Source organism: Microbacterium azadirachtae (assembly GCF_000956545.1).
GTDB lineage: Bacteria > Actinomycetota > Actinomycetes > Actinomycetales > Microbacteriaceae > Microbacterium > Microbacterium azadirachtae.
In genome coordinates, this window is sequence record NZ_JYIT01000085.1 from 224,948 (window position 1) to 280,825 (window position 55,878).

The 55,878-nt window shown below is 70.0% G+C and carries 58 protein-coding genes and 1 tRNA gene (1 of these 59 running past the window's edge); 24 read left to right on the forward strand and 35 right to left on the reverse strand.

The genetic code is table 11. The annotated features are described in order from the left end of the window. Positions 1 to 104 precede the first annotated feature (104 nt). The 4 genes from RL72_RS19285 to RL72_RS17220 are packed head-to-tail and all read left to right on the forward strand — an operon-like array spanning position 105 to position 2,173. Positions 105 to 722, forward strand: coding sequence for a DUF4190 domain-containing protein (locus tag RL72_RS19285; protein ID WP_052674477.1), 618 nt, complete (start codon positions 105 to 107; stop codon positions 720 to 722). Positions 723 to 774: 52 nt separating this feature from the next. After that, complete coding sequence (locus RL72_RS17210; protein WP_248700512.1) at positions 775 to 1,131, forward strand: DUF3099 domain-containing protein; 357 nt, start codon at positions 775 to 777, stop codon at positions 1,129 to 1,131. Then, positions 1,128 to 1,346, forward strand: coding sequence for a hypothetical protein (locus RL72_RS17215; RefSeq protein WP_045252079.1), 219 nt, complete (start codon positions 1,128 to 1,130; stop codon positions 1,344 to 1,346). The genes RL72_RS17210 and RL72_RS17215 overlap by 4 nt, the downstream gene beginning before the upstream one ends. Further along, positions 1,343 to 2,173, forward strand: a complete 831-nt coding sequence (locus tag RL72_RS17220; protein ID WP_045252080.1) for an SURF1 family cytochrome oxidase biogenesis protein — start codon at positions 1,343 to 1,345, stop codon at positions 2,171 to 2,173. Before RL72_RS17215 ends, RL72_RS17220 begins: the two co-directional genes overlap by 4 nt. A gap of 45 nt (positions 2,174 to 2,218) precedes the next feature. Here the strand turns inward: RL72_RS17220 and RL72_RS17225 are convergent, their stop codons facing one another. The 5 genes from RL72_RS17225 to RL72_RS17245 form a co-directional block, all read right to left on the reverse strand. Beyond that, a complete protein-coding gene (locus tag RL72_RS17225) occupies positions 2,219 to 2,839 on the reverse strand; it encodes an HAD family hydrolase (RefSeq protein ID WP_045252081.1) in 621 nt (206 codons plus the stop codon). A gap of 50 nt (positions 2,840 to 2,889) precedes the next feature. Further along, positions 2,890 to 4,488, reverse strand: coding sequence for an ABC-F family ATP-binding cassette domain-containing protein (locus RL72_RS17230; protein WP_045252082.1), 1,599 nt, complete (start codon positions 4,486 to 4,488; stop codon positions 2,890 to 2,892). Between the two features lie 106 nt (positions 4,489 to 4,594). Then, complete coding sequence (locus RL72_RS17235; protein ID WP_045252083.1) at positions 4,595 to 5,200, reverse strand: CbiQ family ECF transporter T component; 606 nt, start codon at positions 5,198 to 5,200, stop codon at positions 4,595 to 4,597. Positions 5,201 to 5,210: 10 nt separating this feature from the next. After that, positions 5,211 to 5,891 (reverse strand): energy-coupling factor ABC transporter ATP-binding protein, encoded by a 681-nt coding sequence (locus tag RL72_RS17240; RefSeq protein ID WP_175491163.1) that lies wholly within the window; start codon positions 5,889 to 5,891, stop codon positions 5,211 to 5,213. After that, entirely contained in the window at positions 5,881 to 6,450 is a 570-nt protein-coding gene (locus RL72_RS17245; protein ID WP_045252084.1) for a biotin transporter BioY, read from the reverse strand. The genes RL72_RS17240 and RL72_RS17245 overlap by 11 nt, the downstream gene beginning before the upstream one ends. A 95-nt stretch (positions 6,451 to 6,545) precedes the next feature. Here RL72_RS17245 and RL72_RS17250 point away from each other — a divergent pair, with 95 nt between their 5' ends. Continuing rightward, positions 6,546 to 7,118 carry a TetR family transcriptional regulator gene (locus tag RL72_RS17250; RefSeq protein ID WP_045252085.1) on the forward strand — a complete coding sequence of 191 codons (573 nt, stop codon included), beginning with the start codon at positions 6,546 to 6,548 and terminating at the stop codon, positions 7,116 to 7,118. Here the strand turns inward: RL72_RS17250 and RL72_RS17255 are convergent. The 7 genes from RL72_RS17255 to sufB form a co-directional block, all read right to left on the reverse strand. Next, the gene (locus RL72_RS17255; RefSeq protein WP_045252086.1) at positions 7,081 to 8,517 is read right to left on the reverse strand and encodes an MFS transporter; all 1,437 of its coding nucleotides are present in this window, start codon (positions 8,515 to 8,517) and stop codon (positions 7,081 to 7,083) included. The two genes, RL72_RS17250 and RL72_RS17255, sit on opposite strands and share 38 nt — an antisense overlap. Further along, a complete protein-coding gene (locus RL72_RS17260) occupies positions 8,514 to 9,683 on the reverse strand; it encodes a MalY/PatB family protein (RefSeq protein WP_045252087.1) in 1,170 nt (389 codons plus the stop codon). The genes RL72_RS17255 and RL72_RS17260 overlap by 4 nt, the downstream gene beginning before the upstream one ends. 76 nt (positions 9,684 to 9,759) lie before the next feature. Next, on the reverse strand, positions 9,760 to 10,089 hold the full coding sequence (locus RL72_RS17265; RefSeq protein ID WP_045252088.1) for a metal-sulfur cluster assembly factor: 330 nt from the start codon (positions 10,087 to 10,089) through the stop codon (positions 9,760 to 9,762). Positions 10,090 to 10,099: 10 nt separating this feature from the next. Beyond that, positions 10,100 to 10,870: a Fe-S cluster assembly ATPase SufC gene (gene sufC, locus RL72_RS17270; protein WP_045252089.1), complete on the reverse strand. Its 771-nt coding sequence runs from the start codon at positions 10,868 to 10,870 to the stop codon at positions 10,100 to 10,102. 76 nt (positions 10,871 to 10,946) lie between these two features. After that, positions 10,947 to 11,282 carry a non-heme iron oxygenase ferredoxin subunit gene (locus tag RL72_RS17275; protein WP_045252090.1) on the reverse strand — a complete coding sequence of 112 codons (336 nt, stop codon included), beginning with the start codon at positions 11,280 to 11,282 and terminating at the stop codon, positions 10,947 to 10,949. Continuing rightward, positions 11,279 to 12,478, reverse strand: a complete 1,200-nt coding sequence (gene sufD, locus RL72_RS17280) for a Fe-S cluster assembly protein SufD (RefSeq protein ID WP_045252091.1) — start codon at positions 12,476 to 12,478, stop codon at positions 11,279 to 11,281. Before sufD ends, RL72_RS17275 begins: the two co-directional genes overlap by 4 nt. 1 nt (position 12,479) lies before the next feature. Further along, on the reverse strand, positions 12,480 to 13,898 hold the full coding sequence (gene sufB, locus RL72_RS17285) for a Fe-S cluster assembly protein SufB (protein WP_045252092.1): 1,419 nt from the start codon (positions 13,896 to 13,898) through the stop codon (positions 12,480 to 12,482). 331 nt (positions 13,899 to 14,229) lie between these two features. On the opposite strand from sufB, the gene RL72_RS17290 reads away from it, so the two are divergent. After that, complete coding sequence (locus tag RL72_RS17290) at positions 14,230 to 15,117, forward strand: COX15/CtaA family protein (RefSeq protein WP_052674490.1); 888 nt, start codon at positions 14,230 to 14,232, stop codon at positions 15,115 to 15,117. A gap of 19 nt (positions 15,118 to 15,136) precedes the next feature. Here RL72_RS17290 and RL72_RS17295 read toward each other — a convergent pair whose 3' ends face one another. Beyond that, entirely contained in the window at positions 15,137 to 16,102 is a 966-nt protein-coding gene (locus tag RL72_RS17295) for a hypothetical protein (RefSeq protein WP_045252093.1), read from the reverse strand. Positions 16,103 to 16,351: 249 nt separating this feature from the next. Here RL72_RS17295 and RL72_RS17300 point away from each other — a divergent pair, with 249 nt between their 5' ends. After that, a complete protein-coding gene (locus RL72_RS17300) occupies positions 16,352 to 16,801 on the forward strand; it encodes a hypothetical protein (protein WP_045252094.1) in 450 nt (149 codons plus the stop codon). On the opposite strand, the gene RL72_RS17305 is transcribed toward RL72_RS17300, so the two are convergent. Beyond that, entirely contained in the window at positions 16,747 to 17,679 is a 933-nt protein-coding gene (locus RL72_RS17305; RefSeq protein WP_045252095.1) for a heme o synthase, read from the reverse strand. The two genes, RL72_RS17300 and RL72_RS17305, sit on opposite strands and share 55 nt — an antisense overlap. A gap of 262 nt (positions 17,680 to 17,941) precedes the next feature. On the opposite strand from RL72_RS17305, the gene tkt reads away from it, so the two are divergent. The 6 genes from tkt to pgl are packed head-to-tail and all read left to right on the forward strand — an operon-like array spanning position 17,942 to position 26,091. Further along, positions 17,942 to 20,044, forward strand: coding sequence for a transketolase (gene tkt, locus RL72_RS17310; protein WP_045252096.1), 2,103 nt, complete (start codon positions 17,942 to 17,944; stop codon positions 20,042 to 20,044). Positions 20,045 to 20,067: 23 nt separating this feature from the next. Next, positions 20,068 to 21,180, forward strand: a complete 1,113-nt coding sequence (gene tal / locus RL72_RS17315) for a transaldolase (protein WP_045252097.1) — start codon at positions 20,068 to 20,070, stop codon at positions 21,178 to 21,180. Continuing rightward, positions 21,177 to 22,796, forward strand: a complete 1,620-nt coding sequence (locus RL72_RS17320; protein WP_045252098.1) for a hypothetical protein — start codon at positions 21,177 to 21,179, stop codon at positions 22,794 to 22,796. The genes tal and RL72_RS17320 overlap by 4 nt, the downstream gene beginning before the upstream one ends. 34 nt (positions 22,797 to 22,830) lie before the next feature. After that, positions 22,831 to 24,378, forward strand: coding sequence for a glucose-6-phosphate dehydrogenase (zwf, locus tag RL72_RS17325; RefSeq protein ID WP_045252099.1), 1,548 nt, complete (start codon positions 22,831 to 22,833; stop codon positions 24,376 to 24,378). Next, positions 24,375 to 25,310 carry a glucose-6-phosphate dehydrogenase assembly protein OpcA gene (locus tag RL72_RS17330; protein ID WP_045252100.1) on the forward strand — a complete coding sequence of 312 codons (936 nt, stop codon included), beginning with the start codon at positions 24,375 to 24,377 and terminating at the stop codon, positions 25,308 to 25,310. The genes zwf and RL72_RS17330 overlap by 4 nt, the downstream gene beginning before the upstream one ends. A gap of 1 nt (position 25,311) precedes the next feature. Continuing rightward, positions 25,312 to 26,091, forward strand: a complete 780-nt coding sequence (gene pgl / locus RL72_RS17335; RefSeq protein WP_045252101.1) for a 6-phosphogluconolactonase — start codon at positions 25,312 to 25,314, stop codon at positions 26,089 to 26,091. Between the two features lie 51 nt (positions 26,092 to 26,142). Here the strand turns inward: pgl and RL72_RS17340 are convergent, their stop codons facing one another. Continuing rightward, positions 26,143 to 27,315 carry a DMT family transporter gene (locus RL72_RS17340; RefSeq protein ID WP_420847431.1) on the reverse strand — a complete coding sequence of 391 codons (1,173 nt, stop codon included), beginning with the start codon at positions 27,313 to 27,315 and terminating at the stop codon, positions 26,143 to 26,145. 43 nt (positions 27,316 to 27,358) lie between these two features. Between RL72_RS17340 and def the strand changes: the two genes are divergently transcribed. The 6 genes from def to RL72_RS17370 all read left to right on the forward strand — a co-directional run bounded on the left by def (position 27,359) and on the right by RL72_RS17370 (position 32,959). Beyond that, on the forward strand, positions 27,359 to 27,925 hold the full coding sequence (gene def, locus RL72_RS17345) for a peptide deformylase (RefSeq protein WP_082072480.1): 567 nt from the start codon (positions 27,359 to 27,361) through the stop codon (positions 27,923 to 27,925). A 103-nt stretch (positions 27,926 to 28,028) separates the two neighbouring features. Continuing rightward, positions 28,029 to 28,101, forward strand: a tRNA-Asn gene (locus RL72_RS17350). 368 nt (positions 28,102 to 28,469) lie between these two features. After that, positions 28,470 to 28,664, forward strand: a complete 195-nt coding sequence (locus RL72_RS17355) for a hypothetical protein (protein WP_156156832.1) — start codon at positions 28,470 to 28,472, stop codon at positions 28,662 to 28,664. Beyond that, positions 28,661 to 30,007 carry a glycosyltransferase family 2 protein gene (locus RL72_RS17360; protein WP_052674480.1) on the forward strand — a complete coding sequence of 449 codons (1,347 nt, stop codon included), beginning with the start codon at positions 28,661 to 28,663 and terminating at the stop codon, positions 30,005 to 30,007. The genes RL72_RS17355 and RL72_RS17360 overlap by 4 nt, the downstream gene beginning before the upstream one ends. Beyond that, positions 30,004 to 31,179 (forward strand): non-hydrolyzing UDP-N-acetylglucosamine 2-epimerase, encoded by a 1,176-nt coding sequence (gene wecB, locus RL72_RS17365; protein WP_045252104.1) that lies wholly within the window; start codon positions 30,004 to 30,006, stop codon positions 31,177 to 31,179. The genes RL72_RS17360 and wecB overlap by 4 nt, the downstream gene beginning before the upstream one ends. Positions 31,180 to 31,243: 64 nt before the next feature. Continuing rightward, a complete protein-coding gene (locus tag RL72_RS17370; protein ID WP_052674481.1) occupies positions 31,244 to 32,959 on the forward strand; it encodes a DUF2334 domain-containing protein in 1,716 nt (571 codons plus the stop codon). A 231-nt stretch (positions 32,960 to 33,190) separates the two neighbouring features. On the opposite strand, the gene RL72_RS17375 is transcribed toward RL72_RS17370, so the two are convergent. Continuing rightward, positions 33,191 to 33,928, reverse strand: coding sequence for a hypothetical protein (locus tag RL72_RS17375; RefSeq protein ID WP_045252105.1), 738 nt, complete (start codon positions 33,926 to 33,928; stop codon positions 33,191 to 33,193). A gap of 701 nt (positions 33,929 to 34,629) precedes the next feature. On the opposite strand from RL72_RS17375, the gene RL72_RS17380 reads away from it, so the two are divergent. Then, positions 34,630 to 35,238, forward strand: a complete 609-nt coding sequence (locus RL72_RS17380; RefSeq protein WP_169748252.1) for a helix-turn-helix domain-containing protein — start codon at positions 34,630 to 34,632, stop codon at positions 35,236 to 35,238. Positions 35,239 to 35,295: 57 nt separating this feature from the next. Here RL72_RS17380 and RL72_RS17385 read toward each other — a convergent pair whose 3' ends face one another. From RL72_RS17385 to dusB, 5 genes are all read right to left on the reverse strand, one after another. Continuing rightward, positions 35,296 to 35,673 carry a VOC family protein gene (locus RL72_RS17385; RefSeq protein ID WP_045252107.1) on the reverse strand — a complete coding sequence of 126 codons (378 nt, stop codon included), beginning with the start codon at positions 35,671 to 35,673 and terminating at the stop codon, positions 35,296 to 35,298. A gap of 72 nt (positions 35,674 to 35,745) precedes the next feature. Further along, positions 35,746 to 36,516 carry an ATP-binding cassette domain-containing protein gene (locus tag RL72_RS17390; protein WP_045252108.1) on the reverse strand — a complete coding sequence of 257 codons (771 nt, stop codon included), beginning with the start codon at positions 36,514 to 36,516 and terminating at the stop codon, positions 35,746 to 35,748. A 54-nt stretch (positions 36,517 to 36,570) separates the two neighbouring features. Then, positions 36,571 to 38,451 (reverse strand): DNA primase, encoded by a 1,881-nt coding sequence (gene dnaG, locus RL72_RS17395; protein ID WP_045252109.1) that lies wholly within the window; start codon positions 38,449 to 38,451, stop codon positions 36,571 to 36,573. Beyond that, positions 38,451 to 39,866, reverse strand: a complete 1,416-nt coding sequence (locus RL72_RS17400) for a deoxyguanosinetriphosphate triphosphohydrolase (protein WP_045252110.1) — start codon at positions 39,864 to 39,866, stop codon at positions 38,451 to 38,453. The genes dnaG and RL72_RS17400 overlap by 1 nt, the downstream gene beginning before the upstream one ends. Continuing rightward, positions 39,856 to 41,010, reverse strand: a complete 1,155-nt coding sequence (dusB, locus tag RL72_RS17405; protein ID WP_045252111.1) for a tRNA dihydrouridine synthase DusB — start codon at positions 41,008 to 41,010, stop codon at positions 39,856 to 39,858. Before dusB ends, RL72_RS17400 begins: the two co-directional genes overlap by 11 nt. Positions 41,011 to 41,070: 60 nt before the next feature. On the opposite strand from dusB, the gene RL72_RS17410 reads away from it, so the two are divergent. Continuing rightward, positions 41,071 to 41,562 (forward strand): glutathione peroxidase, encoded by a 492-nt coding sequence (locus tag RL72_RS17410; protein WP_045252112.1) that lies wholly within the window; start codon positions 41,071 to 41,073, stop codon positions 41,560 to 41,562. 34 nt (positions 41,563 to 41,596) lie between these two features. Here the strand turns inward: RL72_RS17410 and RL72_RS17415 are convergent, their stop codons facing one another. Beyond that, a complete protein-coding gene (locus RL72_RS17415) occupies positions 41,597 to 42,280 on the reverse strand; it encodes a DsbA family oxidoreductase (protein WP_045252113.1) in 684 nt (227 codons plus the stop codon). Positions 42,281 to 42,334: 54 nt separating this feature from the next. Here RL72_RS17415 and RL72_RS17420 point away from each other — a divergent pair, with 54 nt between their 5' ends. Continuing rightward, entirely contained in the window at positions 42,335 to 42,904 is a 570-nt protein-coding gene (locus RL72_RS17420) for a P-loop NTPase family protein (protein ID WP_045252114.1), read from the forward strand. A gap of 17 nt (positions 42,905 to 42,921) precedes the next feature. Here the strand turns inward: RL72_RS17420 and RL72_RS17425 are convergent, their stop codons facing one another. Both RL72_RS17425 and RL72_RS17430 read right to left on the reverse strand, forming a co-directional pair. Then, positions 42,922 to 43,866, reverse strand: coding sequence for a tetratricopeptide repeat protein (locus RL72_RS17425; RefSeq protein WP_045252115.1), 945 nt, complete (start codon positions 43,864 to 43,866; stop codon positions 42,922 to 42,924). Further along, positions 43,863 to 45,734, reverse strand: a complete 1,872-nt coding sequence (locus RL72_RS17430; protein WP_082072482.1) for a DUF8094 domain-containing protein — start codon at positions 45,732 to 45,734, stop codon at positions 43,863 to 43,865. The genes RL72_RS17425 and RL72_RS17430 overlap by 4 nt, the downstream gene beginning before the upstream one ends. Positions 45,735 to 45,920: 186 nt before the next feature. Between RL72_RS17430 and RL72_RS17435 the strand changes: the two genes are divergently transcribed. Continuing rightward, positions 45,921 to 46,979, forward strand: a complete 1,059-nt coding sequence (locus RL72_RS17435; protein WP_045252117.1) for an AI-2E family transporter — start codon at positions 45,921 to 45,923, stop codon at positions 46,977 to 46,979. 31 nt (positions 46,980 to 47,010) lie between these two features. Here RL72_RS17435 and RL72_RS17440 read toward each other — a convergent pair whose 3' ends face one another. From RL72_RS17440 to rpsB, 9 genes are all read right to left on the reverse strand, one after another. Then, the gene (locus tag RL72_RS17440) at positions 47,011 to 47,724 is read right to left on the reverse strand and encodes an alpha/beta hydrolase (protein ID WP_082072483.1); all 714 of its coding nucleotides are present in this window, start codon (positions 47,722 to 47,724) and stop codon (positions 47,011 to 47,013) included. A gap of 1 nt (position 47,725) precedes the next feature. Beyond that, positions 47,726 to 48,010, reverse strand: a complete 285-nt coding sequence (locus RL72_RS17445) for a hypothetical protein (protein WP_045252119.1) — start codon at positions 48,008 to 48,010, stop codon at positions 47,726 to 47,728. Between the two features lie 13 nt (positions 48,011 to 48,023). Further along, complete coding sequence (locus tag RL72_RS17450; RefSeq protein WP_045252120.1) at positions 48,024 to 48,674, reverse strand: aggregation-promoting factor C-terminal-like domain-containing protein; 651 nt, start codon at positions 48,672 to 48,674, stop codon at positions 48,024 to 48,026. Positions 48,675 to 48,768: 94 nt separating this feature from the next. Next, positions 48,769 to 49,350: a DivIVA domain-containing protein gene (locus RL72_RS17455; RefSeq protein ID WP_045252121.1), complete on the reverse strand. Its 582-nt coding sequence runs from the start codon at positions 49,348 to 49,350 to the stop codon at positions 48,769 to 48,771. Continuing rightward, the gene (locus tag RL72_RS17460) at positions 49,347 to 50,390 is read right to left on the reverse strand and encodes a phosphatidate cytidylyltransferase (protein WP_045252122.1); all 1,044 of its coding nucleotides are present in this window, start codon (positions 50,388 to 50,390) and stop codon (positions 49,347 to 49,349) included. Before RL72_RS17460 ends, RL72_RS17455 begins: the two co-directional genes overlap by 4 nt. Before the next feature lie 8 nt (positions 50,391 to 50,398). Further along, the gene (frr, locus tag RL72_RS17465) at positions 50,399 to 50,953 is read right to left on the reverse strand and encodes a ribosome recycling factor (protein WP_045252123.1); all 555 of its coding nucleotides are present in this window, start codon (positions 50,951 to 50,953) and stop codon (positions 50,399 to 50,401) included. Positions 50,954 to 51,051: 98 nt separating this feature from the next. After that, positions 51,052 to 51,768: a UMP kinase gene (gene pyrH, locus RL72_RS17470; protein WP_045252124.1), complete on the reverse strand. Its 717-nt coding sequence runs from the start codon at positions 51,766 to 51,768 to the stop codon at positions 51,052 to 51,054. A gap of 108 nt (positions 51,769 to 51,876) precedes the next feature. Continuing rightward, complete coding sequence (gene tsf, locus RL72_RS17475; RefSeq protein WP_045252125.1) at positions 51,877 to 52,704, reverse strand: translation elongation factor Ts; 828 nt, start codon at positions 52,702 to 52,704, stop codon at positions 51,877 to 51,879. A gap of 79 nt (positions 52,705 to 52,783) precedes the next feature. Beyond that, a complete protein-coding gene (gene rpsB / locus RL72_RS17480; RefSeq protein ID WP_045252126.1) occupies positions 52,784 to 53,665 on the reverse strand; it encodes a 30S ribosomal protein S2 in 882 nt (293 codons plus the stop codon). A gap of 284 nt (positions 53,666 to 53,949) precedes the next feature. Between rpsB and RL72_RS17485 the strand changes: the two genes are divergently transcribed. Beyond that, entirely contained in the window at positions 53,950 to 54,552 is a 603-nt protein-coding gene (locus tag RL72_RS17485) for a murein hydrolase activator EnvC family protein (protein ID WP_045252127.1), read from the forward strand. A gap of 12 nt (positions 54,553 to 54,564) precedes the next feature. Here RL72_RS17485 and RL72_RS17490 read toward each other — a convergent pair whose 3' ends face one another. Together RL72_RS17490 and dprA are read right to left on the reverse strand one after the other, a co-directional pair. Further along, the gene (locus RL72_RS17490) at positions 54,565 to 55,467 is read right to left on the reverse strand and encodes a tyrosine recombinase XerC (protein WP_045252128.1); all 903 of its coding nucleotides are present in this window, start codon (positions 55,465 to 55,467) and stop codon (positions 54,565 to 54,567) included. 130 nt (positions 55,468 to 55,597) lie between these two features. Beyond that, positions 55,598 to 55,878: the end of a DNA-processing protein DprA gene (gene dprA / locus RL72_RS17495; protein WP_248700513.1), read on the reverse strand. The gene runs 889 nt beyond the window's last position; only the last 281 of its 1,170 coding nucleotides appear in the window; its start codon lies beyond the right edge, outside the window; its stop codon occupies positions 55,598 to 55,600.

Consider the following 55,878-nt stretch of genomic DNA (forward strand, 5'->3'; position numbering starts at 1 on the left):
GAATCGAGGTGTACGGCACGCAAGCCTAGCGAGCGGACCTTCGCCCAGGAATTGACATGGCCCTGACAGCACGGAAATCTTTGTGATGAACCAGGAGGAAGCGCATGAGCAACGACAACGGCGGGATTCCGCCCCAGGGGCAGCAGCCCCCCGCATACCCGGGCGCCCCGGTGCCGCCGCAGCAGCCGGCCTACCCCACCGGCGCGCCGACGCCGCCGTCGCCCGTCCCGCCGGCACCGGCCTACCCCGGTGCAGCGCCTCAGCAGCCCGCGCCGCAGCAGACCCCGCCGACCTATCCGGCCGCGGCACCGCAGCAGCCCGCTTACCCGGCCGGTCCTTCAGCCGCACCGGGCTATCCCGGGGCCGCGCCCTCGACGCCCGGCTACCCGGCGCCGGGCTACGCGCAGCCGTACTCCCCGCCCTATCCGGTCCCGGCGAAGTCGAACGGCCTCGCAGTCACCGCGCTGATCTGCGGAATCGCGGGCGTGGCGCTGTTCTGGCTCGCGTACATCGTGCTCCCGTTCCTGGCCGCGGTGACGGCGATCATCACGGGCCACCTCGCCCTCGGCAGGATCAAGCGGGATCCGGGACTGGGCGGGAAGGGGATCGCGATCACCGGCCTCGTTCTCGGCTACGTCGGAGCGGTCATCAACCTGATCATCGGCATCGGATTCCTGCTGCTCATCGGGTACGGCATCTCCCAGGGCAACAGCGGCTACTGAGTCGCCCTCCGCGACGACCCCGGGGGTCGCGGCGGCGTAGGCTGGAGTCATCGTGAGAAGGACTCCAGACGCCGCCGTGACCTCCCTGCCGCGCGCTCCGCGCGACGAGGCGCGTGAACGCGTGCGCCATTACGCGATCACCATGGGGATCCGCACCGTCTGCTTCATCCTTGTCTTCACGGTGCAGCCGATGGGCTGGTGGACGTGGGTGTTCGCGATCGCCGCGGCCGTCCTGCCTTACGTCGCCGTCGTGTTCGCCAATGCGGGCGACGACTCGGTCCCCACCGACGTGGAATCGCCGCTCATCGAGCTCGAGGCGCCCACGGCACAACAGGACGAGAGTCCGCGCGGCCCGCAGGTGATCACGGTCGCCGAGACGCCCGCACGCTTCGCCGAGCCGCGCTCATGAACGCGCCGACTCCGGAGCTGAAATGCTCCCGGGCGGGATGCCGCGCCGCCGCCACGCACCGCATCGTCTGGCGCAACCCGCGCATCCACGGGCCGGAGCGCGAGAAGGTCTGGCTCGCGTGCGGCGAGCATCTGCGGTTCCTCTACGACTATCTGCGCGCGCGTGACTTCCCCGCACGGATCGACGCGGCGGTCGGAGAGGGCGAACTCGAATGATGAGGCAGCGCCTGCTCCGCTGGAGCGCCTATCTCGCCGTCGCGATCGTGTTCGCGGTCGTCTGCGCCTATCTCTCGAACTGGCAGTTCTCCCGCAACGACGGACGACAGACGCAGCTCGAGCTCGTGCAGCGCAACTACGACGCGAAGCCGGTCGCTCTGGACGATCTGCTGCCGGCCGGCGCGACGCTGCCGCAGTCGGCGCAGTGGCACCCCGTCACCCTGCACGGCAGGTACGAGCCCGACGACAGCCTGCTCGTGCGCAATCGCCCGCACGGCGGCACCAGCGCCTTCGAGGTGCTCGTGCCCTTCCGCACCGACGGCGGCCGAGTGTTCATCGTGAACCGCGGCTGGGTCGTGGCGGGCGAGGGATCCGACGTGCCGACCTCCATTCCCGCGCCGCCCGCGGGCGAGACCACGGTCGTCGCGCGTCTGCGGCCCAACGAGCCGCTGCCGCCATCGGGTCGCGGAGCTCCGTCCGGGCAGGTGCCCAGCATCAACCTGCCTCTGGTCGCCGACAAGATCGACGGCGGATCCGCGGTCGACACCGGAGCGTACGGCGAGCTGGTGAGCGAGTCGCCCGCCCCTTCCTCCCGACCGCACGCGTTCGACGCGCCGTCGGACGATCCGGGACCGTTCCTCTCCTACGCGATCCAGTGGATCCTGTTCGCGATCATGGGCTTCATCTTCATCGGCTACGTGATCCGCACCGAGGTCGTGAAGCACCGCGACGAAGCCGCGGGCCGGGCCCCGCGGCAGCCGCGGCGCCGCCGCGATCGCGACATGGACGATGAGGACGCTCTCCTCGACGCCGTCGAGTCGCGCTGAGCCCCGCGGCGTTCAGAGCCCCGCGATGCTCAGAGCCCGGCGTGCTCAGAGCCACGCGACGAGTTCGTCGAGTGCCTGGATCGTGGGCACCCCAGCAGGTGCGGCCTGATGCCCGCGGTCGAAATGCAGGAACCGGGTTCCGAGCGCCGCGGCGATCTCGCGATCGTGATTCGTGTCCCCGACCATGAGAACCTCCTCGGCCGCGAAGCCGGATTCCCGCAGCCAGTCCGCGATCACCTCCCGTTTCGAGGCCTGGTACGGGTCGGCGATCGACAGGATCCGGGCGAAGTGCCGGGCGACGCCATGAGGATGCAGCTGCCTCTCGAGCGGGCCGGGCAGGGTCGCAGAGGCGAGCACCTGAAGAACGCCACGATCCGACATCCGAGTCAGGGTGCGCTCGACGTCCGGCTGCAGACCCGCCTCGTCGATGCTCTCATCGAGCCACTCCAGATACTGCGTCGCCGCGGCCCGGAAGACGTCGTCCCCCAGCCCGGTCGACGCGTAGAAGTCCCGGATCGGAAAGCGGAAGAGAGCGCGGTACGCGGCGAGATCCTCGAGGGGAGCAAGTCCGTACTGCGCGAGCACCCGGTTCATCACCCGTCGGCACACATCGGCGTCGTCGAGCAGCGTGCCGTTCCAGTCCCAGCAGATCGCGCGCAGTTCCACAACGCGAATGCTACGGCCGGGCACGGACGCCGGAAGGACGGGGCCGAGGATCAGGCGAGTTCGATGAGCTCCTGATACTCCTTGCTCCAGATGTCCTCGACGCCGTCCGGAAGGATGAGCACGCGCTCCGGGTTGAGCGACGCCACCGCGCCGGGATCGTGCGAGACGAGCACGACCGCGCCCTCGTAGTGCGCGAGCGCGCCGAGGATCTCCTCGCGCGACGCCGGGTCGAGGTTGTTCGTGGGCTCGTCGAGCAGCAGCATGTTCGCGGCCGAGACGACGAGCGTCGCGAGCGACAGACGGGTCTTCTCCCCGCCGGACAGCACGCCAGCGGGCTTGTGCACGTCCTCGCCCGTGAACAGGAACGATCCGAGCACCTTGCGCGCCTCGGTCTCGTTGAGATCCGGGGCGGAGGACATCATGTTCTCCAGCACCGATCGCGACACGTCGAGGTTCTCGTGCTCCTGGGCGTAGTACCCCACTTTGAGACCGTGGCCCGGCTCGAGCTGGCCGGTGTCGGGCTGATCGACGCCGGCGAGGATCCGCAGCAGCGTGGTCTTGCCCGCTCCGTTGAGCCCCAGCACGACCACCTTGGAGCCGCGGTCGATGGCCAGATCGACGTCGGTGAAGATCTCGAGGGAGCCGTAGGACTTGGACAGCCCCGACGCCATGAGCGGGGTCTTGCCGCAGGGCGCGGGCTTCGGGAACCGCAGCTTGGCGACGCGGTCGACCTGCCGCACCTCCTCCAGCCCCGAGAGCAGCTTCTCCGCCCGAGCGACCATCTGGTGCGCGGCAGCGGCCTTGCTGGCCTTGGCGCCGAAGCGCGCGGCCTGCTGCTGCAGGGAGGTGGCCTTCTTCTCGGCGTTCGCGCGCTCCTTCTTGCGGCGCTCCTCGTCCGCCACCCGCTGGCGCAGGTAGTTCTTCCAGTTCATGTTGTAGATGTCGATGATCTGGCGGTTGGCGTCCAGGTAGAACACGCGGTTCACGGTCTCGCCGACGAGCTCCACGTCGTGGCTGATGACGATCAGCCCGCCCTTGTACCCCTTGAGGAACTCGCGCAGCCACACGACGCTGTCCGCGTCGAGGTGGTTGGTCGGCTCGTCGAGGATCATCGTCTCCGCGTCCGAGAACAGGATCCGGGCGAGCTCGATGCGGCGGCGCTGACCGCCGGACAGCGTCTTCAGCGGCTGGTCGAGGATCCGGTCCGGCAGCGAGAGGTTGTGCGCGATCGAGGCCGCCTCCGCCTCGGCCGCGTAGCCGCCCAGGGCTTCGAACCGCTCGGTGAGGTTGCCGAACTGGCGCATGGCCTTCTCCGCGACCGCCGGGTCGTCGGATCCCATGGCCTCAGAGGCCTCGCGGATCCGGAGGGTGAGGGATCCGAGTCCGCGGGCGTCCAGGATGCGGGTGCGTGCGAGCATCTCGGGGTCGCCGGAGCGGGGATCCTGCGGGAGGTAGCCCAGCTCGCCGCTGCGCTCGACCTTGCCGTCGGACGGGATGAGGTCGCCCGCGAGCACCTTCGTCAACGTGGTCTTGCCGGCGCCGTTGCGCCCGACCAGACCGATCTTGTCGCCGTCGGCGACGCGGAACGACACGTTCTCCATGAGGAGACGCGCGCCCACGCGGATCTCGAGGTCGTGCACGGCGAGCACAGCGGACGTCCGTTCTTCAGAAGGGGGTGAGCGGCCGGATGGCCAGCCTCCCAGTGTAGCTGGCGCAGCCGTGAGGGCTCTGACCGGCGCACGCCCTGCCCGGAGGTCAGGACGCGAGGCCCCGTGCGGCCAGCGCCTCCCCCACCTCGTCCGCATGGCGCATGGTGCGCACGAGGATCGGCAGCGCGGTGCGCAGCCCCAGCCGCACACCGCGAGCATCCTGAGCCTCGCGCACGGACCGGACGAACCCCCCGACCACCGGAACCATCGTCAGGGCGAGCGAGAGCACGAGCGCGACGGCCTGGGCGTCCACGCCGAGACGCCGGAGCGGGCGGAGGATCCGGGTGATCAGCGTCATCAGGGCGCTCATCGACGTGGTGCGCGTGAACAGCTCAGCCAGCAGCAGGAGCGCCACCAGACGCCCGCAGCTCACGATCGCCGCCGGGATTCCGGAGAAGACGATCAGCGCCACCCCCAGGATGAGGATCAGCCAGCGCAGACGCCACCAGGCCGAGCCCAGCGCGCGCACGCCGAGACCCGCCGCCGGGTAGAGCGCACTGACCGCGACGACCGCGAGGAGCACGGGCACGATCATGCCCGGCGCCACCGGGAGCAGCGACAGTCCGAGCGCGACCACCGCGAGCAGCGCGAGCTTGAGCCCGGCCGGGGCGCCGTGCAGGAACCCCGTTCCGGGGCGATAGAGCGAGATCATGGGGAGTCCCTCACGCGCACAGTTGCAGGTAGTCCGCGATCACGTCGTCCGGCGCACCCTGCGCGTGCACGCGGCCGCGTTCGACCAGCACGGCCTCGTCGCAGCGCCGCGCGAGGTCGAGGTCATGCGTGACCAGGATGAGGGGGACGTCGAGCTCCTCGAGCAGGGCGTCGCCGATCCGACGGCCGTTGCGCAGGTCGAGACGCGTGGTCGGCTCGTCGGCGATCACGAGCGCCGGACGCGCGATGAGCACCGAGGTCAGCGCGAGGAGCTGCTTCTGCCCGCCGGACAGTTCGGATACGGGCGCGTCGCGGAGCGCATCGAGTCCGCACAGCGCGAGCGCCGCCTCGACGCGCTCGTCGCGCTCCCGCGGCGTCAGCCCGCGGAGCGAGAGGGCGAGGTCCTCGGCGGGCGTGGGCATCAGGATCTGCGCCTCCGGGTCGGCGAAGACGAAGCCGACGTGACGCCGCACCGCCCGCGGGTCCCGGGACGGATCCATGCCCGCCACCCGCACGGTCCCGGTGGTCGCGACGTACAGGCCGTTCAGCAGCCGGGCAAGACTCGACTTCCCGGAGCCGTTCGCTCCGATCACCGCGGTCCGGCGAGCGGTCAGGCGCAGCGAGACGTCGTCGAGGATCGTGCGCTCCTCGACGCGCAGCGTGACCGAGCGCAGTTCGACGTCAGGCGACACGAAGAGACGTCCGTGCGAACGCGCGCGGATACGCGCGCTGCAGCGCCACGCCGAGCACGGTCGCGACGACGGCCTTGATCAGATCGCCCGGCAGGAACACGAGGCTCGACAGCGCGGTCGCTCCGAGCGGCACCCCCGTCACGAGGGCCTGTACCGGGATCCCGAACAGGTAGACCGTGCCGATGCCGCCGAGGAGCACGGCGGATCCGGCGCGCCACCAGCTCAGGCGCCGGGAGCCGGCGATCAGCCCGATCACGATCACGCCGAAGATCCAGCCGATCAGATAGCCGGCACTGGGCCCGAAGAACACGCCCAGTCCCCCGCGCCCTCCGGCGAGCACGGGAAGACCGACCGCGGCGAGAGCCAGCACCGTGAGAATCGAGAGAGGCGCGATGCGCGGCCCCAGGACCAGGCCTGCGAGCATCACTCCGAGGGTCTGCCCGGTGATGGGGACGCCCCCGGGCAGCGGGACGATCACCAGTCCGAGTGCGATGATCAGCGCGGCGAAAACGGCGATGCGGGCGGCGTCGGCGCCCCAGGAACGGGTGGTCGTCGTCATGGAAGTCTCTTTCGGGTCTGCGGCGCGCCGGCCGTTTCCGCCGCAGCACGCTCCTGAACACTGTTCACCTGAACGGCGTTCAGTATAGTCAGATCATGACTCCCCCGCGTACCGGACGGCACGACCGCGAGCACATCGTCGGCGTCGCGCTCGATCTGCTGGACCGCTTCGGCCTTCCTGACCTCACCATGCGCCGGCTCGCCACCGAGCTGGACGTGCAGGCGAGCGCCCTCTATTGGCACTTCGACAGCAAGCAGGATCTCCTCGCCGCGGTCTCGGATCGCATCCTGGCGCGCATCCCCGAACCCTCCGCGGGCCTGGATCTGCTGGCAGCGGCGCGCGCGGTGCGCGATGCCCTCCTCACGCACCGCGACGGCGCCGAGGTCGTGATGAGCTCCGCGGCACTGCGTCCCGGACCGTCGCGCGCACAGGACGTCCTCCGCAGCGCCCTGCCCGGGGACGTCGACGACGCGGATCTAGCCGCCACTGCCGTGCTGCAGTTCGTGCTCGGCCACACGACGCTCGTGCAGCAGCGGATGCACGGCGAGAGCCATGGCGCCGCCAGCACCGCAGGCGCCCTGGACGACCGGGCCACCGACGCCGCCGTGTTCGAGGCGGGGATCTCCTTGATCAGCCTCGGTGCGGATCGGGCGAGGTCGCGGCACTGAGGTCCGCCGGCACCGCGACGCTCCGCGGTCCGTCGCCGATCCGCAGGCCCGGGAGCAGCGCGATCAGGAGGGCGACGACCGACACGGCGAAGACCGTCGGAAAGCCCGAACCGGCGACGGGCAGGCTGACGAACATCAATCCGGCGAGAGCGATCGTGACCGCCGATCCCGTCGAATCCGAGATCGAGAGGGCCGAGGAGTTGAATCCCTCGTCCACCGGCGTCGAGTAGGCCAGGGTCAGCACGTTCAGACGCGGGTAGATGAGACCGATGCCGCCACCGGCGATCCCCCAGAGCACCACGACGGCCCACGGCTGGGACCGTGTCAGTGCGACGGCGATGAGACCCACGAGACCCGCGGTCATCAGTGTCGCGCTGATGAGCACCATCCGGCGGCTGCCCAGCCGCTCGCCGTAGCGTCCCTGCACCGCGGAGGCGCCCGACCACGCGAGCGCCGCCGCGGTCAGCGCGAGCCCTGCGATCGTCGGACTGAACCCGAACCGCTCCATCAGCATGCGGGGCACGTAGGCCTCGGCGGCGAAGAAGGCGCCGGCGACGAGACCGCGCACCAGCACGACGCTCGGGAGCCCCGGCGCGGCGCGCAGCGCCCCCTTCGGCAGGAGCGGCCGGATCGAGACGGCGATCGCGATGATCGAGACGAGCGCGACCGGCCACCCGATCACCGGAGTGGCGTCGGAGGCGAATCCCACCGCGACGGCGGCGATCGCGACGACCACGGAGAGCAGGATCCTGAGGCCGATGCGCCCACCGGTCGGCGCCGTGTGCGCGCCGTCACCGTCGGGGTGCGTACGCAGATCGACGGTGCGAAGTCGCGCGACGACGAGGAGGAATGCGATCACGTTGAGCACCGCGACGCCGAGGAACGTCCAGCGCCAGTGCAGATACTGCGCGACCGCGCCGGCCAGGAACGGTCCGATCATCGACGGGATGACCCAGGCCGCCGCGAAGGCGGCGAAGATGCGTCCGTGCAGCGAAGGCGGGTAGACGCGCGCCACGACGACATACAGCGCGACGGTCTGACCGCCGCCGCCGAGGCCCTGGACGAGCCGCCCCAGCACCAGGGTGTACATGTCGGTCGCGAGTCCGGCGATCACCAGACCGGCGATGAAAAGCCCGACCGCGGTGTACAGCGGCGCACGGGGGCCGTTCCGGTCGCTCCAGGCTCCGCTCGCGACCATGCCGATCACGCCGGTGGCCAGAGTGCCCGCGAAAGCCACCGCGTACAGCGCATCGCCGCGCAGATCGGCGGCGACCAGGGGCATGACCGTCGTCACCGCCAGCGCTTCGATGGCGCCGAGCAGGATGAGCACGACCGATCCGACCGTGATCCCGAGCCGACGCCGGTCCCAGATGGTCGGTGCGGAGGCGCGCGACGTCACCGGCGCACCAGCGCGGCGATGCGCAGCACCGCCTCGGTCAGCACCTCGGGAGAGCAGCCCAGGTTGAAACGGACGTGACCGCGGCCCTCGTCCCCGAAGGTCGGCCCGCGGTTGAGCGCGACGCGTGCTTCGCGCAGGATCCGTCTCGCAGGATCGTCGCCCCATCCGAGATCGCGCAGGTCGACCCAGGCGAGGTACCCCGCGTCGGGCAGCCGGTAGCGCGCCTCCGGCAGATGCTCGGCGAGCAGGCGCCCGAGCAGACGGCGGTTGTCGTCCAGCGCCGCCAGCAGCGCCTCCAGCCAGGCGTCGCTGTCCGGATCCCAGGCGGCGACGGCCGCCAGCGCCCCGAGCAGCCCCGTGCGCCACTCGACCTCGGGCGGCAGTGCGCGGACCACGGCGGCGGTGCGCTCGCTCGCCGTCACCATGACCGCGCACTTGAGGCCCGCGAGGTTGTACGCCTTGCTCGCGCTCGTGACCACGTACCCGATCTCCGCGGCGATCGGAGACGCCGCCAGGAACGGCGTGAAGTCGACGCCCGGCTGCACCAGGGGTGCATGGATCTCATCGCTGACGACCACGGCATCGTGCTCCGCCGCGATCTCGGCGAGCCGCGCGAGCGCCGCACGGGAGTGCACGGTGCCGGTCGGATTGTGCGGGTTGCAGAGGAGCACGGCGCGAGCCCCGCCCGCCAGCGCCCGCTCGATGCCCGCCAGATCGAGCGCCCAGGAGCCGTCCACGTCGATGAGAGGGACGCGTTCGGCGACGCCCCCCGCCTCCTCGATGCAGTCGAAGAACGGCGGGTAGACGGGCGGTGCGACGATCACGCGATCCCCCGGATCCAGCACCGCACGGAGGATCTCCACGACGCCCATCATCACGTCGCAGGTCGAGCGGATCCGCTCCGGCTGCACGGTCCATCCGAATCGACGCTGGGCATAGGCCGTGAACGCCGCGCGGATCCCGGGGTCGGGCGGCGTGTAGCCGGTGTCGCCGAGCTCCACCGCCTCATGCAGTCGCGCCGTGATCGCGTCTGCCAGCGGGAAGTCCATCTCCGCGACGAACAGCGGCAGGACGTCGTCGGGATACGTCCGCCACTTCGTGCTGGACCGGCGGCGGAGCTGGTCGAGCGGCAAAGCGTGCAGTGCGGTGCGGGCGGCGGTGGTCACCCTCCGACCCTATCCACGCAGCGACGACGAAGGGCCTGACGCCGTCATACGGCGTCAGACCCTTGGTATCGGCGTCTCAGATCGCGAAGCCGAGTGCGCGCATCTGGTCGCGCCCGTCATCGGTGATCCGCTCGGGACCCCACGGCGGCATCCACACCCAGTTGATGCGGAAGCGGTCGACGACGTCGTCCAGCGCCTGTCCGGTCTGCTCCTCGAGCACATCGGTGAGCGGGCACCCGGCGCTCGTCAGCGTCATGTGGATGACGAGGGCGTCGTTCTCCTCGTCCCAGGAGAGATCGTAGATGAGACCGAGGTCGACGACGTTGATCCCGAGCTCGGGGTCCACGACATCCTTGAGCGCCTCGGTGACCTCGTCGTACTTCTCTCCGGTCAGCGTTGCCGTCATGGCTTCCAGCCTACGCTTCGATGGGAGCGCTGGGGTCGAGGAAGCGGTCGTAGCCCTCGTCCTCGAGACGGTCGGCGAGCTCCGCGCCGCCCTCTTCGACGATCTTGCCCGCGACGACCACGTGCACGTAGTCCGGGCGGATGTAGCGCAGGATGCGGGTGTAGTGCGTGATGAGCAGCACACCGAGGTTCGTGTGCTCCTTGGCGCGGTTGACGCCCGCCGAGACGATCTTGAGCGCGTCGACGTCGAGGCCGGAGTCGGTCTCGTCGAGCACGGCGATCTTCGGCTTGAGGACCTCGAGCTGCAGGATCTCGTGGCGCTTCTTCTCGCCGCCGGAGAAGCCCTCGTTCACGTTGCGCTGCGCGAACTTCGGGTCCATGCGCAGGTTCGCCATGGACTCCTTGACGTCCTTCGTCCACTGGCGGATCGAGGGGGCCTCGCCGTCCAGCGCGGTCTTGGCCGTGCGGAGGAAGTTCGTGACCGTCACGCCGGGGATCTCGACCGGGTACTGCATGGCCAGGAAGAGGCCCGCGCGGGCGCGCTCATCGACGCTCATCGCGAGGACGTCCTCGCCGTCCAGCGTGATGGTGCCGCCGGTGACGGTGTACTTGGGGTGACCGGCGATCGTGTACGCCAGAGTGGACTTGCCGGAGCCGTTGGGGCCCATGATCGCGTGGGTCTCCCCCGTGCGGATCGTGAGAGTGATGCCGTTGAGGATCGGCGTGGTGCCCGCCTCGGTCTCGACGGTGACGTGCAGATCGGTGATCTCCAGGACAGACATGGATGATTCCTTCGTGGTTTCGTGGAAGCTTTCGTGGCGGGCGCCGTGCGACGGCCCGCGCCGAGGAGGCGCAGGCTCAGAGAGCGCTGACGTCCTTCGTGACGGACGGGTCGATCATCACGTCATCGCCGTCGATGACGACGGTGTAGACAGGGACCGGTTCGTAGGCGGGCAGGTTCAGCGGCTTGCCGGAGCAGAGCGAGAAGGCCGAGCCGTGGGCCCAGCACTCCAGCGTCTTGCCCTCGACGAACCCCTCGGACAGGGAGATGTCGCCGTGCGTGCAGGTGTCGCCGATGGCGTGGATCTCGCCCTCGGAGTCGAGCACGACCGCCATCGGCACGCCGTCCAGCTCGACCCGCAGCGGGGTGTCCTCCTGCAGGTCGCTCACCGCGCAGGCCCGCTGGGCGGTCACGCGTTCACCGCCTGCAGCTCGGCCTCGATCGCCGCGAGCAGCTCCGCCTCCAGCGACGGCACGCCGAGACGCTGCACGATGTCGCTCAGGAAACCGAGGACGACGAGGCGCCGTGCCTCCTCCTCGGTGATCCCGCGCGCCTGCAGGTAGAACAGCTGCTCGTCGTCGAAGCGGCCGGTCGCGCTCGCGTGGCCGGCACCCAGGATGTCGCCCGTCTCGATCTCCAGGTTCGGGATCGAGTCCGCGCGCGCGCCCTCGGTGAGCACCAGGTTGCGGTTGGCCTCGTACGAGTCGGTGCCGGTGGCGTCGGGGCCGATCAGCACGTCGCCGATCCACACGCTGTGCGCGCTCTCACCCTGGAGCGCGCCCTTGTACAGCACGTCTCCGACGGTGTGCGCGCCCTTGTGGTGCAGGTAGACCTGGCTCTCGAGGTGCTGGCCGGCGTCCGCGTAGGACAGCCCGTACAGACGGGCCTCGGATCCGGATCCGGCGAGCTCGACGTTGGGGTTCACACGGACCAGGCCGCCGCCGAAGCTGACGACGAAGTGCGTCAGCGACGCGTCGCGGTCGACGCGCGCCTGGTGCGACGCGGCGTGGATCGCCTCGTCCGCCCAGCGCTGCACGCTCACCACGGTGAGCCGCGAGCCGTCGCGCGCGATGATCTCGACGTTCTGCGCGTACTGCGCGGCGCCGTGGTGGTTGAGGACGACGGTGGCCCGGGAGTTCGGCATCGCCTCGATCAGGATCTGGCCGAACGCGCGCTTGCCCGCGTCCGCGCCGTCGATGCGCAGCACGATCGGGCCGTCGACCTCGTCGTCCGCGCCGATGCGCAGATGCAGACGGCCGGCGTGCTTCCACGCGAGAGCGCTCGGCAGATCCTCCGGACGGAAGAACTGCCCGTGGGCGCCCTCCTCCTCGGGCACGAGGAAGGCCTCGACCGCGTCCAGGTCGAGAGCGACCGCCGCGTCGTCACCGGCCTCGTCGGCCAGGAGCCCCGCGAGCTGCGCGACGGGCGTGTGCTTCCAGTTGACCTCGCGACCGGTCGGCACGCCGAAATCGGCGGGCTCGAACGAGTGCGGACGCTCCGAGCGGGTCTGCACGGGAACGACCTTCTCGGCGGCCACGAGCCGGGCCGCGGGGTCGATGTGGGCGTGCGTGTCCTGCGCCTCCGCGGGCGCGGCAGTGGGGGCCGTCATCTCAGCCGACCGATCCTTCCATGCCCATCTCGATGAGCTTGTTCAGTTCCATCGCGTACTCCATGGGCAGCTCGCGCGCGATCGGCTCGATGAAGCCGCGCACGATCATCGCCATCGCCTCGTCCTCGGGCATGCCGCGGGACTGCAGGTAGAAGAGCTGCTCCTCGCTGACCTTCGAGACCGTCGCCTCGTGGCCGAGCTGCACGTCGTCCACCCGGATGTCGATCGCCGGGTAGGTGTCGCTGCGCGACTTGGTGTCGACGAGAAGCGCATCGCAGCGCACGGTGTTCGCGGAATGATGCGCGTTCGCATCCACCCGCACCTCGCCGCGGTAGCCGGCGCGGCCGCCGCCGCGGGCGATCGACTTCGACACGATCGACGACTGCGTGTAGGGCGCCATGTGGATCATCTTCGCGCCGGCGTCCTGGTGCTGACCGGGACCCGCGAAGGCGACGGACAGCGTCTCGCCCTTGGCGTGCTCGCCCATGAGGTAGATCGACGGGTACTTCATCGTGACCTTGGAGCCGATGTTTCCGTCGACCCACTCCATGGTGGCGCCCTCGTGCGCCACGGCGCGCTTGGTGACCAGGTTGTAGACGTTGTTCGACCAGTTCTGGATCGTCGTGTAGCGCACGCGGGCGTTCTTCTTGACGATGATCTCGACGACGGCCGAGTGCAGCGAGTCGCTCTTGTAGATCGGCGCCGTGCAGCCCTCGATGTAGTGCACGTAGCTGTCCTCGTCGGCGATGATCAGCGTGCGCTCGAACTGGCCCATGTTCTCGGTGTTGATCCGGAAGTAGGCCTGCAGCGGGATCTCCACGTGCACGCCCTTGGGCACGTACACGAAGGATCCGCCGGACCACACGGCGGTGTTCAGTGCGGCGAACTTGTTGTCGCCGGCCGGGATCACCGTGCCGAAGTACTCCTCGAAGAACTCGGGGTGCTCGCGCAGCGCCGTGTCCGTGTCCATGAAGATGACGCCCTGCGCCTCCAGGTCCTCGCGGATCTGGTGGTAGACGACCTCGGACTCGTACTGCGCGGCGACGCCGGCGACGAGGCGCTGACGTTCGGCCTCGGGGATGCCGAGGCGCTCGTAGGTCTCCCGGATGTCCTCCGGCAGGTCCTCCCAGCTCTGCGCCTGCTTCTCCGTGGAGCGCACGAAATACTTGATGTTGTCGAAGTCGATGTCGCTGAGGTCGGCGCCCCAGGTCGGCATCGGCTTGCGCCCGAAGAGCTGCAGGCCCTTCAGGCGGGTCTTCAGCATCCACTCGGGTTCGCTCTTGAGGGCCGAGATGTCACGCACGACGGCTTCGCTCAGCCCGCGTCGCGCGCTCGCGCCGGCGGCATCCGCGTCGTGCCAGCCGAACTCGTACACCCCCAGACCATCCAGCTCCGGGCGGTCGATCAGCACATCCGACATCACACTCTCCTCTTGGGCCGTAACGGTTCATCCGCCCCGGCACACCGCCGATCCCGTCGAGTCTGCAGGGAACGGGTGCCGCTTCTGGGCCCTCATCATGGACGCAAAGCAATCGCGCCTAAACTTGTGCAGGATGCTGCCCGCGGATTCCGCGGCCATCACCACACACCCCCGATTCTACAGGTTCCCTCCGACGTCCGGGCCTTCACGGCCGCCCGCGCAGGGATCCGGAGGACCCATGCCCGAGATCGTGACGCCACCCGCACCCCGCACCCGACCCGGATTTCTGGGCCGAGTCCACGATTGGCTCCCGGATCGGGTGGACCTCCGCGTGAAGATCGCCGCCTGGGTGTCCTTCGTGCTCGAGGTCGCGATCGTCGGCACCGGCGGCGCGGTGCGCCTCACCGACTCGGGACTCGGCTGCGAGTGGCCGCTGTGCACCCCGGACTCGCTGTTCCCGACCGCGGAGCAGAGCTATCACTCCCTGATCGAGTTCGGCAACCGCGGGCTGAGCTTCTTCGTCGGACTGGCCGCGATCGCCGTCATCGTCCTGATCTCCCGCTTCCGGGCCGAGCGGCGTGATCTGTGGACCATGGCCTGGATCGTCTTCGCCGGGGTCCTCGTCCAGGCCGCGGTCGGCGGGATCCTGGTGATCTTCCACCTGCACCCGAACATGGTCGCGTTCCACTACCTGGTCTCGCTCGTGCTCGTGGCCGTATCCGCGGCGTTCCTCGTGCGGATGGGCCAGCCGAGCGGGCCGCGCGAGCGCGCGGTCCCGAAAGCCGTCGCGATCCTGGTGCACATCACGTCCTTCGTCCTCGCGCTCACGGTGATCTTCGGCGTGCTGACGACCGGTGCCGGGCCGCACTCGGGCGACCCCGCGGTCACGCTGCGCAACGGCTTCGACGCGACCGTGCTCGAGCACGTGCACTCGTGGCCCGCCTACGCGCTGTTCGGCCTCACCCTCGCGCTGCTCGTGATCAGCCTGGCGAACAGTCTCACCGTGATCCGGAGCGCCGTGATCGGCCTGCTCGCGATCGAGCTCGTGCAGATCGCGGTCGGGCTCTACCAGGCACGCAACGCCCTTCCGCCGCTCGCGGTGGGCGTGCACATGGTGCTCGCCGCCGTGCTCGTAGCGGCCTGCACGGTGCTGGTCCTGCGCGTCAAGAGCCCGGCGGAGCGGGCGCCGCTCCCCGCGGACGCCGGCGCCTCGTCCTGATCCCGCGGCTCGGCGCCCGTCACTCCGCGTCCGCGCCGGGGCTGCCGTCCTGCGCCCACGCCGCCCCGAGCGCGAACAGGGTCGCGACGCCGTAGCGCTCCATGGCGGCCGCGATCCGGCGCCGGCCCGTGCGCGGCGTGATGCCAAGGGAGCGCGAGGCGGCGTCGAGGGTCATCCCGCGCCGCATGCGGTGCAGCAGCCCGCCATAGCCGATCGGATCCGCCTCCACCGGCTGCGCCTGCCGCCACAGCTCGGCGAAGTACTCCTTCGCCAGGCCCGCGATGACGGGGCTCGACACCGCGACCACGCTCTGCGGCGCCGTGTCGGGCCAGCTCACCGGCAGGCCCGTGATGTCGGCGTCGTCGACCCAGAACCAGCTCGGCGGATCCGGCAGCATCCGGAACTCCACCGCCGACTCGCGGAAGGTGCGGACCATGGCGGCCAGACGCTCGTCCAGGATCATCGCGGGGATGATCGCCTGCACCGAGGCGTAGCCGCTCATGACCGTCGCGAACGCGCGCGTGCGTTCCGGGCTGCTCTGGCGGTAGCGGTCCAGGTCGGTCAGCACGGCGCGCACCCGTCCCCCGGGCCCCACCCGGGACGCCTGGACGGCGAACCACAGGTCCTCCGCGGCGTGCGGGCCCTCCGCCCGCTGCAGGGTGAGGCGCTCCTGCACGAGGGCCTCGCCGAAGTTCCAGGACGCGGAGCGGCGGGCGACGCCGTCGACGATCTGCGCGAGCCGCTCGCTGCGCGCCTCCGCCTCGGCGCGCTCCGCCTGCAGCAGCCGATCGATCGCGATCGCGGCGGCCTGCACGGGCGGGTTGAGCAGGATCACCTCGTCCTGGAGCGAGAGGTGCCCCTGAGAGGCCAGCCTCTCGAGCGCAGCGCGCACCTCCCCGGCGTCGACAGCGGTGCGCTCGGCCACGGCGCCGAGATCCTGCGGGCGCTCGCGGTGCAGCAGGTCGAGGAGTTCGTCGTCGCTCATCGGGTGTCCTCTTGCGGACAACGCTGGATCCGGTCCTTGCATCGTCCTGATCAGGTCAGTTGGATGAAAGTGGACGCTAGCAGGAGGATCCCCGTTCTGGGGAACGGATCCTATGACCTGCGTGCTGCTGGGGACGCTGGTCCCGGGTGCCCGAACATCCGGGACCTCTCCCCCGGTCCCGCCGCGACCCATACGCGACTCATAGGCGATGCAGACGACCTGCACGAGTTCGGCGCGGAGTCTGGGGGCATGACACGCGCAATGAACCGCAGCATCCCCTTCTGGATCCTCCTGGCCGCCTCGGTCGCCCTCGTCGTCTCGGGCGCCCTGGTCGTGCTCGACCATCTCGGCACGATGACCACGACGCTCAAGAACGGCAGCGCCACGGGCCTCGAGGTCTACGCCGGGCAGTCCTGGATCGTGATCGGCGCGGCGCTGCTCGGCGCCGGAGTGCTCGGAGTGCTCCTCGCGCTCGCGCTGCTCGTCGTCTCAGGTCTCGTCGCGCCCGCGGCCCTGGAGCGCGTCGAGACCGGCCCGGCGATCACGGAGGCCCCGGAAGAGGATGGGGAGTCCGAAGCGCCTGTTTCGGAGGACGCGCCGTCGCAGGAAGTGAGCTCCGCGGACGCGACGAACGACCAGTCGGCTCAGAACGGGAGCAGCGGGTCCACCGCGACGGCGACGAAGATCAGCGTCAGGTAGGTGATCGAGGCGTGGAAGACGCGCATCGGCCTCGCCGATGCGCCCTTCACCGCCTGGGCGTACAGGCGGTGCGACTCGTACACGAACCATCCGCCGAAGACGAGGGCCGACACCGTGTAGACGAGCCCCATGCCGGCCACCGGGATGAGCAGCAGCGAGCACGCCAGGGTCGCCCACGCGTAGAGGATGACCTGGAGCCCCACCTGCGAGGCGGAGCGGGTGACGCCCAGCATCGGCACGTCCACGTCCTCGTAGTCGTCCTTGTACTTCATCGACAGCGGCCAGTAGTGCGCCGGCGTCCACAGGAACACGAGCACGAACAGCACGAACGCCGGCCAGTCGAGGGACCCGGTGACGGCGGCCCACCCGATCAGCACCGGGAAGCACCCGGCGATCCCGCCCCAGATGATGTTCTGCTCGGTGCGGCGCTTGAGGATCAGGGTGTAGACGACGACGTAGAAGAAGATCGCCGCCGCCGAGAGCGCGGCCGCCACCCCGTTGGTCGTCAGCCAGAGCCAGGCGGTGGAGAGGACGGCGAGCACCCAGGAGAACACCAGCGCACCGCGCGGCGAGACCTCTCCCGTCACGAGCGGCCGCTTCTCCGTGCGGTGCATGTGCGCATCGATGTCGCGATCGATGTACATGTTGAACGCCGCGGCGGATCCGGCGCTCATCGAGCCTCCGATGACGGTCGCCGCCACCAGCCACAGGTTCGGCAGGCCGTGCTGCGCCAGGAACATGACGGGAACCGTGGACACGAGCAGAAGCTCGAGCACGCGGGGCTTGGTCAGTTCGACGTAGCCCTTGATGGTCCGCTTCAGAGAGCGCTCGGCGGCGACGGACTCGATGGTGGTCGCGATGCTGACCGCCTCCTTCATGCATAGGGCAACACCGTCATTCTATGGCATCCGGAGAAACGGCCCGAGGCGCCCGTACGGCCGTCGTGGCCCCGCCGCCGGGGCGACGCGGGAATGCGCTTGCTTGTCGCCGAAACACTTCGACCGGACCGGCGACGCGGCCGCGCGACGCCACTATGCTGAAGACTGCTCGCGCGCCCGTCAACGTGCCTCGCCCCTCCGTGAAGTAGCGGTCGGCGCGCAGACGAACGGGCGCACTCATTGGCTTCGAAAGGGCTCTGGAGTGTCGGAACTGCTGTGGGATGAGATCGATCGGCGCGCGGTGGACACCGCCCGAGTCCTGGCGGCGGATGCCGTCCAGAAGGTGGGCAACGGCCACCCGGGAACCGCGATGAGCCTGGCCCCCGTGGCCTACCTGCTCTACCAGCGGGTTCTGCGACACGATCCCGCCGACACGCACTGGATCGGCCGCGACCGCTTCATCCTCTCCGTGGGACACTCCTCCCTCACCCAGTACATCCAGCTCTACCTCGGCGGGTTCGGCCTCGAGCTCAGCGACCTCGAGGCGCTGCGCACCTGGGGCTCGCTGACGCCGGGTCACCCGGAGTACGGACACACCAAGGGCGTCGAGATCACGACCGGCCCGCTGGGCCAGGGCCTGGCCTCGGCCGTCGGCTTCGCCTACGCCTCGCGCTACGAGCGCGGGCTGTTCGATCCGGAGGCCGCCGCCGGCACCAGCCCGTTCGACCACCACGTGTACGTGATCGCCGGCGACGGCGACCTGCAGGAGGGCGTGACGAGCGAGGCCTCGTCGCTCGCCGGCCACCAGCAGCTCGGCAACCTCATCGCGATCTACGACTCCAACCGGATCTCGATCGAGGGCGACACCAACGTCGCGTTCACCGAGGACGTGCGCGCCCGCTACGAGTCGTACGGCTGGCAGGTGCTGCACGTGGACTGGGTGCGCACCGGCACCTACGTCGAGGACGTGCAGGAGCTCTTCGACGCGATCGAGCAGGCCAAGGCCGAGACCTCGAAGCCCTCGCTGATCATCCTCAACACCATCATCGGCTGGCCCGCGCCGAACAAGAAGGGCACCGAGTCGGTGCACGGCAACGCGCTGGGCGCGGACGAGGTCGCGGCGACCAAGGTCGTCCTCGGCTTCGACCCCGACAAGAGCTTCGTCGTCGAGGACGCGGTGATCGAGCACACCCGCGAGCTCGGCGCCCGCGCCGCCGCGGAGCGCGCGCAGTGGCAGCAGGCGTTCGACGGCTGGGCCGCCGCGAACCCCGAGCGCAAGGCCCTGCTGGAGCGCCTCGAGGCGCATGAGCTCCCCGAAGGCATCGAGGACGCCCTGCCCGTGTTCGAGGCCGGGACCGAGCTGGCCACGCGCGCCGCCTCGGGCAAGGTCATCAACGCCCTCGCCGACCGGCTGCCCGAGCTGTGGGGCGGCTCGGCCGACCTCGCCGGCTCGAACAACACCACCATCGCCGGTGCGAAGTCCTTCATCCCCGCCTCGTGGTCGACGCACGACTGGGACGGCAGCCCGTACGGCCGCGTGCTGCACTTCGGCATCCGCGAGCACGCGATGGGCTCGATCATCAACGGCATCGTGCTGCACGGGCCCACCCGTCCGTTCGGCGGAACGTTCCTGATCTTCAGCGACTACATGCGCCCGCCGGTGCGTCTCGCCGCCCTGATGAACGTGCCGAGCGTGTTCGTGTGGACGCACGACTCCGTCGCCCTCGGCGAGGACGGCCCGACGCACCAGCCGATCGAGCAGCTCGCGTCGCTCCGTGCCATCCCGAACCTCGCGGTGGTGCGCCCGGCCGACGGCAACGAGACCGCGGCCGCCTGGCTCGAGATCCTGCGCCGCCACGGCGGGCCCACCGGCATCGCCCTCACCCGTCAGAACGTGCCCAACTTCGCGCGCGGCTCCGGCGAGGCGACCGGCGAGACGTTCGCGGCGGCCTCGAACACCGCCAAGGGAGCCTATGTCCTCGCCGAGGCGCCGAACGGCACCCCCGACGTCCTCCTCATCGCGACGGGCTCCGAGGTGCAGCTGGCTGTCGCAGCGCGCGAGACCCTCGCGGCCGAGGGAGTGAACGCCCGCGTGGTCTCCGCGCCCTCGCTGGAGTGGTTCGCCGAGCAGGATGAGGCGTACCGCGAGTCCGTGCTGCCCTCGGGCGTGAAGGCCCGTGTCTCCGTCGAGGCCGGATCCACGCTGAGCTGGCACGGCATCGTCGGCTCGACGGGCCGGTCGGTCGGCATCGACCACTTCGGCGCGTCGGCCGACTACAAGACCCTGTTCCAGAAGTTCGGCATCACCACGGAGGCCGTCGTCGCGGCCGCCCACGAGACCATCGCCGCCACCGCGGCCGCTTGAGCAACCCGTAAGAGGAGATCCGCATGACCACGCCCACCGCAGCCCTCTCCGCCGCCGGCGTCAGCATCTGGCTGGACGACCTGTCCCGCACCCGCATCACGTCGGGCAACCTCGCCGACCTCATCGCCTCGCGCAACGTCGTCGGCGTCACCACCAACCCGACGATCTTCGCGAACGCGATCACCAACCCGGACGACACCTCGTACGACGGTCAGGTCGCTCAGCTCGCCGAGTCGGGCGCCACGCCCGAGGAGGCCATCTTCGAGGCGACCACGCAGGACGTGCGCGACGCGCTCGACGTCTTCCGCCCCGTCTGGGAGGAGACCGGCCACGTCGACGGCCGTGTCTCGATCGAGGTCTCCCCCGACCTCGCGCACGACACCGAGGGGACCATCGCGCAGGCGAAGGAGCTGTGGGCCAAGGTCGACCGTCCCAACCTGCTGGTGAAGATCCCGGCGACCAAGGCGGGACTGCCCGCGATCACCGCGGCGATCGCAGCGGGCATCAGCGTCAACGTGACCCTGATCTTCAGCCTGGAGCGTTACGCCGAGGTGATCGACGCCTACCTCGCTGGCCTCGAGCAGGCCCAGGCCGCCGGCATCGACCTCTCGACGATCCAGTCCGTCGCGTCGTTCTTCGTGTCGCGCGTCGACACCGAGACCGACAAGCGCCTCACCGCCATCGGCACCGACGAGGCCCTCGCGCTCAAGAGCAAGGCCGGGCTCGCCAACGCGCGCCTCGCCTACGAGCTCTACGAGCAGACGTTCGCCGGAGACCGCGCCGCCGCCCTGCTCGCCGCCGGCGCCAACCGCCAGCGCCCGCTCTGGGCTTCCACCGGCGTGAAGGACCCCGCGCTGCCCGACACCCTGTACGTCACCGAGCTCGTCGCCGCCGACGTCGTCAACACCATGCCCGAGAAGACGCTCGAGGCGACCTACGACCACGGCGTGGTTACCGGCGACACCGTCACCGGCACGTACGACGAGTCTCGCGCCGTCTTCGCCGGCCTCGCCGCCGTGGGCGTCGACTTCGCCGACGTCACCCAGGTGCTCGAGGATGAGGGCGTCGCGAAGTTCATCGACTCCTGGCACGAGCTGCTCGGCCAGGTCCGCGAAGGACTGGAAGCCCAGCGGTGAGCTTCGAGATCCACACGTCCGGGGCGCCGAAGGCGGCGATCGACGAGGTCGTCCCGCGACTGGTGGGCGAGCTGATCGCCTCCCGGATCACCAACGGCGACCCGACCGTGTGGGGCGAGTCCGCCGAGGCCGAGGCTGCCGTCCGCCTCGGCTGGGTGGACGCGGTGTCCGTGTCGCGCCCGCTGGTCCCCGAGATCGTCGCCCTGCGCGACGAGCTCGCGGCGAAGGGCGTCACGCGCGTGGTCCTGGCGGGGATGGGCGGATCGTCGCTCGCCCCCGAGGTCATCTCGCAGACCGCCGGGATCGACGTCACCATCCTCGACTCGACCTCCCCGGGCCAGGTGCTCGCCGCCATCGACGCCGGGCTCTCCGATGTCGTGCTCGTCGTGTCGTCGAAGTCCGGGTCGACCGTCGAGACCGACTCGCAGCGCCGCACCTTCGAGACGGCGTTCCGCGACATCGGGATCGACCCGGTGGAGCGCATCGTCGTGGTCACCGACCCGGGCTCGCCGCTCGACGCCTCTGCCCGGGAAGCCGGATACCGCGTGTTCAACGCGGACCCGAACGTGGGGGGTCGCTACTCGGCGCTGACGGCGTTCGGCCTGGTGCCGTCCGGCCTCGCCGGCGTCGACGTCGCCGAACTGCTCGACGAGGCGGAGGCGACCCTGCTGCAGGTCGCGATCGACTCCCCGGAGAACCCGGCGCTGCTCCTCGGCGCGGCGATCGCCGCCTCGCGGCAGAGCCCGGACGGTCCCCGTCGCGACAAGCTGGGTCTGATCACCGACGGCACGCACATCGTGGGCCTGCCCGATTGGATCGAGCAGCTGGTCGCCGAGTCGACCGGCAAGGAGGGCACCGGGATCCTTCCCGTCGTGCTGCTCCCGGTGTCGCCCGAGGTGGACAGCCGTCCCGCCGATCTGCAGCTCGTGCGTCTCGTCGACGACGCCGACGAGTTCCACCTGCGGGAGCGCCACCCCGGCGAGATCCTCGTCAGCGGCACCCTGGGCGCCCAGTTCCTGGTCTGGGAGTACGCGACGGCGATCGCCGGACACCTGCTGGGCATCAACCCGTTCGATCAGCCCGACGTGGAGTCCGCGAAGGTCGCCGCCCGCGGCCTCCTGGACGCACGCCCCGCGCCCGCGCCCGCGGCCTTCGAGCAGGACGGCGTCGAGGTCCGCGCCTCCGATCCTGCGCTGCTCGCCTCCCGCACCATCGCCGGCGTGCTGGACGCGCTCTGGGCGCGGCTCCCCGAGGACGGCTACGTGTCCATCCAGGCCTACGTCGATCGTCTCGAGATGCCGCAGCTGCAGGGCCTCCGCGAACTCGTGGCTGCGGACTCCGGTCGTCCGACGACGTTCGGCTGGGGCCCGCGCTTCCTGCACTCGACGGGGCAGTACCACAAGGGCGGGCCCGCTCAGGGCGTGTTCCTGCAGATCCTGGAGCGCACCGACGTGGATCTGGAGATCCCCGGACGTCCGTTCACCTTCGGCCAGCTCATCGAGGCCCAGGCCGCCGGCGACGCCGGCGTGCTCGCCGCGCACGGCCGTCCCGTCGTGACGCTCACGATCACCGAACCGCAGGACGACGTGCTCGACCTGTTCGAGGCCGCGCAGTAGGCCCATCCGCAATCCCCAGGAGAATCCCCCACTGATGACTGTCCACGTCTCCCGCGGCCACAACCCCCTGCGTGACCCCGACGATCGCCGGCTGAACCGGATCGCCGGACCCAGCGCACTGGTGATCTTCGGCGTCACCGGCGACCTGTCGCGCAAGAAGCTGATGCCCGCCGTCTACGACCTCGCCAACCGCGGCCTGCTGCCCCCCGGCTTCGCCCTGGTCGGCTTCGCCCGCCGTGACTGGGAGGACCAGGACTTCGCGCAGGTCGTCTACGACGCGGTGAAGGAGCACGCGCGCACCCCGTTCCGCGAGGAGACGTGGGCGCAGCTGCTGCAGGGCATCCGCTTCGTCTCCGGTGAGTTCGGAGACCCGGACGCGTTCCGCCGGCTGCGCGAGACCGTCGAGAAGCTCGACGTCGAACGCGGCACCATGGGCAACCACGCGTACTACCTCTCGATCCCGCCGAACCAGTTCCCGCTGGTCGCACGGCAGCTGCGCGACTCGGGACTCGTCGAGGGACACGAGGACGCCGACCACTGGCGGCGCGTCGTGATCGAGAAGCCGTTCGGACACGACCTCGCGTCCGCACGGGCGCTCAACGACGCCCTGGAGGGCACGTTCCCGGCCGACTCGATCTTCCGGATCGACCACTACCTCGGCAAGGAGACGGTCCAGAACATCCTCGCGCTGCGGTTCGCGAACGAGCTGTACGAGCCGATCTGGAACCGCAACTACGTGGATCACGTGCAGATCACGATGGCGGAGGACATCGGCGTCGGGGGCCGTGCCGGCTACTACGACGGCATCGGCGCCGCCCGCGATGTCATCCAGAACCACCTGCTGCAGTTGCTTGCGCTCACCGCGATGGAGGAGCCGATCAGCCTGTCGGCCGAGCACCTGCGCGCCGAGAAGGAGAAGGTTCTCGCAGCCGTCTCGCTGCCCGACGACCTCTCGCTCGCCACGGCCCGCGGACAGTACGCCGGCGGTTGGCAGGGCGGCGAGCAGGTCACCGGCTTCCTCGACGAGGACGGCATGGATCCGGAGTCCATCACGGAGACCTACGCCGCGGTCAAGCTCGAGATCAACACCCGGCGCTGGGCCGACGTGCCGTTCTACCTGCGCACCGGCAAGCGCCTCGGCCGCCGCGTGACCGAGATCGCGGTCGTCTTCAAGCGCGCTCCGGAGCATCTGTTCGGTGGTGCGCAGACCTCCGAGCTGGGCCAGAACGCCCTCGTGATCCGCGTGCAGCCCGATGAGGGCGTGACGCTGCGGTTCGGTTCCAAGGTTCCGGGCAACGGCAGCAACGTGCGCGATGTGACCATGGACTTCGGCTATGGACACGCGTTCACCGAGGCCAGCCCTGAGGCGTACGAACGACTGATCCTCGACGTCCTCCTCGGCGATCCGCCGCTGTTCCCGCGCCACGAGGAGGTCGAGCTCAGCTGGAAGATCCTCGATCCGGTCGAGCAGTACTGGGCCGCCGAGGGCGGCCCGCTGGAGCAGTACGCTCCCGGATCCTGGGGCCCGGCCTCCGCCGATGCCCTGCTCGCCCGCGACGGACGTGTCTGGAGGCGCCCGTGATCATCGATCTGCCCGACACCACCACCAGCCAGGTCGCGAAGAACCTGGTCAAGGCTCGCGAAGAGGGCGGCGTCGTCGCGCTCGGTCGCGTGCTCACACTCATCATCGCGGCGCCGGACGACGCGCTGGAGGCGGCGGTCGACGCCGCGAACGACGCATCCCGCGAGCACCCGATGCGCGTCATCGTGCTGACCACGAGCGAGGGCGAGGCACACCTGGACGCGCAGATCCGGGTCGGCGGCGACGCCGGCGCGAGCGAGGTCGTCGTGCTGCACGCCTACGGCGACGCCGCCAGCAACGAGGAGAGCCTGGTCACGGGTCTCCTGCTGCCCGACGCCCCCGTGGTCGTCTGGTGGCCGACGCTGGCGCCGGAAGCGCCGGCGGAATCGCCGCTCGGACGAATCGCACAGCGCCGCATCACCGACGCGGCGACCGCGAGCGATGTGCGCGCGCAGCTCGAGGTGCTCGGACGCACACACGTCCCGGGCGACACCGATCTCGCCTGGACCCGGCTCACGCACTGGCGCGAGCAGCTCGCCGCCGTCCTCGATCAGCCGCCGTTCGACGAGGTGACCGCGGTCGAGGTGCGCGGCGCCGCCGATTCCCCCTCCACCGCGCTGCTCGCCGCCTGGCTGGGCCTCGCGCTGGACGTCCCGGTCCGCTGGGCGTACGAGCCGATCGCGCACTGGGCGCACGGCATCAAGTCGGTGCGGCTCACCCGCGCCAACGGCGACATCCTGCTGGAGCGCCCGGTACCGGGATCCGCGATGCTCACGCAGCCCGGACAGCCGGACCACGAGCTCCACCTGCCGCGTCGGACGCTGCGGGAGTGCCTGGCCGAGGAGCTGCGCCGGCTCGACCCCGACGTGCTCTACGGCCGCGTGATCACCGAGGGATTCGCCAAGCTCAGCGCGCCCGAGCCGGTCGCCTGACATGGCCTCCGACTCCCCCGCCAAGCGCGTCGTCATCGACGCGGATCCCGTCTCGCTGGCGCGGCGCGTCGCCGACCGCTTCCTCGTGCGCGTCCAGGCGCGCATCAAGGACGGGCGCCTCGCGCACATCGCCCTGACCGGCGGGAGCATGGGATCCGCCGTCCTGCGCGCGGTCGCGGAGGATCCTCGCGCCCACGAGGTGGACTGGTCGCTCGTGCACTTCTGGTGGGGCGACGAGCGCTTCGTCCCCAGGGACCACCCGGATCGCAATGCCGGTCAGGCGCGCGCCGCCCTGCTGGATCGGATCTCCGTCCCGGCCGAGAACGTGCACGAGATGGCCGCGAGCGACGCGGGCCTGACGCTCGATGAGGGCGCCGCAGCCTACGCCGCAGAGCTCGCGCGTTTCGGTGAAGAAGACCGAGCCTGGCCGTCGTTCGCGGTCTGCTTCCTCGGCGTCGGACCGGACGGCCACATCGCCTCGCTGTTCCCGGATCGGCCGGAGATCACCGTGATCGATGCGGCCGTGCTTCCGGTGCGCGACTCCCCCAAGCCGCCCCCGGAGCGGATCACTCTGACCCGCCCGGTGATCAACGCGTCCAAGCGGGTCTGGCTCGTGCTGACCGGAGCCGACAAGGCCTCCGCACTGGGCCTGGCCCTTGCGGGCGCCAACTACGAGAACGTCCCGGCGGCCGGCGCCAAGGGTCGCAAGCGCACGGTGTTCTTCGTGGATGAGGCTGCCGCCTCCGAGGTCGCACCCGACCTCATCGACGTGGACTACTGACCCGCACCGCGGCGCCGTCGTCGAAAGGCGCCGCGGTCGGAGTCGAGCGGATCAGCGGCCGTCGGATCCGTTTCCGCGCTCGGTGGCGCCGCCGCGAGGCAGGTCGTCCCGCCGGATCGGAGCCACGTTCGTGGGCCATTCCGGTGCGTCCGGATCGTCACCCGGCGCCGGAGGCTCTGCGGAGCGCGAAGGCTCCTGAGTCGTCTCGCCGTTCGCCTCCGACCCGGTCGGGGCGGCGGCTCCGCCGCCGCTGCCGCGGGTGATGGGCAGTTCCTGACTCTCGCTGACCACCTGCGGGTGGTATCGCGCCAGCGTGACGACGCCCCAGCCCGCGATGGCCCCCGAGATCCCGAAGGCGACGAAGACCCAGACCGGGGCCGCCGCACCCTCCTCGAGCACGAGCAGCCCGATCAGGACCGCCACCATGGGATCGATCACGGTCAATCCGGCGATCACCAGGTCGGGCGGGCCGGATCCGTACGCGGTCTGCACGAAGTAGGCGCCCGCGGCGCCGGCCGCGATCAGCGCGATCACGCACACCGCCGTGAGCCAGTCGAACTGGCCGGACTGGATCCGGACCAGCACCGCCTTGGCCAGTGTCGCGACGAAGCCGTACAGGATTCCGGCGCCGCTGACGTAGAAGAGCGCGCGCATGCGGTGCCGCAGGATCAGCCAGCAGGTGCCGAGAAGGATGATCACGAGAAGCAGGATCGTGAGGATCGTGAACAGCTGGATCTCGCTGATGTCGCGCTCGACGGCGAACAGCGCGGCGAACAGCACGAAGATGAAGATGCCGCCCACGCACGCGAAGATCGATACCAGCGAGCGCTTCGTCGGAGCCACGCCGCTCACCCGCGCGTTGAGCAGCGTGGTGATCACGAGCGCGATGGCCCCGAGCGGCTGCACGACGATCAGCGGCGCCTTCGTGAGGGCGGCGAGCTGACAGACGATGGCCAGGACCAGCATGAGCGTGCCGACGATCCAGGAGGGCCGCGTCAGCAGCCCCTTCACCTGCTGCCAGCTCAGTCCCGTAGCCGCGTCTGAGCCGCTCAGCCGCTCGACCTTCTCGACGCCCCGGTGCTGATACTGCGCGCCCAGCGACATGAACACGGCGCCCGCCAACGCGAGCGGGATGCCCATCAGCAGGCCGGGGTTCGCGAACACGCCGGCGAGGTGTTCGCCGACGTCCGCCGCCCCCATGTTCCGCGTCAGGTCCTCAAGCACCCTTCGAGACTACCCGCCCCTCGCCGCCGACTAGGGTTGACGCGTGGCAGTGCTTCCGATTCGCATCATGGGCGACCCCGTCCTGCATTCCCCCGCCGACCCGGTCGGCGAGATCACCGACGAGATCCGCACGCTCGTGGCGGACATGTACGAGACGATGGACGTCGCGCCCGGCGTCGGCCTCGCGGCGCCCCAGGTCGGCGTCGGCCTGCGCATCTACGTCTATTCGTACGTCGATGACGACGAGAACCCCTGGCGCGGCGAGATCATCAACCCTGTGCTCTGGATCGCCCCTCTCGAGCCCGGCTCCCCCGATCCCGATCTGGAGTCGGAGGGCTGCCTGTCGTTCCCCGGCGAGCGGTTCCCGCTGCGCCGTTCCGAGCGCGCGCTCGTGACCGGGACCGATCTGAACGGCGACGACGTCCGCATCGAGGTCGACGGCTGGCGGGCGCGGATCATGCAGCACGAGTTCGACCACCTCGACGGCATCCTCTACGTCGATCGCCTCGACGACGGCGATTGGAAGACCGTGCAGAAGATCGCCCGGAAGCGCGGCTGGGGCCGCCCCGGCGCGAGCTGGCTCCCGGGAGTGGACAACCTCGAAGGGTGACCGACCCCACCCCGGCGGGCGACGCGCCCGGGCGGCGGCCCGAGGCGGGATGAACGGTCAACCTTTGCTATAGTTGACGAGTTGCCCGCGCAGCGGGGAGCATTCCTCGGTAGCTCAATTGGCAGAGCAGCCGGCTGTTAACCGGCAGGTTCTTGGTTCGAGTCCAAGCCGGGGAGCAATCCCCCGAAGCCCCGTCCTTGCGACGGGGCTTCGTCGTTGGTGAGCTCAGCGCCGACATGAGCCCGTCACGACTGACGCCGACACGATGCTCATCGCATCCGAGCTCACGGCATCGCGCACAAGAGCCGACGGTCTGCGTGCGAACGTGGAATCAGGCGAGCATGAGCAGTCTCGTCCGTGAATGCGTCGAACTCGATCACCGCGCCATGGACTGCGAAGAGCACGACCTCGATGCGCGGCATAGTCGTGAGGATCGAATGCGGCGCCTCCCACGACAGACGTGGGGCCGTGCACCGCAATCCAGGGCTCGCCGGGGGGACGCAGCATCGTGGTTAGCAGTACGGTTCTTGTCGACCTTCTTCACGTGGTGAACGGCGGCGCCAGATTCCTGCTGATGTTCTGCGTCGGCATGTTCCTCGCCTACTGGCTGTTCGCCGCTTTCGCGCTCGTCACGGCGTCACTGCGTCACCGCACGCGGCAGCGGCGCCGACCGCGATTCGCCGGGCACACCGACGAACTGTACCCGGTACGCGCTCACGATGGGGCGCCGACACGGTGATCCTCGTCCACGGTCATGTCGTCGATGCGGTGCTGGCGGTCATGACCCTCTTCATCCTGTCCGGCATCGTCTACAACCTCCTCCTCTACGCGCTCTCTCTGCGCAAGCCGCTCGTGGCATTGCATCGCCGCCGACGAGGTTCCGGCGACCTGCGCCCCGTGGTGTTCGTGCTGCCCTGCCTCGACGAGGGCCGGGTGATCGGTGCGAGCATCGATCGGCTGCTCACGCTCTGGCGACCCGGGATCCACATCCTCGTCGTGGACGACGGATCCGCGGACGACACCTCGGCGATCGTGCTCCACCGTTCGCACCCGGCTCTGCACCTGCTGCGGCGGACGCTTCCCGAGGCTCGCCAAGGCAAGGGCGAGGCGCTCAACGCCGCGATCGCGCACATCAGGTCGGGGGCGGTGATCGATGACGTGGATCCCTTCGACACCATCGTCTGCATCGTCGATGCGGACGGGCGTCTCGACCTGCACGCACTCGACGACGTCCTGCCCTTCTTCGACGACCCCTCGATGGGCGCCGTCCAGATCGGCGTCCGCATCAACAACAGGGAGAGGAACTGGCTCGCCCGAATGCAGGACATCGAATTCGTGCTCTACACGAACATCTATCAGCGGGGTCGTCGGCATCTCGGCAGCGTCGGCCTGGGAGGCAACGGACAGTTCGTGCGTCTGGCGGCGCTCGACAGCCTCGGCGCCGCTCCGTGGTCCCGCAGCCTGACCGAAGACCTCGACCTCGGCCTCCGGCTGCATTTCCGCGGGTGGGAGGTGGAGTTCTGCCCGACTGCGTTCGTCCATCAGCAGGGCCTGGTCGAGGTCTCGAAGTGGATCAGGCAGCGCACACGGTGGTTCCAGGGGCACCTGCAGAGCTGGCCCCTCGTACCGGAGCTGCTGGAGACGACGCACGGCCTCAGCCGCGCAGATCTGCTCTATCACGTGACCAGCCCCTTCCTCCAGATCCTCAGTTCGGTGCTGTCGGCAGGCCTGGTGCTCGCCGTGAGCGCAGACGCGATCGAGGCGACGCTGGGAACACTGCGCCCCAGCACGTGGTGGCTCGTGATCTATCTGCTGACCTTCGGAATGTCGTTCTTCCATGCGAGGACCTACCTGCAGGTGGAACGCGATCATGCGCTCACGCCGTCACGCGCCGTCGTCCTGCTCCATGGCTACGTCTTCTACTCCCTGCTCTGGTACGTCGCGGCGTGGAGGGCGCTCGGGCGCACGCTCCTGCGACGCAGCTCGTGGGCGAAGACCGCTCGGCTCTCCGAGGTCCATGGTCGCGCGCAGAACACACGAATAGGACGAGGAACCGACCGACCGAAAGAGATGAACGCATGACGTCTGACCCGCTTCCGCTCGCGCAGATCCGCGTCATGGCGGTCTACGGCACCCGCCCCGAGGCGATCAAGCTCGCGCCGCTGATCGCGGCCCTCCGCGCGGACCCGCGGTTCCACACGCACGTGGTCGTCACCGGCCAGCACCGGGAGATGCTGGACCAGGTCCACCGCGCATTCGGCATCGCGCCCGATGTCGACCTCGACATCCACTCCCCCGGACAGACCCTCGAGAGCATCAGCCGGCGAGTGCTGCGCGGCCTGACGCCCGCACTGCACGAGCTGCGGCCGGACGCCGTCCTGGTCCAGGGCGACACGACGACGAGCTTCACGGGGGCGCTCGCCGCTTTCTACGCGAAGATCCCGGTCGTCCATGCGGAGGCCGGCCTGCGGACCGGCGACCTCCTCTCGCCCTTCCCCGAAGAGGGCAATCGGCGACTCATCTCGCAGATCGCGGCGCTGCACCTGGCGCCGTCCGCACTCGCGCGGCGCAACCTCCTGTCCGAAGGGATCGACCCGGCGACGATCGCGGTCACCGGCAACTCGGTGATCGACGCGCTCCTCCATGTCGTCGCGCGAGGCGAGCCGCTGGCCGCGCCGCTCGCCCGGATCCTCGACGAGAACCGCCCGATGCTGCTCGTCACGACCCACCGCCGCGAGTCCTGGGGCCCGCCTCTCCGCCGGATCGGGTCGGCCCTCGCGCGGATCGCGGACAGGTTTCCGGATCATGATCTCGTCCTGCCTGCGCACGGCAACCCGCTGGTGCGCGCGACGATTCTCCCGATTCTCGAGAACCGCCCGAACATCCTCGTCGTCGACGCCCTGCCCTACACGGACTTCTGCCTGCTGCTGCAGCGCTGCCGCCTGGTGCTCACGGACAGCGGCGGCGTTCAGGAAGAGGCTCCGGCGCTCGGCAAACCCGTCCTGGTCATGCGCGACACGACGGAACGGCAGGAAGCCGTCGACGCTGGAGCGGCGCGGCTGGTGGGCACCCACGAGGAGGCCATCGTCGACGCCGTGACCCTCCTCCTCCGTGATCCGGCTGCCTACGACCGGATGGCGCAGGCGGTGAACCCGTACGGGGACGGTCAGGCGTCACGCCGGACGGTGTCCGCGATCGCGCGACATTTCGGACGGGCGGATGCCGTCGACGAGTTCGTGCCGCATGCACGCTGAGCTCAGGCTCCCTGCCCGGTCACGATCGCTGAGACGCATCCGGCGGTTCGGGTGGGCGGCATTCATGGTGGCGCTCCCGACGGTCTGCGTCGGGAGCGTGTTCGCGTTCACGGACGACGGTCTCGTCCCGGGCGAGGGCTCGCCCTTGGCCCAGGAATTCGCGACCGCGGCACCCCAGACACCGCAGACGGCCTCGCCCCGGCTCAGCCCGAAGTACGGCCTGCAGAACGGTGTGTCGACACTCGTGCTCTACGACGACACGGCACCGCGGGAGTTCCGCGGCGAGGTGTCCGCGATCGCCGCCGGCAACCTGGCGACGCACTTCGGCGAAGCAGAGATCGTCCCGATCCGTGAGTACACCTCCGGTCGGATGGCGGGCTTCACCGCGGTGATCTACGTCGGGGTGTCCGCGGACACGGTCGTGCCGCAGGCATTCGTCGACGACGTCCGCGCGGCCACCGTGCCGGTCATCTGGCTGGGAGCGAACAGCGACGCCCTGGCACAGAGCCCCTCAGGCGGCGAGAGCTTCGCCGCTCAGTACGGCTGGAGCCCGGACGCCCCGCTCGATGTCGCGAGCAAGGACCTGACGAAGCTCCGGTACAAAGGGCAGGACCTCCCCCGGGCACACCCTACCGATGCCACGATCTGGATCCCCGGCGGCGTTCAGCCGGGTGTGGACGTGGTCGCCACCGCGACCTGCGCCGTCCCCGCGTCGTCCGCCGGGTGCCGACCTCCGTCGGGCACGGGGCTGCAATCCGTGCCGTGGGCGATCCGGTCGAACAACCTCACCTACGTCGCGGAAGTGCCGCTGTCCTTTATCGACGAGAACGGCGGGTACCTGGTGTTCGCAGACCTGCTCTCCCCGGCTCTCGCTCCGGGGCGGGCACCGGTGCGGCGAGCCGCGGTGCGCATCGAGGACGTGAATCCGGAATCGGATCCCTCGGAGCTTCGCGCCTTCGCCGACTACTTCGCGGCACGCAAGATCCCCTTCCAGGTCGCTGTCATCCCGATCCTGGTCGATCACGCGCCGGGCAGGAAGGCGCCGTACGCGCTCAGTCTGAGCGACGCGCCCGAGGTCGTCGACGCCCTGAGGTACATGCAGGATCATGGCGGAACCCTCATCCAGCACGGAACGACCCACCAGTACGGGAGTCTCCCCAATCCGTACAGCGGCCGCAGTGGCGACGACCACGAGTTCTACCGCTACGGCTGCAGCGCCACCGCGGCCCCGCCGTATCGCTGGGAACCATGCGGATCCGATTCCTGGGTGGAGAAGCAGGGTCCCCTCCCCGACGACACGATCGCGGCGAACCGTCAGCGCCTCGAACAGAGGAGGCAGGCGATGATCGACGCAGGCCTCGGAGCGCCGACGATCTTCGAGACCCCGCACTACTCGGCGTCCGTCAACGCCTACCTCGCCATGTCAGGACTCTACGACGCACGGTACGAGCAGGCCGAGTACTGGCCCGGTTCACTGACATCCGCAGCGGCGACCCCGGATGACGCGTTCGAACAGTTCTTCCCCTACACGGTGCACGACATCTACGGCACCACCGTCTATCCCGAGGACCTGGAGAACCCGACGCTGACGGCGCAGAACAATCACCCGGCCCGCTCGGCCGCGAGTCTCGTGGGGCGGGCGAAGCGCAATCTGGTCGTCACCGACGCGACGGCGAGCTTCTTCTTCCATCCCTTCCTGAAGCTCTCCATGGTCGATGAGATCGTCACCGGCATCCAAGGCCTCGGCTATCGGTTCGTACCCGTGACCGACTTGCAGTGAGGCGGTCGCCGCCATGCCCGCGTCCTCGCCGTGAACAGATGAAGCCGGCACGGGCGGGATCCCGTGCCGGCTCCCGATCGACTCCGGGGAGGGAAAGGTCGATCGGTTCGGAACCCGTGACGGGCCCCTTCCGCCGCCGACGTGAGTCCCCATGGCTGCGGAGCAGCCCCTCCGTCTGCGGCGGCCTTCGACAGGCGCGACGTGCGCCGCGCGTGCCGAAGACGACGGCGGTCAGGCGCAGGCCAGACCCAGCGAGACGATGCCGTAGTCGTCGTTGTTCACGCCGTTGCCGAGCACACCGGTCCACCGCACCTTGAGGTACACGGTCCCCGTGATCGGCGCGACGAAGGTGGAGGTCGCCGTGTAGCTGGCACCCAGGACGCCACCGAAGCCGTAGTAGCCGCCCGGACCCGGTGCCGTCGGGCTCGTGACCTGGACGGCGCCCGCGTGGCGCGTCGACGTCGTCCGCGAGTAGAAGGAGTTGGTCCACGCGTAGTCGAGGGCGTTCGTGTTCGCCGTGGTGCTCCACCCGACGTCCATGAACTGCTCTGCGCCGCCACCACCTGCGGCGCTGTCACCGCGGCTCCCCTGCACCTCGTAGGTCCAGGTGTACGTGCGACCGGCGCAGACCTCGATCGGAGTGGAGATCCAGAAGTACTGATAGAGCATGGTGATCCCGACACGGTCGGGAAGGGCCTCGAGCTGGCCCGGGTTGAGCGGCGACTGGTCGGCGAAGAGGAACGGCCCGCCGCCGAAGTTGCCGTCCTGCTTCATCCCGCCCGGCCAGCTGCCCGAGTCCATCAGGAGCGGCGTGGAGGCAGCGCACGGGCACGGCCCGCTGGCTGCCGCCTGCGGGAGGGTCGACGCCGCGGCGATCACCGGGACGGACCACGCGGCGCCCTTGATGATGGTCCGGCGGGTGATCGTCCGCGAGGTGCGAGCGTTGACCAGGTGGTCGTTGTCGTTCATTCGATGTCCCCTTATGTGTATGAAAGACCGATGCGGCGATCACCTGTGCACCGTGGCGATGACGTCGTCACGGGCCAGGGCAGACCGCTCCGGGATTCGCGCAGCACTCGCCGCCCCAGCGGCCGTGCATGCCTCGATGAGGTTACGGAACGACGGAAAGACGGCATCTCGACGCACGGGAATCGTGCGAGGTCTTGAACAACAAGATGCGAGGATCTGACACTCCGTTCCGGATTCTCAACGCCCACAGCCTGCTTTCTCCACAAACGACGACAATGCCGAAAGGAGTCGGCGTCTTCCACGTCTCCACAGGCAGAACGATCGAAACCGCGGAAAGTGGCACCTGACGCGAGGAATGGTCGGCACTGGATCAGCTGCCGTGAGAGGCATAGTGTCGCGCTAGCGGAAGGAAACGGGCCATGACCCCGGAGCGGAATGAGACGGGCACCGCGTGGCGCCCCTCGACGGAGAGCGAACTGTCCCGGATCGGCTGGACCTGCGACACGCGACCAGCCCCTCGTGTCGATCTGGACGCGGCCGGCGACTCGCAGTGGAGCGTCGCGCGGCTGTGGACGACCCCCGGCCGGTTCCAGGCGGCCCCGTTCCCTGCCGGAAGCATGTGGGCGTTTCTCGGGGTGGACGGCGTCGGGACCGTGACAAGCGGAGCGACGGAGTCCCGCATCCGCCCGCAGGAGCTTCTCGTGGTGCCCGGCGATCAGCCCACGGAGAGCAGTGCCTCCGCGCCGTGGGCGCGCATCATCTGGCGCTTCGAGACCAGGCTCCTGCGACAGGCGAGCTTCGACTCACTGTTGGGGCGCGTCCACAGCCTCAACGATGCGCACTTCAACCTCCTGACGGCCATGACAGGTGCGATCGCGCTCGCGCCCGCGACGGCCTGGGATGCGAGCGCCGCCTACGTCGACTACGCGCTCGCCAGCAGCATCGCGGCTGCGCTCGCGGACGCCGCGGGGCCCGTGCATCGTCAGCTTGCGAAGGATCGAACGGGCCATCTGCGCGACGCGATCCGCCTCATCGACGACAAGTACCTGGACCCGACCGTCAAAGTCGAGGACATCGCCCGCGAGCTGGCGATGTCGCTGTCGTACCTGCACCGGTTGTTCGCCGAAGTGGGCACCACCCCGGCCCGGGAACTGGAACGCCGCCGGGCTCAGCGAGCCTTCGCCCTTCTCTCCTCAGTGCAGAGCCCCACCGCGGCGGCGCTGGAGGACGCCGCACACCGTTCAGGGTTCTCCTCCGTGCGGCGCATGCGGTACACGATGCGCCGCGAAGATCAGCGGCCACAGCACTGACCGGGGTGCGGGCGGCGCGAACTCTCCCCGCCCCGTCCGCGTTCCGCGAGGGGCGGCTCAACCGGCCTGAACGACCCAGATCCAGTTCCCGTCGGGATCGTTGACGGAGAACATCGCCGGCACGGGGCCACCGGCCGGCATCTCGTTCGCGACGTCGAGTCCGACGGCCTGCAGCCGCGCCTTCTCCGCGACGAGATCCGCGACCTCGATGCCGATGGATCCCCCGCCGGGCTCGCCTCCCATCGGCGGGTTCACGGCGAGGCGCGCCGTGGAGCCGACGGGAGCGACCTCCACCCAGCGCCCGGCGTCGGCACCCGCTCCCCAGTTCACGTCCATCCGGACCTCCCAGCCGAGGGTCCCGGTGTAGAACGCGACGGCGGAATCCTGATCGGCGACCGTGAACATCGCGACGGCGATGGCAGCTTCTGAGCTCATGCGCCGAGTCTCGCACCGTGCTCCGATCACGGCAACAGACGAGGCCGTGGAAGCCGTCGCCGCGTTCGGGCGTCAGATCGCGTGATCGGCCCCCGGCGTCCACAGCAGATCGGCGCCGACACCCCGCGCGACCACGTGCCCATCCCTGATCATGAGCGTCGCCGCACCCAGCTCGCGGGCGAACGCGGCGTCATTGCTGACCAGCAGGGCCGCCATGCCTCGCTCTGATCGACGTCGAGTGATCGCGTCGAACACCACGGGCCGCACCTCCAGATCGAGGTTCGCGAGAGGCTCGTCGGCGATCAGCACCCGAGGGTCGAGGACGAGCGAGCGGGCGATCGCGACCCGCTGACGCATCCCGGCACTGAGCTCGTACGGGAACGACGCCGCGAGCCCGAGCGGCAGGTGAAGCTCGTCCAGGAGGGTCGCCACGCGGATGGACAGCGCCTTGACGTTCACCCGGCGCTCGCGCTGCAGGATCGGCTCGGCGATGATCTCGTGCACCGTCAGTTGCGGGGTAAGCAGCGCGCCCGCATTCTGCGGCAGGTAGCCGGCCCGATACGTGAGCTCGCGAAGCCGACGCCCCGGGTGACGCACGGACACCCCGCACACCGTCGCCGAACCGCCGACCACCTTGATCGACGGATCGGAGACCCCCGCCAGGGCCCCCACCAGCGTCGACTTGCCGGATCCGGTCGCGCCGGCGATGCAGATGAGCTCGCCGGCGTCCAGCGAGAAGGTCACGCCGTCGATCGCGCGCGTCGGCGCCGAGTGCCCCGCGCGGTCGATCACGAGGTCCTCGCAGACGATCGCCGCCGATGGGTCCCCGCTCGAACGTGCCATGGCTCCCATCCTGCCTGAATCCGACGACGACAGGACAGCCCGGCGCGGCGGGCCTCAGGACTCGATGTACCGCTGCCGCTCGGCGTCGATCTCGACAAGGCGCCGGGCGATCGCCCTGGCTCCGTCCGAGTCGGCGGGCAGACGCTGGATCGCCCCCAGCAGTTCGCTCTTCTCGCGCTGGAGCCCGCGGACGATGAGACGCCGGCACAGATCCGTGGCCGATGCCCGCGCACCCTGCTCATCTCGCGCGGGGAACGCCGCCATGAGCAGCTCGCCGGCGAGACCTCGATACGGCTCCCGCACGGCGTCGACCGCCTGCAGCGCCCATCCGGGCCGCTGCCGATCCGCCACCTGCGCGATCGCGTCGCGCACGGCATCCAGTGCGGGCACCGCGAACGGCGTGCTGACCGCCCGCTGAAGCAGATCGGCGTCCAGCTGGTGCCCGTACTGCAGGGCGCCCATCAGGGCGTCCCGCTCGAGCGGCGCGTCGCCGGTGCGCGGCAGCGTCGCGAGCGTCACGACAGGAGCGGCCGAAGGCGCGTCACCCGGCGTCTGCGGCGCCGAGGCGACGGGCGTGGACGACTGCTCACGCGAGGCGGGCGTGCCGTCGCGTCGACGCCGCTCGTGGCGTCGCACCTCGGCGTGCACGTCGGTCGGGTCCATGCCGAGGCGGCGGGCGAGGATGCGCTCGTACTCCGGGCGCAGGAGCGGGTCCCGGATCTCGGCCACGATGGGCGCCGCGGCCCTGAGCGCTCCGACGCGTCCTTCAGCGGTGCCGAGATCGAAGGAGGCGATCTTGCGATCGATCACGAACTCGAACATCGGCACCTTCGTCGACATGAGACCGCGGACCGCCTGGTCGCCGCGCAGCAGGCGCAGGTCGCACGGATCCAGCCCGTCGGGCGCCACCGCGACGAACGTCTGCGCGTTGAACCGGTCGTCCTCCGCAAAGGCGCGCAGGGCCGCCTTCTGGCCCGCCTCATCGCCGTCGAACGTGAACACGACCTCACCCGCCGCCGAGTCGTCGCCCATGACGCGCCGCAGCAGTTTGATGTGCTCGGCACCGAAGGCCGTGCCGCACGTGGCGATCGCGGTCGTGACGCCGGCGAGATGGCAGGCCATCACGTCCGTGTATCCCTCGACCACGACGACGCGCTTCGGGTCTCCCCGCGAGATGTCCCGCTTGGCGAGGTCCAGCCCGTAGAGGACCTGGGCCTTCTTGTAGATCGGCGTCTCGGGGGTGTTCAGGTACTTCGGCCCCTGATCGTCGTCGTAGAGCTTGCGCGCGCCGAAGCCGATGGTCTGGCCCGTCACGTCGCGGATCGGCCATACGACGCGGCCGCGGAACCGGTCGTAGACGCCGCGCTGGCCTGCCGAGACGAGACCGGCCGCGGTGAGCTCGTCCCGCGTGAATCCCTGCGCGCTGAGCGCCTTGAGCATGCCGTCCCAGCCCCGGGGCGCGTAGCCGACGCCGAAGTGCGCGGCAGCGCCCGCGTCGAATCCGCGCTGCCCCAGGAAGGCGCGCGCCGACTCGGCCTCGGGGCTGAGCAGCTGACTGCGGAAGAACTCCGCCGCCGCGGTGTTCGCCGCGTACAGACGACTCCGCCCGCTCGTCTCCGGTGCGGGCCCGCCGTCCTCGTAGTGCAGCGTGTAGCCCACGCGCGCGGCGAGGCGCTCCACCGCCTCGGTGAAGCTCACGTGATCCATTTCCCGCAGGAAGGAGTACACGTCGCCGGACGCACCGCAGCCGAAGCAGTGGTAGTAGCCGACCTGGGGCCGCACGTGGAAGCTCGGGCTCTTCTCGTCGTGGAACGGGCACAGGCCCTTGAGCGATCCCACGCCGGCGGACTTCAGCGAGACCCTCTCCCCCACGATGTCGGCGATGTTGGTGCGCGACTTGACCTCGTCGACGTCGGCCTGCGCGATCCTCGGCATCAGCGCCCGCCGTCGCCGGGCAGCGCGTGCAGCGCGGCGGACCGGGCGGCGTGCGCGGCGCGCGGCCGGGCGTGCCGCGGCGACCAGATCCCCACCTCGGCGGGATCGATGTCGCCGACCAGGCGATTGTGCCAGTCCACGGCCGTCTGATCGGTCAGGCTCGCGATCTGGTCCACGACCACCCTCGCGCGCTCGGCATCGGATCCGGCATCGTGGAAGTCTGCGGCGAACGCCGGCTCGAGCACGTCGGCGCCGGCGGTCCACAGCGCGTCGGTCGACCAGAGCGCGTCGGCCAGGCGCTTGAGCACCCGGCGCTGCTCCTTGTAGACGCCGCGGCGGGCGTCGATCGTGACGATGGCCTGCCCCATGATCCCCTTGAGCACTGCGATCTCCGCCTCGATCACCCGCGGCACCACGACGTGCGCGTTGTAGCGCGCGAGGTTGGCACCCGGGTACGCCTCGCGGGTCGCAGACACCGCGGCGCGCGCGAAACGCCCGATCATGTCGCTCGTGAGGTTCTTCAAGCGGGCGAGGTCGCGCCGGGACCGGTCGAACGACGTCAGCCACATCGGCTGACGCGTGAGCCGGTACAGCGCGTCGGCCAGGTCCTCGCGGCTGTAGTCGTAGCCGACCCACTGCTGGATCCGTCCGACCAGCGCGTGATGCTCCGCCGGGTCGGCGAGCTGCGCCACGTCGAGGTAGCCGTTGACGATCGCGTCCTCGAAGTCGTGCACGGAGTAGGCGATGTCATCGGACAGGTCCATGATCTCGGCCTCGATGCAACGCAGCCGCCCCGGGGCGCCTTCGCGCATCCAGCGGAACACGTCCTCGTCCTCGGGGTACACGCCGAACTTCAGCCGTCCGCCGGGATCCGGTATCGGACTGTCCGCCGTCCACGGGTACTTGCAGGTCGCGTCGAGGCTGGCCCGGGTCAGGTTGAGGCCGACGGATCGGTCTCGGTCGTCGAGCACCTTCGCCTCGAGCCGGGTCAGGATCCGCAACGACTGCGCGTTCCCCTCGAAGCCGCCGATGTCCTCGGCCCACTCGTTGAGAGCGCGCTCGCCGTTGTGACCGAACGGCGGATGACCGAGATCGTGGCTGAGGCAGGCGGTGTCGACGACGTCGGCGGAGACGCCCAGCGCGACGGCGAGCTCGCGACCCACCTGGGCGACCTCGAGCGAATGCGTCAGGCGGTTGCGGGCGAAATCGGCGGTCGACGCCGGGCTCAGCACCTGGGTCTTGGCGGCCAGACGGCGAAGGCCGGCGGAGTGCAGGACGCGCGCGCGGTCGCGGGCGAAGTCGTCCCGCTCGGAGCGGTGCGTCTCGGCGAAGAAGCGGGCCGCGTCATGCGCGTCATAGCCGGGCGCGAGCGGCACGATCCCGATCGCCGGCGCGGCCCCCACCTCAGCCGCCACTGTTCTCGACCTCGGCGCCGCGCATCATGTCGGTGACCTCGGCGGCGACCTCGCGGGAGTCCAGCCAGCCGTCGGGGAGCGCCGTGCGCTTGGGTGTGCCGGCGCGGCCTCGCTGTCCCTCCGCAGGAGCGCCGGGGTACGGCGCGTCGCCGAGCGCTCCCAGGATGTCGTCGACCTCCTGAAGCGTCGACACCCGGGCGAGAGCCGAGCGGATGTCACCGCCGACCGGATAGCCCTTGAAGTACCAGGCGACGTGCTTGCGGATGTCCTTGCAGCCGCGGTCCTCATCCTCGAAGAACTCCACGAGCAGCTCCGCATGGCGACGGAACGCGTCCTTCACGAATCCGAGCGTCGCGTCGACCTGCACGGCGTTCTCGTCGCCGAAGGCGCCCGCGAGCTCGCCGAAGAGCCACGGCCGTCCCAGGCAGCCGCGACCGACCACGACGCCGTCGCACCCGGTCTCCGCCATCATCCGCACCGCGTCGTCGGCGCTCCAGATGTCGCCGTTGCCGAGCACCGGGATCGAGGTGACCGCCTGCTTGAGCTCGCCGATCGCCGACCAGTCCGCGTGACCCGAGTAGTACTCCCCCGCGGTCCGCGCGTGCAGCGCGACCGCCGCGGCGCCGGCGTCCTCGGCGGCGCGCCCCGCGTCGAGGAACGTCAGGTGGTCCTTGCTGATGCCCTTGCGCATCTTGACCGTGAGCGGGATGTCGCCTGCGGCCTTGACGGCGCGCTCCACGATCTCCGAGAACAGGCCGATCTTCCACGGCAGCGCCGCGCCACCGCCCTTGCGGGTGACCTTGGGCACCGGGCAGCCGAAGTTGAGGTCGATGTGATCGGCACGGTCCTCGGCGACGATGATGCGCACGGCCTCGGAGATGGTCCCGGGGTCCACTCCGTAGAGCTGGATCGATCGCGGCGTCTCGCTCTCGTGATGCTGGATCAGCCGCATCGTGATCGCGTTGCGCTCCACGAGGGCGCGCGAGGTGATCATCTCGCTGACGTACAGGCCGGCGCCGTACTCGCGGCACAGACGGCGGAACGCGGTGTTGGTGATGCCCGCCATCGGGGCGAGCACGACGGGGACGTCGATGCGCAGCGGGCCGATCTGCAGGGGCCGGACGGGAGCAGGGGCGAGAGTCATATCCCTTCCATTGTCCCAGATCCGGGACCCGGGATGCCCGCCGCGCCTAGGCTTGTGCACATGCCCGCCACCCCGCTGCGCCAGATCCCCTTCACCGACGCCGAAGGGGCCACGCGCACCCTCGACGACTACGGCACCGGACCGGTGCTCGTCGTGAACGTCGCGTCCAGGTGCGGCCTCACGCCGCAGTACGCACAACTCGAGGAGCTGCAGCGCCGCTTCGGCGAACGCGGTCTCACCGTCGTCGGCTTCCCGTGCAACCAGTTCTTCGGCCAGGAGCCGGGATCGATGGATCAGATCCTCGAGTTCTGCTCGACGACGTACGGGATCTCGTTCCCGATCAACGACAAGGTCAAGGTGAACGGCCGCAGCGCCGCCGAGCTCTATCAGACGCTCAAGCAGACCGCGGACGGGAACGGCAAGGCCGGGCGCGTCGAGTGGAACTTCGAGAAGTTCCTCGTGGCTCCCGACGGATCCGTGCGCCGCTTCCGTCCCCGCCAGGTGCCGGACGATCCCGAGATCGTCGCGGCCATCGAGGACGCGCTGGCCTGACGCCCGCCCGGGGGGGGGCGAGCTTCCAGCGCGCTCAGCCCTCGAGGACCTCGGCGTCCTGGCCGCGCTTCGCCCAGAGCTCGCGCAGCACCCCGGCGAACGCCTCCGGCGGCTGCGCTCCGCTGACGCCGTACTGGCCGTCGATCACGAAGAACGGCACGCCCTGGATGCCGTACGCCTGTGCCTGCGCCTGATCGGCGCGCACGTCGACGAGGTGCCGCTCGCTGCGCAGCGCCTCCAGTGCGGAATCGCGGTCGAGTCCGATCTCCGCCGCGAGGTCGGCGAGATCCTCGATCCTCCCGACATGGCGCCCCTCGGTGAAGTACGCCGACATGAGGCGCTCCTCCATGTCCTGCTGGCGGCCTTCCGCCTTGGCGTGATGGAGCAGCTCGTGCGCCTTCACCGTGTTGGTGTGCTGCAACAAGTCGAAGCGGTAGTCCAGACCCGCGTCCTTCGCGATGCCGGTCACGCGATCGAGCATCTGCTCGACCTGCGCGCGCGGCATCCCCTTGTGACCCATGAGGAAGTCGGCCTCGTCGCCCTCGAAGTCGACCGGGGTGTCCGGGGAGAGCTCGAACGAGTGGAACGTGATGTTCACCTGCGGAGCGTCGTCGTCCCCCGCGGTGGCGGCAAGCCCCGCTTCGAGGTTGCGCTTGCCGATGTAGCACCACGGGCAGGCGATGTCGGACCAGATGTCGATGGAGATGGGTTCGCTCACACATCGATTCAACCGCATATTCCGGGCGGGTATTCCGAGTGCTAGCCTCGTCCGATGCCCGAGGATCCCGCGTCGCCGTCGTTCTCCGCGCAGCGCATCCTCATCGCCGGCATCACCGGCAGCGGCAAGACGACACTGGCACGACGTCTCGCGGAGCGTCTCGGCCTGCCGCATATCGAGCTGGATGCGCTGTTCCACGGCCCGGGATGGACGCCGCGCGCGTCGTTCCTCTCCGACGTGCGCGCCTTCGCGGCGACCGAGCGCTGGGTGACGGAATGGCAGTACAGCGCCAAGGGCACCGATCCGATTCTCGCGTCACGCGCCGATCTGGCCGTCTGGCTCGACTACCCCTATGCGATCGCTCGCGCCAGGCTGCTGCGCCGGACCGTCTCCCGCAGTCTCCTGCGCACCGAGATGTGGAACGGCAACCGCGAGAAGCCGCTCTGGGCGATGCTCCGCGGCGGCCCCGAGGAGAACATCCTGCGCTGGCAGACGGAGACCCGTGGAAAGTGGCGCGAGCGGATGCCCGCAGTGCGCGCCGAGTATCCCGAGCTCCCCGTGCTGCGGATGGCGCACCCGCGCGAGACGGAGCGCTGGCTCCAGGCGCTCCCCCGCATCCACTGACGCGCCCGGCGTCGTCCTCAGAACAGGAGGGTCGCCAGACGCCGGCGCGCCTCGGTCACCCGGGGGTCGGCGTCGCCGACCAGGCCGAACAGCTCCACGAGGCGCTCCCGCACCCGGCCCTGATCCTCGGCGGGAACTGCGGTGAACAGATCGAGGAGACGGGCGAAGGCGTCGGCGACGTGACCACCGGCGACGTCCAGATCGGCGACGGCGAACTGGGCGTCGACGTCGGTCGGCGCGGCGGCCGCGGCGGCGCGCACCTCGTTCAGATCCAGCCCCTGCGTGCGGTGCAGCAGACGCACCTGCCCGAGGCCCGCGCGCGCGTCCTCATCGCGGGGGTTCTCGGCCAGCGCCCTCTCGTAGGCGTCGATGGCCCCGACGTAGTCGCCCTGCTCGATCGCGTCGAACGCCGCCTGGTGCAGCGGCGGCAGCGGGGGCGCCTCCGGCTCGGGCGCATCACCCTCGGCCTCGACGTCGCCGACCGGGATCGTCCCGGTCACGCCGTGCTGCGCGGCGAGCTGCAGCAGCTGCGCGAACACCTCGCGCACCTGCTCCTCGGGCACCGCGCCGGTGAACAGCGGCACCGGCTGCCCCGCGACGAGCGCGACCACCATGGGGATCGACTGCGCACGGAAGCCCTGGGCGAGCTGCGGGTTGGCATCGACATCGACCTTGGCGAGCACGAGGCGGCCGGCCAGCTCGTTCACGACCTTCTCGAGGATGGGGCTCAGCTGCTTGCAGGGTCCGCACCACTCCGCCCACAGATCGACCACGACAGGGACGCTCTGCGAGAGCTCCAGCACCTGGCCGAACGTCGCATCGGTCACATCGACGACGAGCGGGAAGGCGCCTCCCTCGCCGGAGGCCGGCGCCGGTGCGCCTTGAGCAGGAGCTGCCGGGCGGTTGCGCAGCGAGGACAGGTCGACGGCGCCGCGGAGGGCGGCTGCGGACATCTCGGTCATTTGATCTCCGTCACGCTCTGCAGCTGCTGGGACGCGGCCAGCAGCGTGATCTTGTCATCGGATCCCTGCGCCGGCACGGCGAAGAACAGCTGCACGCCGTACACGGAGACGAAGCCGGTGGCCGACTGGTCCACACCGGTGAGCGCCTTCGCAGAGGGGTTCTTGTCGAGCTTGATCACGGCGTCCGCCGATGTCGGCTTGATCGTCTGGGAGTCGTCGAGCGTGACCGAGACGATCGCGCCGCTGTCGATGCTGGACATCGACACCGGCGGCTCCTTGCCCGCGCTCGCGGCGAACGTGAGGCTCGACGTCGTGTCCGCGTTCGCGTCCTTGAGCGCCTGCTGGAGCGTCGCACGGCTGTCCTGCACCGACTTCGCGAACGCGAGCGCGGTCTTGTCGAACTTGTCGCGGAACTCGCTCTTGTCGCCCTTGTCGATCACGTCCGCGAACTCCGAGGCAAGCTTGTTCGGCTCGGCGGCGAGGAACGGGGAATCGGGCGGCGTCAGCTTCGCGCCCAGCCACGCGGGTGCCATGTTCGGCAGCTTGGCGGAGGCCTGCATCTCCGCGACGGACGAGATCTTGTAGTTCGACCACGGATCCGACTGCGTCATCGTCATGATGAGCGGGGCGACCTTCTCGTCGGTGCCGTGCTCGACGAGCATGAGCACCGTGCGCGGCCACGAGTCGTACGCCTGCGGGACGAGGATCTTGATCTTCTCCGCGGGGATGGTCGCGGGCAGGGCGAAGTCCGCCACGCTCTTGCGGACCGAGTAGGCCGTCTTGCGCGCCTCGAGGGCCGCGCCGTCCAGGCGCGTCGCAGCCTTGGCGGCGTCGAGGTTCTTATCGGCGTCGGCGAGCGTCGCGGAGACGCTCTCCAGGATGCGCGACGCCTGCGCCTCGGTCACCGCAGGCGCCTGCTGCCCGGCCTCGACGGCCTGGGTCTCGGTCGGCGACGGTGTCGGCGAGGGTGCCCCCTGGGGCCAGATGTCCGGCGTGCAGCCGGTGAGGAGCGCGGCCGTCACACCGACGGCGGGCAGCAGCAGCAGAGCCCGACGGCGCGGGCGCACGGCACGGCGCTCACGCACGGCGCCCTCCGACGTCGGCTCCTGGCCGGGATCGTCGGCGGACGCGGGCTTCCCCGAGGCGCCTTCGACCGCGGGAGCATCGGCACGCGTGCCTTCCACGGCTGCACGGTCGGCGACGTCGATCGGCTCGGTGAGCGGAAGGGGCGGCGGCGCCTTGCGTCGCGGGCCGCGACCGCGGCGGGAGTGACGGATCGCCAGCACATACAGCACGAGACCGAGCAGGAGGAAGATCCCGCCGACGACCATGAGAGGACCGGCCCACGGCGTCGCCGTGTCCAGCGGCCACTTCAGGACGACGTCTCGCGGGGCATCGGCCTTGCCGTCGGAGGCGACGAGCACGCTGACGCCCTCGGGCACCTGCATCCTGTCGCTCAGGGAGTTCTTGCCGGTGAAGCTGTCCAGCCACAGATCGGAACCCGCGGGGTTGCGCTCGAGCTGCTTGCCGTCGGCCGGCGAGACGGTGGGCTCGACCACCTTCGCGGACGTCTTCCCGTCCTTGCCCAGCGTGATGCGGTTGTAGCTGGTGTCGCTGAGCCAGGCCTGCAGATCGGCGGTGCGCGCCTGGGCGACGAAGATCGTGCCGTCCCCCTGGGCGACGAGCGTCTGCTCCCCCGGGTGGGCGCGGAGCACCGCGGAGTCGATCACCGTGTAGGCCTGCGGTGTCTTCACCGCCACTTCGGCCGTGACATCCTTGGGCCCGAGGAAGATGGTCCGCTGCGCGATGCCCGTCCCGATCAGGACGGCCGCCAGCACGAAGGCCACCACGGCCCATACAAAACGCACGAAAAGTCTCCTCCGCGATCCACGGGCGGTCACCCGCGATCTCCGCTCGACGTTTCAGACTAGCGAAACGACCTGTATGGATGCCACGAGGGCGCCTTCGACGGGCTCAGCGCCGATTCTGCGGCGATGCGTCGGTTCCCGCCAGCCACGCCGGTTTACGCTGGGAAACCGATCACGAAGGATCCCATGAAGCTGCACAACCCGTTCCGCACCGCGCTGGTGGCGACGCTGGGCGTCGGCCTCGGCATCCTGCTCATCCAGAGCGTGCAGAGCCTGTCGACGATCCTGCTGTATGTCGGCACAGCACTGTTCCTGAGCCTCGGCCTCGACCCCATGGTCAGCTGGCTGACACGCCGCCGCCTGCCGCGCTGGGCGGCGGTGCTGATCACGGTCGTCGTGGTGCTCGGAGTCTTCGTCGGCATCGTGCTGATGGTCATCCCGATCCTGGTGAACCAGATCACGCTGCTCGTCCAGCAGATCACCCAGATCGTCAACAGCGGCACGGCCATGGCCGATTTCACGCACTGGCTCGCGAGCCTTTTCCCCAACCTCGACGTCGACGCCGTGTTCGGCTACGTGAACGACTGGCTGAACAAGAACCTCGGCGACATCAGCAGCTCGATCGGTCAGGGCGTGATCGTCGTGGGCGGCGCGCTGTTCGCCGGGATCAGCGGCACGTTCATCATCCTGATCCTGACCATCTACTTCACCGCGGCGATCCCCTCGCTCAAGGGTGCGGTGTACCAGGTGGTGCCCGCATCGAAGCGGGACCGCTTCATCGATCTCGCCGAGCAGATCACCGCGTCCGTCGGCTACTACGTCATGGGCCAGGTGACGATGGGCGTGATCAACGGCGTGCTGAGCCTGTTCTTCCTGTCGATCATCCAGGCGCCGTTCTCGATCGTGCTCGCGGTGATCGCGTTCTTCTTCTCGCTGATCCCGCTCGTCGGCACGCTGACCGGATCCACGATCATCGTGCTCGTGTGCCTGGGCCTCAGCTCGACCCCGCTCACGGCGCTGGTCGCGGCGATCTACTACCTCGTCTACATGCAGATCGAGGCGTACGTCATCTCGCCGCGCGTGATGAACCGCGCCGTCTCCGTCCCCGGTGCCGTCGTGGTGATCGCCGCTCTGTCCGGAGGCGCGCTGCTCGGACTGCTGGGCGCGCTCATCGCGATCCCGGTCGCGGCCAGCATCCTGATCATCTACCGGCAGGTGCTCATCCCCCGGATGAACGAACGCTGAGCCGCACCTCGGATCGCACGCTCGGACCGGGTCAGAGCGCAGGCCACTCCCGCCGCAGCGGAAGCGCGGCCGGATTGACCGCCGAGACGATCTCATCGAGCACACGCCGCGTCTGGCTCTCGCCCACCCACAGGTGACGCCCGCCGTCGACGGCGATGAGCCGCGCGTGCGGGATCGCCGCGAACCGCTCGGTCGCCTCGTCCGGGCGCAGGTAGTCGTCGAGCTCGGGCACCAGTACGACGACTTGACGGTCGTCCTGCGCCCAGGCGGCGACCTCCGCCGCCGTGGCCCGATGCAGCGGCGGCGAGAGCAGGATCACGCCTTCGATGTCGTGCTGACGTCCGTACTTGAGCGCCAGCTCCGTGCCGAAGGACCATCCCACGAGCCACGGCCGCGGCAGGCCGCGCTCGTGGACGAACGCCATGGCGGCGGCGACATCGAGACGTTCGCTGGTTCCGCCGTCGAAGACCCCCTCGCTCGCGCCCCGCGGAGAGGATGTCCCCCGCGTGTTGAACCGGAGAACAGCGAGATCGGCGAGAGCCGGAAGACGGGCGGCCGCCTTGCGCAGGATGTGCGAGTCCATGAAGCCGCCGGCGGTGGGCAGCGGGTGCAGGGTCACGAGGGTCGCGACGGGCTCGCCTGCCTCCGGGAGTGCGAGTTCGCCGACGAGGCGCAGCCCGTCCTCGGTACGCAGCTCGATGTCCTCCCGGCGGGCAGGCAGCAGACGGGGTCCGCGGATCTCCACGTCAGCCTCGCCGCCAGCAGCCGTTGTGCCAGTGCCGGCGGGCGGCGAGGTCCGCCGCATCTCCGAGCACGCCGTCAGCGCGCCAGACCACCAGATGCGCCGTCCCGGCCGGGATCAGCCCCGAGCAGCCGGGGCACACATATTCCTTCTGCGCCTGCGCCGCGGTCAGCGGCTGGACGTACCACTCACCGCCCCCGCGCACCTCGGTGCGCTTCCATCCGGCGATCAGCCGATCGAGCGAGTCGTCCCGTGGGCGCTCCGGACGTCGCCTATGCGAGCGTGGCATGGGTGAGCGCTGCTCACCACCAGTTGTTAGCCGACCAGAACGCGACGGCCGAACCCCAGCTGCCGTAGCGCCCCACGGCGTAGCCGTTCGCCCAGCGGAGGTTGTCGACCGGATCATAGCCGTTGCCCGGGACCTTGCTGCACGGCAGTGCCTGGACCAGTCCGCACGCGCCGGAACCGCTGTTCGTGGCGTTCGGGTTCCAGCCGCTCTCCCGGCTGACGATGTAGTCGACGTAGCCCCAGTCGCTGGACGCGATGCCCGCAGCGGCCATCCATTCGGCTGGTGCGCCGCCGCCGCTGTAGAACATCGGCCCCGGATCGCTGGATCCCGAGTCCGATGAGGAGCTGGAGCTCGAGGCGACGACCGGTTCGGGCGTCGGGGTCGGCTTCGGCTTGACGTACACGTCGAACGCGTCGCGTGCCTGCGCCGTCGGCGTCACGCCGTGCACCGAGACCGTGATGTTCTGCGCGTCGCGCGCGGCCAGGGCGTAGGCCGTGGTGACCGAGGCATGGGCCGGCTCGCCCGCGGACATCGCGAGGCCGGCGGGCGCCACGATGGCGACCGAGAAGCCCACGACGGCGAGGCCTGCGACGACCGCGGACGTCGCACGACGGGACGTCGACTTCGCGCCCGCTCGGGCTGCTGTGGCTGCTGCGTTCTGCACGGCGCCTCGGGCGCGCGCCGCTATCGAATCGTTATCGGGAGTCACAATGGGTCCGATTCTAGCCAGGGGAACCTGAATCCGCCATGAGAATCGCTCAGCGGATCGCCAGGATCACGTCGATGGTCGCGTCCAGCAGCGCGTCGACCTGCTCTTCGCGGTATCCGCGACGCTGCATGCGGAACGCCGTCTGACGCACCTGCTCGGCGCTCAGTGCGTCGCCGTCGCGCAGAAACCGCACGATGCGCTTCGCCACGTGATCCACCTCGTCGACCCGGTACCCGAAGGTGAGCAGGCCGGTGCGCGCGAAGCGATGACCCTGCGGCCTGCTGAGGTGGTCGAGGATGACCTGGGCGTCGGAGCGCGCCCGGCCGACCCATGCCGAAGCGCCGTCGGAGGCCACCACCGCGGCACGCTCGCGCTGTGCGAAGGCCTCCTCCACGCGCGCGAGCGCCGCATCGACGGCGGCGATGTCGTACCCGCCCCGGACCAGCGGAAACGAGGCGCCGCGGATGTCCGACGAGTCGATGCCGTCCGCCTCCTCCTCGAAGGCGCGACGCGCACGGGCGAGGAAGGTGTCGACCGCGGCGCGCTGATAGCCCTTCTCCCTGCGGGAGACGACGGCGAAGCTCGGAGACGGCGCTGCGGAAGCGCTCGCGGATCGTGCGGAGTCGGTCATGCGGCCACCAGGGGGGTGAGGAGGATGTAGAGAGCGAGCGCGACGACGCCCGAGGGGAGGACACTGTCCAGGCGATCCAGGAGCCCGCCGTGGCCGGGGATCCAGGAACTCATGTCCTTGATGCCGAGGTCGCGCTTGAGGAGGGACTCCCCCAGGTCGCCGATCGTGGCCGAGGCGACCAGCGCGGCACCGAGGATGAGACCGGCCCACCACGGCACACCGAGCATGTAGACGCCGACGAGGGCACCGGCGACCAGCGAGCCGACGACTGCGCCCGCGAAACCCTCCCAGGTCTTCTTCGGGCTGACCCGCGGCGCCATCGGGTGGCGCCCGCCCCGGCCGAACAGCAGCCCGGAGGCGTACGCGCAGGTGTCGGTGACGACCACCACGACGATGAGCGCGAGCACCCACCACTCGCCGCGGGGCTGATGCAGGAGCATCAGCACGATCGCGCCGAGGAACGGCACGTAGACCTGGACGAACCCGGCCGCGAGGGCGTCCGTCAGGACGTCCCCGTACGTGCGCCCGTCCTTCGCGATCATCTGCGCCATGAGTCGCCACACCGTCACGCCGAACACGGCGACGAAGAGCATGACCCAGCACAGCCACGGGTCCGCGAAGTAGCCGCTCGCCGCGAGCAGCGCGCCCAGCACCAGGTGAGGCCAGAGGTCGACCTTGCGTCCGCCGGCGCGCAGCGCCAGCACCAGCTCCCACACGGCGAGCAGGATGATGGCCAGGCCGATCACGACGAACGACCACTTGGCGAACAGCAGCGACGCGAGGATGACCCCGCCGATCAGGAGTCCGACGCCGATCGCCACCACGAGGTCGCGACCGGTCCGCTCCTTGATCCGTTCGTTCGCCTGGTCGAGCTGGTCACGGGCATGGGAGACGTGCGTCTCGATCTCAGCCTTCTTCGCCTGCCATTGCGACTGCAGATTGTCACCGGGTCGCGGAGGCACGCCCTCACCGCGATGCGGAGGGAGCGGCGGTCGTGGCGGGATCGTCGACGCGTCGTCGCCGCCGGACGGATTGCTCATCGGCGCTCTCAGACCTCGAGCAGCTCTGCCTCTTTGCGCTTCACGGCATCGTCGATGAGGTCGACGTGCTGGCGCGTGAGAGCGTCGAGCTCCTTCTCGCCCCGGGCGATCTCATCCTCGCCGAGCTCGCTCTTCAGTGCGTCGAGCTCGTCCTTCGCCTTGCGGCGGATCCCGCGGACGTGCACCTTCGCGTCCTCGCCCTTGCTCTTGACGAGCTTGACGTACTCCTTGCGGCGCTCCGCGGTCAGCTCGGGCATCGTGACGCGCACGATGTTGCCGTCGTTGGAGGGGTTCGCGCCCAGGTTGGGCATGTCCCGGATCGCCTGCTCGATCGCCTTGAGAGCCGACTTGTCGTACGGCGTGACGATGAGCGAACGGGCCTCGGGGTTCGCGAGCGATGCGAGCTGCGCGAGCGGGGTCGGCGTGCCGTAGTAGTCCACCAGGACCTTCTGGAACATCTGCGGGTTGGCACGGCCGGTGCGCACCGTGCTGAAGTCCTCCTTGGCGGCCTCGACGGCGCGCTGCATGCGGGAGGTGGTGTCGGCGAGGACATCCGCGATCACGGTGGCTCCTATCGTCAGGGGTTTCGTCTCAAGTCTATCGGTGGCGCAGCGCGGATCCCGGGCTCGACGCCGCAGGCACGGCCCGGGATCCGGCGACGTCAGGCGATGACGCGCGTGCCGATCGGCTCGCCCAGCAGCGCCCGGGTGATGTTGCCGGCCGGCTCCATGCCGAACACGCGCATGTCCATGCCGTTGTCCATGCAGAGGCTGAACGCCGTCGAGTCCACGACCTTGAGGCCGCGGACGAGCGCGTCCTGGAACGTGATCTCCTCGATCCGCTCGGCGGACGCGTCGGTCTTGGGATCGGCGGTGTAGATCGCGTCGACGCCGTTCTTGGCGACGAGCACCTCGTCCGCGCCGATCTCGAGGGCGCGCTGCGCCGCGACCGTGTCGGTGGAGAAGTACGGCAGGCCCGCTCCGGCGCCGAAGATGACGACGCGGCCCTTCTCCATGTGCCGTTCCGCACGCAGCGGAAGGTACGGCTCCGCGACCTGGGTCATCGCGATCGCGGACTGGACGCGCGGCGAGGCGCCGGCCTGCTCGAGGAAGTCCTGCAGGGCGAGCGCGTTCATGACGGTGCCGAGCATGCCCATGTAGTCGGCACGCGCGCGGTCCATGCCGCGCTGGCTGAGCTCGGCGCCGCGGAAGAAGTTGCCGCCGCCGACGACGACCGCGATCTCCACGCGATCGGTGGCGGCAGCGATCTCGCGGGCGATCTGGCTCACGATGTCGGGGTTGACCCCGAGCTGTCCGCCGCCGAAGGCCTCACCGGAGAGCTTGAGGACGACGCGGCGTCGACCCTGTCGTTCGGTCATGGAGTGCTTCCTCTCGTCTGGGAAAAGATATCGTGCGGGGCGCCCGGATCGGATGCGGGCATGACGAAGGGGTCCGGACCCTGGTGGATCCGAACCCCTTCGATGCTGTTACGCGCCGACCTTGAAGCGCGCGAAGCCGGTCACGGTGATGCCGGCGTCCTTCGCGACCTGGCCCACGGACAGCTTGTTGTCCTTGGCGTAGTCCTGCTCGAGCAGGGCGACCTGCTTGAAGAACGCGGTGACGCGGCCCTCGACGATCTTCGGCAGGGCGGCCTCCGGCTTGCCCTCGTTGCGGGAGATCTCGGTGACGATCTCGCGCTCCTTCTCCACGTCCGCAGCCGGGACGTCCTCACGGGTGAGGTAGGAGGGGTTCGCGAACGAGATGTGCTGGGCGATGCTGCGCGCGGTCTCCGCGTCGTCACCCGTGTAGGCGACGACGACGCCGACCTGCGGCGGGAGGTCCTTGCTGGTGCGGTGCAGGTACACCTGGAACGCGTCGCCGGTGAGCGTGCGCACGCGCCGCAGCTCGACCTTCTCGCCGATGATGGCGGCCTCGTCCGAGATCAGCTGCTCGACGGTCTGGCCGCCGGCGTCGGCCGCGAGGGCCTCCTCGACGGTGTTCGCCTTGACGGCGGCGACCGCGTCGGCGACCTTGTCGGCCAGCGCGATGAAGCGCTCGTTCTTCGCGACGAAGTCGGTCTCGCAGGCGAGCTCGACGAGCGTCACGGCGCCGTCCTGCTCGCGGGCGACGACCAGGCCCTCGCTGGTGGAACGGTCAGCGCGCTTGGCGTTGCCCTTCGCACCCTTCAGGCGGAGGATCTCGACGGCCTTGTCGACGTCGCCGTCGGCCTCTTCGAGCGCCTTCTTGGTGTCGACCATTCCCGTGCCGAGCTGCTCACGCAGCGCCTTGATGTCGGCGATGGTGAAGTTGGCCATGTTGTGGTGGCTCCTTGCTTCGTGTGTGTGCGTGGTGATTGCCGGCCAGCCGGCGTGTGCCGGCTGGCCGGTCGGCGAATTACTTGTCGGCGGACTCGGCGTCGGCGACCTCGGTCGCCGTCTCGTCGGCGGCAGCGGCGATTGCCTCGTCGTGCGCGGCGGCACCGGCCTCGTCGGCGGCCGACTCGGTCGCGGCGGTCTGCGCGTCGGCGCCCTCGAGGAGCTCCTGCTCCCACTCGGCGAGCGGCTCGGCGTCGCCGGCCTCGGGGTTGTGCTTGACCTGCAGGCCCTCCGCGGCGGCGTCGGCGATGATGCGCGTCAGCAGCGAGACCGAGCGGATGGCGTCGTCGTTGCCGGGGATCGGGTACTGGAAGTCGTCCGGGTCGGCGTTGGTGTCGAGGATGCCGATCACCGGGATGCTCAGCTTCTTGGCCTCGTCGATCGCGAGGTGCTCACGCTTCGCGTCGACGACCCACAGGGCCGACGGGGTCTTGGTGAGGTTGCGGATGCCGCCCAGAGACTTGTGCAGCTTGTCGAGCTCGCGCTTCTTGAGCAGCAGCTCCTTCTTCGTGAAGCCCGAGGCGGCCGGGTTCTCGTAGTCGAGCTCCTCGAGCTCCTTCATGCGGGCGAGGCGCTTCGCGATGGTGGAGAAGTTGGTGAGGAGGCCGCCGAGCCAGCGCTGGTTGACGTAGGGCTGGCCGACGCGGGTGGCCTGCTCGGCGAGGATCTCCTGCGCCTGCTTCTTGGTGCCCACGAAGAGGATGGTGCCGCCGTGCGCGACGGTCTCCTTGACGAAGTCGTACGCCTTGTCGATGTAGCCGAGCGACTGCTGGAGGTCGATGATGTGGATCCCGCTGCGCTCCGTGAGGATGAAGCGCTTCACCTTCGGGTTCCACCGGCGGGTCTGGTGTCCGAAGTGAACGCCGCTGTCGAGCAGCTGGCGGATGGTGACGACGGCCATGGTCGTACTCCTTGCTGGTTGAGGTTGTGCTGCCGATCGGCGATCGGCGATCCTGGTGCCCGGCGCGCACTCCGCTCTCTTCCGAGAGACCTGTGGAGCGTTCGCCACGTTGAACGCTGTGGGCACGCGTAGTCACCCCGACATACGGGATGCCCTGCAAGCATATCAGGATCGCGCCTCCGGTTCGCGCGCATCCGGTCCGCACAGCTGCGCCCGCGTCCGGGCTCCACACGGATGATGCACCGAACGTCCTCGAGTCTCCGCGCACGGCGCAGGATCGCTGCATGTCGAGTCTTCTCCGCTCACCCGACACCGGGCCACCGCGATGGGTTCTCGCGCTCGTGGCGGCGCTGCTCGGCGCCCTCGTGCCGCTGCTCGGTCCCGCGCCGGCACCGGCCGCCGAGGCCGCGGACCCGATCGCGCACGTCGGCGGGCCGGCCGTCGGAAGCTCCACACGACCGCCGCTCCCCGACGGCGACTGGCTATGGCCGGTCGAGGGGAGCCGATCCGTGGTGGAGCCGTTCCGCGCTCCCGCGCACGCCTACGGCGCGGGGCATCGCGGGGTCGACCTCGCGGCCGCCGGCGATCTGCGCGCCCCGGCCGACGGCGTGGTCGCCTTCGCCGGCGCCGTGGTCGATCGGCCGCTGCTCACCATCGACCACGGCAACGGCCTCGTCACCACGTTCGAGCCCGCGACGTCGACGCTGACGCCCGGCTCCCTTGTCCATCGCGGCGACGTCGTGGCGCACCTGGCCGCCGGCGGTCACGCTCCCCCGGGCTCGCTGCATCTCGGAGTGCGCTGGAACGGGGTCTACGTCAATCCGATGCTGCTGTTCGGGGACGTTCCCCGCGCCGTGCTTCTGCCGTGCGGCTCCGACGGATGCTGACGTCTGTCCGCATCAGGCGCGCGGGTGCGCGAGACGGTAGCTCGCGGCCAGTCGCTCGGCGGACACGTGCGTGTAGATCTGGGTGGTGCCGAGGCTGGCGTGTCCGAGGATCTCCTGCACCGCCCGCAGGTCGGCGCCCCCGTCGAGCAGATGCGTCGCGGCCGAATGGCGCAACGCGTGCGGTCCGACCGTCTCGGCCCCGATGACGGGGGCCAGCACTCGGGCGACGAGCTCGTACACCGTGCGAGTGCCCAGCGCTCCCCCGCGTGCACCCCGGAAAAGGGCAGGACTCGGCCTCTCGGCGCGTGCGACCAGCACCGGGCGAGCCCTGCGCAGGTACGACGCGACGGCGTTGCGCGCCGGCGCGCCGAACGGCACGACGCGCTCCTTGTCCCCCTTGCCGACGACGCGCGCCGTGCCGCGGTCGAGATCGAGATCGTCCACGTCCAGTCCGCAGAGCTCCGACACGCGCATCCCCGAGCCGTAGAGCATCTCGAGGATCGCGCTGTCGCGCAGCCGGATCGGATCCCCGTCCAGCGCCGCATCGCGCGCCTCGTCCAGGACCACCCGCATCGCGTCGGCCGATGCCACCGCCGGCAGTGTCCGCCCGCGCTTCGGGGTCACCAGACGCAGGGCGGGGTCGACCGGCGCGTGCCCCGCCTCGACGGCCCACGCGAAGAACGAGCGCACCGCGGCGGTGCGCCGAGCAAGGGTCGAACGAGCATCCCCGCGCTGCGTGGCGCGCCACAGCCAGTCCCGCAGGCTCTCCAGGTCGATCGCGGCGAGCTCGGCGTCCGCGGTGGCGGCGGCCAGGTCCGCCAGATCCGAGCGGTAGGCGCGCACGGTCGCCGGCGACAGCCTGCGCACCTGCGTGAGATGCGTCGTGAACGCCGCAGCGGCCTCGGATACGCGCATGGCTCCAGCATGCGCTCTCGCCCGGCCGGAGTGCGGGAGCACGCGCGGGCGCGGGAGCACGCGCGGGCGCGGACGACGGTTGGGGCGGCGATGTGGCGGCGGCGCCCGCATCCGCACCGGTTCCCGAGTCTCACAGACGGACGGCACGCCATCCTCTCTCGGTCCGCATCGCGCTGCCGTCCAGCTCCAGGACTCCGAGGAGCGCCACGACCCGGTCCTCGCTCAGCCCGCAGCGCCGCGCCAGTTCGAGGGGATCGCGCGCCCTGCGCACGTTCAGCGCGTCGGCGAGGCGGATCAGATCCGGCTCCTCCGGGACGCGCGAAGAGCCGGTGCGGGCCGCGCCGAGCAGTTCCCGCACATCCGCCGCCGAGGTGACGCACTGGGCGGCGTAGTCGCGCAGCAGTCGGTGGC

Excerpts from the sequence above, each read along its gene's own strand:
- RL72_RS17410 (WP_045252112.1), top strand. The coding sequence starts at position 41,071 with ATGCCCGCCACCCCGCTGCGCCAGATCCCCTTCACCGACGCCGAAGGG.
- RL72_RS17300 (WP_045252094.1), top strand. The coding sequence starts at position 16,352 with ATGACACGCGCAATGAACCGCAGCATCCCCTTCTGGATCCTCCTGGCC.
- sufB (WP_045252092.1), bottom strand. The coding sequence starts at position 13,898 with ATGTCGGATGTGCTGATCGACCGCCCGGAGCTGGATGGTCTGGGGGTG.
- RL72_RS17455 (WP_045252121.1), bottom strand. The coding sequence starts at position 49,350 with ATGACCGACTCCGCACGATCCGCGAGCGCTTCCGCAGCGCCGTCTCCG.
- rpsB (WP_045252126.1), bottom strand. The coding sequence starts at position 53,665 with ATGGCCGTCGTCACCATCCGCCAGCTGCTCGACAGCGGCGTTCACTTC.
- dnaG (WP_045252109.1), bottom strand. The coding sequence starts at position 38,451 with ATGCCGAGGATCGCGCAGGCCGACGTCGACGAGGTCAAGTCGCGCACC.
- RL72_RS17215 (WP_045252079.1), top strand. The coding sequence starts at position 1,128 with ATGAACGCGCCGACTCCGGAGCTGAAATGCTCCCGGGCGGGATGCCGC.
- pgl (WP_045252101.1), top strand. The coding sequence starts at position 25,312 with ATGGCCTCCGACTCCCCCGCCAAGCGCGTCGTCATCGACGCGGATCCC.
- RL72_RS17425 (WP_045252115.1), bottom strand. The coding sequence starts at position 43,866 with ATGACCGAGATGTCCGCAGCCGCCCTCCGCGGCGCCGTCGACCTGTCC.
- RL72_RS17245 (WP_045252084.1), bottom strand. The coding sequence starts at position 6,450 with ATGACGACGACCACCCGTTCCTGGGGCGCCGACGCCGCCCGCATCGCC.
- RL72_RS17420 (WP_045252114.1), top strand. The coding sequence starts at position 42,335 with ATGCCCGAGGATCCCGCGTCGCCGTCGTTCTCCGCGCAGCGCATCCTC.
- tal (WP_045252097.1), top strand. The coding sequence starts at position 20,068 with ATGACCACGCCCACCGCAGCCCTCTCCGCCGCCGGCGTCAGCATCTGG.
- RL72_RS17370 (WP_052674481.1), top strand. The coding sequence starts at position 31,244 with ATGGTGGCGCTCCCGACGGTCTGCGTCGGGAGCGTGTTCGCGTTCACG.
- RL72_RS17305 (WP_045252095.1), bottom strand. The coding sequence starts at position 17,679 with ATGAAGGAGGCGGTCAGCATCGCGACCACCATCGAGTCCGTCGCCGCC.
- RL72_RS17490 (WP_045252128.1), bottom strand. The coding sequence starts at position 55,467 with ATGCGCGTATCCGAGGCCGCTGCGGCGTTCACGACGCATCTCACGCAG.
- sufC (WP_045252089.1), bottom strand. The coding sequence starts at position 10,870 with ATGTCTGTCCTGGAGATCACCGATCTGCACGTCACCGTCGAGACCGAG.
- RL72_RS17460 (WP_045252122.1), bottom strand. The coding sequence starts at position 50,390 with ATGAGCAATCCGTCCGGCGGCGACGACGCGTCGACGATCCCGCCACGA.
- sufD (WP_045252091.1), bottom strand. The coding sequence starts at position 12,478 with ATGACGGCCCCCACTGCCGCGCCCGCGGAGGCGCAGGACACGCACGCC.
- RL72_RS17445 (WP_045252119.1), bottom strand. The coding sequence starts at position 48,010 with ATGCCACGCTCGCATAGGCGACGTCCGGAGCGCCCACGGGACGACTCG.
- RL72_RS17250 (WP_045252085.1), top strand. The coding sequence starts at position 6,546 with ATGACTCCCCCGCGTACCGGACGGCACGACCGCGAGCACATCGTCGGC.
- RL72_RS17390 (WP_045252108.1), bottom strand. The coding sequence starts at position 36,516 with ATGGCACGTTCGAGCGGGGACCCATCGGCGGCGATCGTCTGCGAGGAC.
- pyrH (WP_045252124.1), bottom strand. The coding sequence starts at position 51,768 with ATGACCGAACGACAGGGTCGACGCCGCGTCGTCCTCAAGCTCTCCGGT.
- wecB (WP_045252104.1), top strand. The coding sequence starts at position 30,004 with ATGACGTCTGACCCGCTTCCGCTCGCGCAGATCCGCGTCATGGCGGTC.
- RL72_RS19285 (WP_052674477.1), top strand. The coding sequence starts at position 105 with ATGAGCAACGACAACGGCGGGATTCCGCCCCAGGGGCAGCAGCCCCCC.
- RL72_RS17235 (WP_045252083.1), bottom strand. The coding sequence starts at position 5,200 with ATGATCTCGCTCTATCGCCCCGGAACGGGGTTCCTGCACGGCGCCCCG.
- RL72_RS17220 (WP_045252080.1), top strand. The coding sequence starts at position 1,343 with ATGATGAGGCAGCGCCTGCTCCGCTGGAGCGCCTATCTCGCCGTCGCG.
- RL72_RS17485 (WP_045252127.1), top strand. The coding sequence starts at position 53,950 with ATGTCGAGTCTTCTCCGCTCACCCGACACCGGGCCACCGCGATGGGTT.
- tsf (WP_045252125.1), bottom strand. The coding sequence starts at position 52,704 with ATGGCCAACTTCACCATCGCCGACATCAAGGCGCTGCGTGAGCAGCTC.
- RL72_RS17295 (WP_045252093.1), bottom strand. The coding sequence starts at position 16,102 with ATGAGCGACGACGAACTCCTCGACCTGCTGCACCGCGAGCGCCCGCAG.
- dusB (WP_045252111.1), bottom strand. The coding sequence starts at position 41,010 with ATGACTCTCGCCCCTGCTCCCGTCCGGCCCCTGCAGATCGGCCCGCTG.
- zwf (WP_045252099.1), top strand. The coding sequence starts at position 22,831 with ATGACTGTCCACGTCTCCCGCGGCCACAACCCCCTGCGTGACCCCGAC.
- RL72_RS17385 (WP_045252107.1), bottom strand. The coding sequence starts at position 35,673 with ATGAGCTCAGAAGCTGCCATCGCCGTCGCGATGTTCACGGTCGCCGAT.
- RL72_RS17435 (WP_045252117.1), top strand. The coding sequence starts at position 45,921 with ATGAAGCTGCACAACCCGTTCCGCACCGCGCTGGTGGCGACGCTGGGC.
- RL72_RS17265 (WP_045252088.1), bottom strand. The coding sequence starts at position 10,089 with ATGACGGCAACGCTGACCGGAGAGAAGTACGACGAGGTCACCGAGGCG.
- RL72_RS17375 (WP_045252105.1), bottom strand. The coding sequence starts at position 33,928 with ATGAACGACAACGACCACCTGGTCAACGCTCGCACCTCGCGGACGATC.